This window comes from Pedobacter chinensis, assembly GCF_003339865.1.
Lineage (GTDB): Bacteria > Bacteroidota > Bacteroidia > Sphingobacteriales > Sphingobacteriaceae > Pedobacter > Pedobacter chinensis.
Genome location: NZ_QPKV01000006.1, coordinates 461,372 through 519,042, shown reverse-complemented (window position 1 = coordinate 519,042; position 57,671 = coordinate 461,372). Strand labels below are relative to the sequence as shown.

The following is a 57,671-nucleotide window of genomic DNA, read 5'->3' as shown; positions in this document are numbered from 1 at the left end:
AAAGAATTAAAAATGGGACGGCAATCTTCTGAAAAACATTATTTAGTTTAGTCTTTAAGGATAAAAGAAAATGCAATCGTGAAAATCTAAAAAAATGAATTGTATAAATATGGTTTCCAGTAAATTTATAGATCATATATACCTGAAAAACAAAAAAAGGGGGAAAGATCTTGAAAAGGCTCTTTCCCCAGTTACAGGTGTTTACGGTGCAAATTTCAACCCACTTTATTACAGATTCGAAGCGATTGACCGATTTAAAAAGAGGAATGGATGAATTTGAGGAGCCTGAGAAACAGTTAAAATCACAACTATACTAGTCTACGAAAATGATTTTGAGTTGGCTTAAATAATGTATCACTACAAAAGAAGTTCAACATCTGCAGTAGTTTATTTTTTAAAAAGTTCAAATAGTTCGATATTGACATATAAGGCTTCCTTCCAGACTTTTTTAGACTGCAATATTCCGATCTTTTCTAATCCATTGAGGTATTTGGAAGCTGTTACCCTTGAGACCTTAAGTCTATCAATAACAAATTCTATTTTACAGTATGGTTGCTCAAATAACAACTCTAATAACTCCTTATTGTATAGCTTGGGTGCCTCTTCTTTTATTTTATTCTGTAATTTCAAAAAGAGCTGATTAATTGACTTAATCTGATCAGTGGCTTGTTTGGAAGTTCCCTCTACAGCTTTTAGTATAAATAATACCCATTCCTCCCAATTGTCTTTTGTCTTAACTTCTCCAAGTAATCTATAATAATCAGGTTTATGTTTTATTATATAATCACTCAAATAAAGTACAGGACTATCCAAAAGCCCATGCAAGCACAAATAAAGGACATTAATAATTCGTCCGGTCCTGCCATTACCATCATAAAATGGATGTATGCTTTCAAACTGATAATGTTGAACTGCCAGTTTAATTAATGGAGAAAGTACATCAGTTTCGTTTATGTACTCCTCTAAGTTTTTCATTAAGGCAAGGATCGTATCATAATCATCCGGTGGCGTATAAATAACTTCACTGGTAACAGCATTTTTTAATGAAGTGCCAGGCAATCTTCTAAGTCCTGCTTTATTCTCTTCCAGAATTTCCTGTATAGCCAATACTCCGTTTGTGTTCAAAAATCCCTTCTGCATGATCATTTTAAACCCGGCAAGCATAGCTTCTCTGTAGCGTAAAACTTCCTTAGTGGCATGGTCTATTTGTGTGCCAGTTGCAGATAATGCCTGATAGAGCTTATCGTGAGTAGTGATTACATTCTCAATCTCCGAACTCATACGGGCTTCTTTAAGTATTACAGCATTCAGAAGTATGGAAGGATTAGGAAGTGTATAAGCTAATCCTTTTAATTCGGCAAGTGCAATTGAAGATTGCACAACTTGTCTTAAAACAGCTATTGTCTCCACTTTAATTAGATCAGGAGGCAGTAAAGGCAATTCATTAAATGGTATGTCACTTTTCAGTTTAGCTAGTTTTTTCATACAAAGTTTTTATCTACGAAACGCTTATCATGTAAAGATAATTCATTTTTTTATACATGACAACTTAATCAAGCAAAGATTCTATACATGATGTTTTGAAATCTATAAAAGATGGACATCGAAACGATTCTCACATTTAAGAAATTTAAATTTATGTGATTCCATCAGACTCTAAACTAAATGCTTCATCGTACAAAACATATGAAAAATGAAAATTCCGGCTAGATAATATTTCTATCTCTATAATAGCAGATTAATCGTGCCTGAGTTGAAACATTAAGTTCTATTTTTAGATGGCTAAGCGTTTTCTCAATACTGCTTAAACTTTACGGCTTGATTTGATTTGTCTTTAGATAGCTTGATATCTGCTTTTGGGATAGAATCAAAAAAACAAAAAAACCTGAAAAGAAAACCGTTTCTATTACACACTCGCCAAGGGAGATCAAAAGTTGAGACAAATGACTTTCTATATCATACAGCAGGAACATCAGGCCCGTCAGATCGAATTAGCCTGAAAAACCGCACACTTAACAAAGAGACAACAGCCAGCTAACCTTAAAGAAACATACAGTCGCTAATTTAGAAACACGTTTGTTTGCCCTGATTGAATTCCAACAGGGTAAAACAAGATTGTTTCAACAAAACAGCAGCTTATGAAACAGCAGGCCAGAACAATCCCCGGAAGACTGGTGGATTTTGATTACAGCCGTTACAGGCTACCGACATTCGTGATGCGATTCAAACCCTTGATCTATCAGGACGGTGACTGTTATTATGCTGTGCTCTCCTTTGAAGAAGAACATGATGTTTCGGGACTGGGAACTTCGCCGGAAGATGCCCTGATAGATTGGAACGACAAGGTCTGTGAAATGCTGGCACTACCTGGTCACTTGTGTGCAGCGTTAAAAACCAAAAAGAAATAAACATTATCCTAAAAAGCCTTTAAAGGCCAGGTTACACCTAAACTTTAATCCGATGAACCAACATATAGCTACCGGCCTGGTATCTTACCAGGATATTTATTATGAGTCCAATTTTCTGGACAAATGTTATTTCGTGATCAAACGGCCCTGCGACTGTTCCATTACCGAGCTTCATTACTTTTACCTGCTGCTCAGGAAAGGGAACAAGGTATCTCCTATTGATTTGCCGTTAAAAATATTAAATTCGGACTACCTGGGGTTCTGCTATCAAAATAAAAAACTGGTTGGCATTTCAGCCATCAAAAGTCCCACAAGATCGTACCTGGAAGATGTGCATTTAAAAGCTGGAATCATATATACCATTGATCGGCCCTTCCTCGAGATTGGCTATTCATTTACGCTTGCATGTTTCCGGCGAAAGGGAATTAGCGGTACATTAAAAAGGATGCTGCTTGGGAAAGTCAGACACCATCAGGGCATCCTGTTCTCCACCACTGCTATCCCCAGCAGTCAGCGGTTCCTGATGGCTAATGGATTTCATCCACAGGGGAATCCTTATCGTGGCAATTATGATAATAACATCATCTACTTTGAAAAAGAGATGCAACCAGGCTTTACCTGAATTTTCGACTCATAATATGGCAGTAAAAAGTCGATTAGGTTGGAAACAGTTAACCCTCAATGGCATAAACTGAAAGCTTTTCTTCAAGGTCCGCTGTGCTCGAACGGTTGTGTGCATATCATCACACAGGTCGAACACTTCCTTTTTGATATCTTCTTCTTGATTTATTTTATGAATATTTTGATTTTAGAATTTAAGTTTTTTTTAAATATTCTTCAAAAGGCAATTGTCAGGTTTCCATGTTTTTTGGAAAAATTGATACCCGAAGAATGTGGCGATTTACCTGATATAATTGGACAACAAAGGATGAAAATGGAATGCGTGTAGCCTGTAAGTTCTTCATATTTTTCTTGCTCAATGAGACTCCTGTATGTGTTATAATCAATGCTAATCAGTACCGAATCCTCGAGAGATTCAAGAGTGAATGTGGCAGGAGTTTTCCGTATTGCTGAAACCATGGAACTGGCAAAGTTCTTCTTCTGAAAAAGGTTTTTATTGTAACTATTGCCATCAGCGTCGTTATAGAAAGCTCTTAACGCGCCTTTGCAAATAAAAAAAATCCTGCGCGAAACCTGTGATTCCCGGAGTAATCTCTCCTTTTTTTACAGTTAAAAATTTTACGTTTTCCTTATGAGCGACCACGATTCAGCAGATATTTTAGAATAGCTCTCGGGGATCCATAATAATGTGAATGATGTTCCTACAGGAACTTTTTTATGTGTTAGGTTTGAATATATTTTCTTCCATGGGCGCTTTGATATCGTAAAAATAGGAAATTATATTGTCTACGGAAATTTAGCCATTTATCCATACAAGTCAGATTTGCAACAACAAACAACTTAAAATATCGCAGAATCAGTTTCTGGGGTTTCATAACGGGAAATAATTAATTGCGCAATCCGGTGTAGCATTTTAAGCATAAAAAACGTTATATTTTATGATATTAATACTTATCCTATGAAAAATACGATCTCGATTTCAGGCTTGAAATGGGCTTTTCTAATCATCTCTGTTTTGATGGTTATCCAATCTTGCAATAAAAAAGGTGCAGAAAATGCAAACTGTCTTCCAGCTATTATTCCTGACTCATTACGTTTTAACATTGTTGATAAAAACACAGGCGAGGATCTGTTTTTTTCAAACACACCTGTTTATACTACTAATCAAATTCATTTTCTCATTGATGATATGGCAACCAATATCAGTCCTGTTGTAAAAACGTCTGTTTCGCTGGGCAAGCATTTTTTAATAAGATTTGGTGGATACAACAAAACAGGTTCGCTAAAAACTTATATAGCAGGTAAATTGCAGTATAATATTGAATATACAATGCGAGAAGATAAAACAACTGGTTGTCTGAGAATTGTGCTTGATAAAATTAAGGTTAATGGAGGCCAGGTAGAAACCAATTTAAAAGACAGAGTGGTTTTACTAAAAATGTAATGATTCCCGTTTCGGTTTTGCAGCTTCAATATATCCGGCAGCGCAGTAATGCCCGTTAAAACCCAATAAGTAATTTTTGTAGTTTTCATTAAGATTCTTTTAATGAATGATAACATACGCTGTTCGGATCAGCGCATGCTATCATTCGTCTTTTTTTAAGATTTGCTATAAACAGTTATTAAGAAATTCATTACCGTTTCTGGCTTTCGCCCCAGTATAGATTCCAGATCATCTGTAACTTTAGTGAATTCACCGTGAGCTACCGCCTGTTGCATTTCTTTTAGTGCAGGGCCCATCCAGGCCGGTGTACCATTTGTTTTCATCGTTTCCAAAAATTCATTAACTTCAGGCGAAACGTATTTATATTTATCCCCTGTTATGGCACTGATCATGGTAGCTATTGTTGTCCAGCTGATGGCTTCCGAGCCTGTAAGTTCGATAAACTTATTATCATATTTCCCGGTTTCATCAAGAGCGATTATGGCTCCGGCTTCGCCCAATTCTGAACGGAGGGCATATGCCACTTTACCGTCTTCTGCCGGAAGGTAGATCGTTTTTGTTTGCTGGATCTGTTGCCCTGCATATTGAGGGATCATGTCTGTATACAGCGATACCTGTAAAATGACGTATATCATACCGGATGCGATAAGCGCATTTTCGGTTATATAATGTGCCACTGTTTTATTACCCAGCAAGCCACCATCAGGCTGATCATCCTTGCGTTGTAAACTATAATAAATAATTTTTTTAACGCCATTTTCTTTGGCTGCACGAATTACCCTCACATGCTGGTTAGCACGGTGTTCAAGATCGTTACCCGACACCAATATCAAGGTATCGATCCCTTTTGTAGCTTCCTGGAGAGAAGCGAGGTCATTGTAGTCACCCGATGGCAAAACTAACACCCTTTTCTTCAAATTCTTTACCTTTTTTTTCGTCCCTTACAAGAACGCGGATAGACGATGAATTTACTTTTTTTAATAAAGTGGTGAGTATTGATTTACCTAATTGTCCGGTTGCCCCGGTTACTAGTATTGTTTTCATGGTACCTTTAATTAATTTTGTATCTTTACTTACTTAAAGTAAGTCAAAGGTAAAAGGTAGGTGGATTAAAAACAAGAAGGCACCTGTAAATCAAATACTTACTTCAAAGTAACTATTATTGATAACCAGAGCGATATGAAAAAAGAAAATTTAAGAAAATGTAAAGAAGGCAGGCAAAATGCACCGATTACCGATGTATTATCGCGTCTTGGAGATAAATGGTCGATGTGTACGGTGCTGATGCTTGCAGATCATGGCACGCTGCGCTTCAACGAGCTACATCAAATGATAGAAGGGATTTCTCAAAAGATGCTTACCGTAACTTTGAAAACGCTGGAATCTGATGGCTTACTGACCAGGAAGATGTATGCACAAATCCCTCCTAAAGTGGAATATAAATTAACACCGCTTGGCGAAACCCTTGTTCCCCATCTGATGTCGTTATATGATTGGGCGAACACTAATATGCCTGATATAAAAGCCTCCAGAAACAACTTTGTAATTATCAAAAATTAAAGGTGCACCATCATCGTCTTTCGATAACTCTTCACAATTGTTGATGCAAGGAAAAGGACGTGCAGATTTATTACTTAATATTACGAGCAATTACCGCTTTTGTAGTAAGAATTGAACCGCTAATTACCTTTGCTGAACCATCCCGCACCTCAACTGCATTTGTTATTTTGAACCAGCACATACGGCTTGGCGTACTTACCCATTAAGGCAAACCATTCCCCTTTAATTTATCAGTAACTTATACCACGCGGGTTAATGGCACTTTAGCCTGGGCTAAATCCTACATTTGCACCATATTTTAGGAACTTTAGACCTTTTTCTTTGCCTCCTATATTCTGAAATTTGGATGTTGCTGTATTTGATATAGCTATTTGATAACTTAAAAATTTCTCATGTCAATTTCTCATTCCAAATCGTATTTCCAGCCCCTTAAAGTTTCTATCATAAAATTTTTAGTTTACGGGTCTATGATCTACCTTACTGCTGAGATCCTCAAATGGAGTGCTACAGAACACCCTCTAGGAAGTAAATTTAGTGAGCAATCTTTGGTAGAATATCTCCAGAGCGTTTTGTTATTATTAAGTTCTGCTATATACTTATGGATATCATTCAGGTACAAATCAGTATTTCCCCTGGCTTTTGGTCTTTTTGCCTTTCATTTTGCATCACTGATTAGAGAACAGGACGCATACTTGGATGAATATATTTACGATGGTGCATGGCAGACATTTGCTTTTGGCATTTTATTTCTAGCTATTTTTTTAATTTATTCAAAATGGCGACTGTTTCTAACCAACATAGCCGGGTTCGTACAGTCATTTTCTTTTGGAATTTTGTTGTCAGGAATAATGACGACCTATATTTTTGCCCGTTTATATGGTAGAAAAGTATTTTGGATGGCTGTAATGGAAAGTCAATACACAAGAGATGTTAAAAATGTTTCAGAGGAATCCCTTGAACTCTATGGATATGTTCTATTGGTCATCTCTGGCGTTGAATTCTTTCTTCTGGCAAAAGGTAGCGCAAAAACCCTGGCTCTTAAAACACCTTTGGACCGTCCTCATTTAAATGCATCAGCTTAAGAAAATTAAGGCTGTGCAGTTATTTTTGAAACCACCAGCTCTACATAGCGCCGAAACCAGTTTCTTTTAGCCACTGAATTAAACGTTAGAATGCCCAGAATTGCGCAACAAATTCCACCAAACACATCCAAGAGATAATGATGACCAGTATACACAGCGGCAAACCATATCCCAAGCATCACAACAACGAAGAAAATATTAATTTTTCCTAATTTATTTTTAAAACCAAAATAGGCAACAACAATCGGATATGCAGAATGTAGTGAAGGCATTGCAGCAAAAACATTTGATCCTTTACTGTAAATTCCCTTGAAAAGGGAAATATCAAAATAGGCATCAAACCTGGCCAGCCCTGCTGTATTACCATGTGTATTGGCAATAAAATCGAATCCATGTTCTTGTACATACCAGGGTGGTGCCGCCGGAAAAAGATAATAGATCACAAATCCTATTAAATTTACCCAAACAAATACCAATGAAAAAAGCACAAATTCACGTTTGTTTTTAAAAAAAAGGTATCCAGCAAAGACGAGCGGAACAGGAACCCACATTAAATAAAATATTCCGGAAAGCACATCTAAAAAAGCATGGCTATGGAGATTCGCAAATTCGTTTGGTGTGACTACTAAGCCATGTAGGTTGATTCCAAAAATACGTTTTTCTGCATTATATAAATCTTCAATATGTACCTGATGGTAGAGAAAATTTGGAAAAGCCTTCATGTAATCGAAAAGAATCCAGTACACGATAAAAATGGAAAAACCTGTAATAAATCTTCTGGTTCCATGTGAAAGGTAGAACATGGTATTGAAGATAAAAACCAGAATTAACTGATCAGTCTTAAATCCTACTAAAAAATAAGAGAGCAATAAATATGCAGCAGAGATGGATAAGTTTGCATAAATATGGTTCAAACGGTAAAGATTCTTTTCAAAAAACTGATCATCCATCTTATTTTTTCTCAAAATTTGATCTGAAAACATTATCCCAGAAAGTCCAGCTCACGCCATAACCCTTTGTGGAATCTGAATAATGGTGCAACATATGGTGTTGCTTTAATCTTTTCCAAAAGCCACTTTTAAAATTAGCATGATGAAGGGCATAATGAACCATATCATAAAATAGATATCCGATCATAAAGCCAGCAAAGAAAGGATAATGGTAATTTTCCGGAAGTAACCAGTCAAACAAAAAGTAAAAGCCCAAAGCCATGGGAATACTGGCAGAGGGTGGCATAACTAAACGCTTTGCATCATTTGGGTAATCATGATGAACACCATGGAAAATAAAATGAATTTTTTGACCCCATGCTGCTTTCGGTTCGAAATGGAAAACGTATCGGTGCAAAACATATTCTGTAATTGTCCATATCCCAAGTCCAAGTAAAAACCAACCGATAAAATTCCATACAGGCATCCGGTTTTCCCATAATGATGTGTAAAAAAGAAATGCAATAACCGGGATGTAAACGATTAAGGGAACGTAAAAACGAACTTTCGACAGGCTTTCCATGAAGTCGTTTTTAAACATCCTGACAGATTCAGTGGAATTTGAAACGAAATTCTTTTTCATACTGTTTAAATTTTAATCCTTTCTATGAGTTGCTTTGATGGAGCTGCTGCATCGTGGCCTTTGATTTCAACATATTTTACATTTGGAAACCAAAAAGAGCCTCCTTCAATTCTTAAAAATATTCGGTCAAGTTCCATTTTCTTATTATTAATGGTAGCATAGACATGGTATTTTTTATCAAAAGCAGATTTACTGAGATACATCGGCAGTTTTTTGTGAGAAGTAAACCGGAGTTCGAACTGGCCATCGCCCAAATCCTTAGTGATGATTCCGTAGGCAAATTTTCGCTGAATGTAACTGAGTTCTTTCTTTTCGCCCTGATCACCATAACGCATCCAGAAAACATTTACAGGTTGATTTTTAACCACTTCGCCATGTTTATCTACATTCAACTGGCAGATGATGGTATTTGTATTTGGATCACGCTGTAAATAAAAAAGCTGATTCGATATTCCCTGAGGTGTTGGAAAAACGATTGGCGAAGGATCTCCATCCTGAGCCATCGTTCTTAAAGGCGATACAACCCCTAATCCTAACGCGCACAACAGTCCGGCAATCAAAGCCGCTTTACCACTGCTGTTCTTTTCATTTCTTTCCTGGGCTTCTAATCCCTTTTTCGCTTCCTGCAATCTTTTAACTGCCGTAATATTAGTTAATACGGCCATCAAAGCAATGGGTAAAGTAAAAATTGACATCGTTTCAAATACATGAAAAGAAACGCCTGGCAAATAAATTTTATAATCGCCACCAATAAAGTGCCCTGTAACTCCACAAGCTACAGCAAACACGCCAATGGTTACAACCCTTTCTGGTCTTTGCATCAAACCACCTTTGCATTCCACACCCAAACCTTCTGCCCGTGCCCGGGTGTAACTCACCATCATAGAGCCAATCAACGCAATAAAGGCAAATAGTGAACTTAAGAAGTAGTGATGTGCCACCAGATAATAACAAATCCCCAGGAACATTATCATTTCGCTGTAGCGATCAAGAACAGAATCATAAAGGGCTCCGAATCTGGAACTCATATTTCCCAGGCGGGCCACCTGACCGTCAAGCATATCAAACAATCCAGCAAAAAGTACCAATGCACCTCCCCATCCGATGTATGACAGATCTCCACGATTGGATTTTTCTGCACCCAGCACAAAAATTACCGCCACGAAAATATTTAAAATCAAGCCTATGCTTGTTACTGCATTTGGTGTTAATCCTATTTTAATCAGGCCCCTGACAACAGGATTGATGACCTTATATATGGCCAACTGTAGGCGATCTCTTAATTTTAAGCTTTGCATATATTTTTTGTTTAAAAATCAAATTTAACCCGTGCCCTTATTCCCCATTTTGAAACCTCCGGATGATCCAGATAAGTAAACCGCTTCACTAAATCCACGCGTAATAATTTGAAGATATTGCCAATTCCAACGCTTCCTTCAATATAAGGATCATTAGATAACGAATAAGTTCTTTGCAAACCATTATCAAATTGCGGAAACTGGTAAATCCCACCGCCGGTTTGTGGGTTATTCTCATCTCTCAAACCACCATAAAGTGCTTTAAATGAAACCACTTCCCGTAGTTTTAACTTTTTAATTAAAGGCAGTTTATTAAAGAAGAACCCATTAAAATTATGATCGATATTAATGCTCACATAATGATCACTTACAAATTCCAGAAAATTCATCAGGTTGTATGAATTGAGCTGGTAGGCATAAGTTTGATTTGCCCGATGGATGGCCAATAGCGGAAATGGAATCCTGCCCGCAATATAACTACCCTCAAAAGTGACATCACTATATCCCAATTGCGACAGATAAAAACGCTTATCAATAGTTCCTGTTAAGTTATGATAGTTAAATTCGCCTCCCACCAATCCTTTAATACCGGCGGTGTAACGTAAGTTAAAAATGGGATAACGATCAGGAATTGGCGTTCTGTAAATTTTGCCCTGAATAAATTTTTCATTTGGCGCATATCGCAAAGCAAGAGATAGCTCACTGGTGGTCAACCGATTAATAAATCCTGCACCATTGGCCTGATAACTTAAGCCTCCCGAAGGGGTTTGACTCCATTTTTTAAATCCTAGTGCATAAGAAAAGTGATTTTCATATTCATGCACATAATCCAGCCTGTAGAAATCATTGTAAAGCAACATATCATTTACTCCTCTTTTAAATGAAAGCAGAAAATTATCTTCCTGCACAAACTGCAGTTCCTGTCCGGGAATTTTAGTATCCCGTTGAAAACTTGCCCTCACATAATTTTGTGGAAACTGGTAAATGGATTTATTGTTTAATGAATAAGTTCCTGATAGGAAGAATTTCCACTGTTCATCTTTAAAACCATAAGCGGCATAGTTTTCAAAATATAAACGCTTACTTAATTCAGGTGTTGTTCTACCTCCAAATCTCAAACGAAATCCCTCTACATTATTAAAGCTGTAAAAAGTATTGACTGGACCAATTTCATAAGGGCCAAGGTTACCGTATCCTGCAAAAAGCAACGTGGCAATCTTTATTGTTCGTTGAAAAGAAGGTATTTTTTGAAGAGTGTCAATGTTATGGTAAATTTTTTCCTGTTCTTTCGATAAGGGATCCAGGCGGTTCATTTCCCAATACCGGTCATCTCTGGTGGATGATCCTGGAACAGAAACTACGCTTTTTCCCTGAAAAATACTGTCTGCTAACTTAACATCATATTGATAGTTTTTATAGGTTGATGAACGTTCGCCCGTAAACCCCATCCCTTTGGTTTTGCCGAGACCAAAGTCTGCAATAAGCCTACTCTGACTTAAGCTATATCTACCAGAAAGAGCGGGTTTAAAATCCAGGTCAATTTTTAATGCCCGGACAAAATTAAGGTTGATGTTTTTATTTACCCCCATAGAAACACCGGTAACAGCATAATGCCCGTCGTTGCTAACAAATAATTTTCCTTCGAAAAGCATATCTGTGGTATTTCTGGGTGTAAATGAAAGTTCGATTACCTCATGATTTCCGGTTTTAATGGTATCGGTAATAAAGAATTTGTAGAAGGTTGGAGCGGCATTGGCTATTGGACTTAAAAATTCATTACTGATCACGGAGATATTGTTTTTGTATATATCGATATCCTGATACATCCGCTCAAAATAAACCTTCATTCCATTATTATCAATAAGCTGCTGATCGAAATTAACCTGTTTTTCGCCGATAATCACAGATTTGTTTCGGGTAGGATCACTGGCAAAATATTTATCCGTCAGTTTCTCCTGAATGTAAATGGGCAACAGGTTTTTACCACCGATTAACGTAGAATCCTGCTGCTGAAAAAGAAACTGATAATTTCTGAATATTCTTCTGTTCTTAAATTTTTCAGAAACATTACTCATAGAGAAAAGCATTTTATCGTACTGACGAAATGATGCGGTATTGAAAGTAGAAATCCTGTTTTCATCCCTATGGGCAATTACCTGCCTGATCAGCTCTACCGCCGGATTATCCTTATTTCTATATTTCGGTTTTTTACCTCCCAAAATAACAACCTCATCAAGTGCTCTTGAATCGGGAACCATTGCCACATCCACTTTTAGCTCGGTATTTGGAAGTATGTTTTTTGATACGGGGATGTAGCCAACATAATTAAAACTCAGTGCGGCATGTGCTTCTGTTGAGCTGAGGGTAAAATTCCCATTAAGATCAGTTTGTGTTCCAATAGTTGTGCCTTTGAAAAAAACAGAAACATAAGGAAGTGTTTCTTTAGTAACTGCATCACGAACTGTTCCGGTAACAACTGTTCGTTGCGCGTAAGCACAGAAATTTGTCGTCACTAAAACCATAGCTATAAAAAATGAATAAATAATTTTCATTTTACGGGGAAAATAAACTGCTTTTGCATGTAATAATTATAGCTCAGGCCCATTACTATGGAAACTGCTATTTTGGAGAGCAAATAATTGTAATTAAAAAAATGAGTCAGCAAGTAGACGAATATGGTTACCAGCAATAAATTACCTACCCAAACCAAAACATACCTAATCATTTGTGGATAGACTTTCTTTAAACCAGCGTTAAACACCCAATTCCGGTTGATGTAAAAATTAATTATTCCACCTGAAACTGTTCCGATTATACTTCCGGTAAGATACCACCAGCCAAAAACACTTACTGTTAAAGCGGTAATGAAAAAATCGGTAGCGGAAGCCGCAAGTGATGAGGCCTGCGCTTTAAAAAACGTAATCATATTTAAAACAGCCTGAGCAAAACGATGGCCTGTATTGAAAAATTAGCATAAATTCCAGCCAGTACATCATCTGCCATTACACCCCAGCCACCGGGCAATGCCTCAAAGCGCCGAATATATAATGGCTTAGCGATATCAAAAAACCTAAAAAGTATGAATGCGATTAAGTAAAATTCCCATTTTAATGGAACAAGCAATAACGCAATACCCATTCCAGCCACTTCATCAATAACCACCCGTTGATGATCTTTGCCCCAAACCAGTTCCACTTCGTCGCCAGAGATAACTCCTAACAGCAATATGACTATCGTGGACAAGAAAGGCCAGAGATAAGGATTGGTATATTCCGTTTGCAAAAACCACCAAATGGTGCAGGTAACTGCCGCTGCAACAGTTCCTGCACCTTTGCCAATGTAGCCAATACCAAGGCCGGTTGATATGATTTTGTGAAATAACACTATGCTGTTTCTACAAACTCTTCTTCGTAATCCTGCCCTAAATGGGTGATTAACTCTTCTCCCATAATATAACGCAAAGTATTTTGAAGCTTGATCAACTGCTTGAAAATATCATTTTCTGCTGGTACTCCAGGAATGGTTTGTGGTGATTTTAAATAGAATGAAAGCCATTCCTGAATGCCAGACATGTTGGCACGTTTCGCTAAATCCATAAACAAAGCCAAATCCAAGACAATTGGCGCAGCTAAAATAGAATCGCGGCAAAGGAAGTTGATTTTAATCTGCATTTTATAGCCCAACCATCCAAAAATGTCGATGTTATCCCAGCTCTCTTTATTATCACCATGTGGCGGATAATAATTAATTCTGATTTTATGGTACATATCGCCATACAAATCCGGGTTGATTTCGGGTTTAAAAATATCTTCCAGCACCCCTAGTTTAGAAACTTCTTTCGTTTTGAAGTTATCCGGATCATCCAGTACCAATCCATCGCGGTTACCCAAAATATTATCAGAAAACCATCCGGTTACACCAAGCGAACGGGCTGCCAACCCTGGTGCTAAAATTGTTTTCATTAAAGTTTGACCAGTTTTGAAATCTTTACCGGCAATTGGTGTATTGGTTTCTTTGGCAAGTTCAATTAATGCCGGGATATCAACTGTTAAATTTGGCGCACCATTGGCAAAAGGAATACCAAGTTTTAAAGCGGCATAAGCATAGATCATACTAGGAGCAATACGCAGATCATTGTCTTTTAAACCTTGTTCAAAAGCTGATAATGAGTTATGCACTTCCGATGGCTCGAAATAAATCTCTGTCGAACCACACCATACTAATACGATACGATCACAATGGTTATCTGATTTGAAGTTTTTAATGTCTTCCATTACAGCCAATGCCAATTCATAACGATTATCAATATCCTTTACAAATTTCCCATCAAGATTTTTAACATAATTGTGATCAAAAGCTGCACGCATGGGTTTAATCGCCTGCAGTTCTTCTTTTACATCACGCAAAAGATTGGCATCCAACACACGTGCATTCATCGCGGCTTCGTAAACGTTATCTTCATAAACATCCCAGCCACCAAAAACTAAATCTTCAAGCGCTGCTAAAGGCACAAAATCTTTAATTTTTGGCTCTTTCTTTTCAGTGCGTTTGCCTATACGGATAGTACCCATTTGAGTAAGCGAACCAATCGGTTTTGACAATCCTTTTTTTACTGCTGCTACACCCGAAATCATGGTTGTTGCTACCGCACCCAAACCTGGCATTAAAATTCCAAGTTTTCCATTAGCTGATTTTACTTGTTTTGTCATTTTTTTTTTCTAAATTCTTATAACCATTTATTTAATTGATACCATTTTATTGTTTCTTCCAAACCTTGCTGCAGCTGGTACCGCGGACTAAACCCAAGGTCGTTTTTAATATTTTTGATGTCACAGCTCCAGTTTACGCCAGTGAGTTCATTTACCTTATCTATATTTAGTGTGGGCATTTTACCAATAAGTTTATATGCTTTTTCAAGCGACCAGGCAACTCCCTTAATAAGTTGCAGGGGAACTTTTACCTTGAAAGTTTTTTTTCGCATAATGGCCCTTGCATTATCCGAAAAGGAAGACCTGCCATACACATTGCCGTCAGAGACATTGTAGGTTCTGTGGATCAGTTCTGATTTTAAAGAACTGATCATGATTTGTGCAAGATCTTTCACATAAACGAAACTGAGTTTCTGTTCTTTATCTCCCATGTACACTTCAAATCCTCTGTTAATAGCTTTGATCACCATTAAAATTTCACGTTCGCGTGGTCCGTAGATTGCTGTTGGGCGAAATACCAATAATGGTAAATTGTTAATGTTTTTTAAATAGGTTTCAGCCAAAGCTTTACTTTTACCATAATGGGTTACCGGGTTAGAAGCTCCATCATCATTCAATAACCCATCTGATTTTTTTAATGGCCCGAGCGCTGCGAGGCTGCTTACAAAAACAAACTTTTCTATTTTATGCAATGCCTGTGAAACCGCTAGCGCGAGATTTCTGGTATAGGATGCATTGTACTTATGATATTCATCAAGATTTTCTGCCTTGGTTACTGCCGCAGCATGGATAATATAATCGTATTTGTTTTCGTCAATATTTTTAATTAACGCACGAATGGATTCAAAATCAAGCTCTACAAAGTAGATATCCAATCCTTTTAAATGCTCAATTTTGCTTGACTGACGTACATTGGCAAACACAACCAGATCGTTGGCGAGTGCAGCTTCTATTAAATGAAAGCCAACAAATCCGGTAGCGCCAGTGATTAAAATTCGCTTTTTCATAGCTCCCTTTCCAGAATCCTATACTTACGGTATAGCTTTCCACCAATATCTTCAATAGGTCTGTTTACCATATCATTATGATCAAGTGTCCAGCTCGCCTCTGCATATTTCATTTTCTTCTCCTGAAAACGTTTGATAATTCCTCCATAGAGACAAGCCTCGATACCCATTTTCCGATAACCATCAACCACCCCCAACAGCATAATCCTGATGCCATCAATCTTTCCCTTACCAGTTAATAACCTGATCAAGCCAGTTGGAAATAGTCGTCCCTTTTTGATTTTAATAAGTATTTGATTGATATCAGGAATGGCCAGGGCAAAACCAACAATTTTACCATGCTGCTCAGCCATGATGCAAAACTTAGGATCGAGGATCAGCTTCAAATCATTGGCCGTGTATTCAAACTCCTCATCAGTCATAGGTACAAACCCCAGGTTTTTATCCCAGGCTTTATTATACACCAGGCGCAAGGCATCCCTTTCCTGAGCAAAATTTTTCATGTTGATGGTTCGAATGGTGATATCTTTTCTCAACAGTCTTTCTTTAATGCGATCAATAAGCAGAAGCGACCGGTCACTATAATCGCCGGCAGTATAGCGGTAAGCTCTTAAATCAACATTTTTTGTATAGCCTAATGCTTCTAGCAGTATTAAATAGTAGGGTGGATTATAAGGCATCATGGCTACCGGAGGTCCATTGAAACCTTCGATGAGTAAGCCACAAACTTCATTTGTTGAGAAATTTACCGGGCCAAGCACTTTTGTCATTTGCCGGGTTTCGAGCCATTGATGCACCGTGTTTATTAATTGCCGGGCTGCCGACACATCATTTATACATTCAAAAAAGCCAAAAAAACCATCCTTTGATTGATATACCTTATTGTGATGCATATTTTCTATAGCCGCGATACGGCCAACAACCTGATCATCATCCAACAGCAGAAAAAGTGCAATGGCAGAATGTTTAAAAAACGGATGCTTTCCTGGCGTTAATAAATCCCTTTGAGCAATAAAAAGTTCAGGAACGTAATTGGGATCTTCCGCATAAAGTGAATGGGGAAAATCGATAAACAGTTTTAGATCTTTTTTACCTGAAACGGCTTTGACTACCCTCATAATCTGATATTAAGAAGATTAGCATTAACCTCAACAAATGCAGCCTTTAGTTTTTCAACCGCACTTGCTATTTGTTCAAAACTATGTGTGGCCATAAGCGAGAAGCGAATAAGAGATGAATCTGAAGGTACCGCAGGCGATACAACAGGATTAACAAATACACCGTTTTTTTGAAGGATGTTCGTGATCATAAAAGTTGCAGTATTATCCCTGATGTACACTGGAATAATCGGGCTATTGCTGTGTCCGATATCAAATCCTGCTTCTACCAAAAGTTTTTTGGCGTAATTGGTATTGGCCCACAGCCGATCAATACGCTCCGGCTCTCTTTCAATAATATCCAGCGCAGCTATTACACTGGCCACAGCCGATGGCGGCATACTGGCACTAAACATCAGCGACCTTGCGCGGTGTTTAATGAATTCAATGGTATCGGTATTCCCCGCAATAAACCCTCCCAATGAAGCAAGCGACTTACTAAAGGTCCCCATAATCAAGTCTACATCATGATTTAAATTGAAATGTGATGCTGTGCCTGCACCGTTAAAACCGATTACACCGAGGCTGTGCGCATCATCCATCATGATGTTCGCTCCGAATTCATTGGCAATCTCCACCATTTCAGGGAGATTCACCAAATCGCCTTCCATGCTAAAGATGCCGTCAGAAACAATAAGCTTTGCGGCATCTGCGGGTAAGCGGCTAAGTTTATTTCGTAAATCGGCCATATCATTGTGAGCATACTTTATCGTTCTGGAAAAGGAAAGTCTACTCCCATCAATAATAGAAGCATGGTCATACTCATCTAAAATCAAATAGTCATTTCTATCCAGCAAGCAGGAGATTACGCCGAGGTTTACCTGGAAGCCTGTACTAAAAAGTACAGCAGCCTCTTTACCAACATATTCCGCCAGCCGTTGTTCCAGAGCCAGATGGATATCTAAAGAGCCATTTAAAAACCGCGAGCCTGCGCAACCTGTTCCATATTTATCAATTGCATTTTTTGAGGCCAGTTTTATTTCGGGATGGTTGGTAAGCCCTAAATAAGAATTTGAGCCAAACATCAGTACTTTTTTCCCATCTATAACCACCTCAGTATCCTGAGCGGATTCTATAGACCTAAAATAGGGATACAACCCTTTTTCTTTTATTTGCTTGGCATCGTTAAAGGATGCAATTCTGTCCTGTAATTTTTTACTCATATCGAATGCAATTATTCTCTCATGATCTAAAAATCATATAGCCAAAATGCTCATGCTATCCTTAATCGCAGATTAATGACACACAATTATCTGATGATTTATTAACACAATTTTAATATAGGATTGCACCGAAAAAAAGGCTTATAAGTGGGATTTATTGGTCCAAAAGGAGGATATGGTAAATATGACATTTAGATGAATTGACCATTCTACCATTTGACTTTTTAAATAAAAAGGTAGAATATTGAGTTTGACTGATTTCCACCTAAATCAAACAACAAAAATCACAACAATCTGTATAACAGTTACTTAATTACATCAAAAGGCCTTTAAAAATTAATCATATGATTGAATTTACATCAGAATTTAGTCAATTTTTAAAAACAATACAATAAAAATCAGTTTGAAACATACATTTGCTAAAGTAGAATCAACAGAAATTCCACCGTTTTTTAGTATAAAACAAATGGTAACCGACAACATGAGACTGACCAACCAACAAACAATGAAACACACGCGTTCTAATGGAAGCGCGGATAATCAGCGATATGCTGATAAGGCTGAAGAAGCTGAACTTATCGTTTCGACCTTTGATAATTCACAATCCAGCAAATGTCCTAAAGCACCTTTCAGATCATCCGGATTTGGAATTTTGCTTTTAACAAAAGGGAGTTTACAGATAAAGGTAAATTTTGTTGAACATATGCTAAAGCATCGTGACATTTTATGTATTGTTCCTGATCAGATTTACGAAATCCCTGAGGAGCCAAATGCTTCAGTTATTTACACATATTTCAGCAAGCAATACCTGTTTAGAAATGGGATTTTCTTCAACATTGCTGATAAGTATAAAATATTTGATGAGAAGGAATTCCTAAAGTTTTCGCTCACGAAAAAAGAATACGAACTTATGCATTCACATATGCTATCTCTTCAGACACGGTTATCCATTCCAAAAAACACCCGGTATTTCCAGGATATCATACACAATAGTTTCCTTTCCGTTATTTATGATATATTTCTGATCAACGAAAAGCAAAAAAAGATAAAAATTGCACCAATATCCAGTAAAACAGAACTTGCCAATAGATTCCTGTCATTAGTTTCTGAGCGTTTTAAGACAGAAAAAAGGGTGATTTACTATGCAAATTGTTTGCGTCTGACACCAAGGCATCTTTCCCAGGTGGTAAAACAGGTTACGGGGAGATCTGCTGGAAAACATATTGATGAATTTGTGATTCGGGAAGCAAAAATGTTACTCTCTGGTCATGTGAAGAATATTTCGGAAATTGCCGAAGAATTATGCTTTAGCAACCCTTCTTTTTTTGGCAAATTTTTTAAAAAACACACCGGGCTCTCTCCGTTATCATTTAAAAAAGATAATATATTAGCGATCTGAGAAGCGAGGCATTAAATTCATTCATTACCTTTGATGTGTTTGCAAAATAAGAAGTTTACACTTTGAACGCGGTATCCACAATGTCTGGTCATAACATCCCGATAACCATTGGGCAGAATAACAACATCACATAGTCCTAAAGTCAGGCATAGGCAGTATTTTGGTTCTGTAATCTTAGATTAGCAGAGCAGATTTCTTTTTCGGTTATTGTGAACAATGATCGTCAGCATTACCATTCATAGTCTATTCGGATTGGTTGCTCCATCTGCTGTTATAGGAAGGACAGGCATTGCAAGTCCGCAACAGCCATAAATAACATCGTGGTTATTAGATCTCCTCGACCTGATTCTCCGCCATCTCAGGATATAAGGCGTGCACAACGCAATCCTGTGTCAAATGTTGATTACAGAATAAATCTTCAGAATCGATTTTGAAGTTCATTTGACGCCAATTCATAGGGTTGGCTTGCTCTTGGTAAGGTAAAAAAGAATTTTGAGCCTGAACCAGGCCTGCTCTCCACCCAAATTCGGCCATGCAAATTGATGATCTCTGAACAGAAATACAGGCCTATGCCAAATCCCGAAGTTGTTGCTCAGGTCATTCTCCACCCGATAATACCGTTGAAATATTTTTTGCTGCTATCCCTCCTCTATACCATCACCATTGTGTATAACTCCTATTCGAACATCTTCTGTCGTTACATCATAAACAACTTCGATGTCAGTTCCCTTTTTAGAATATTTAACGGCATTGCTGATGAGATCATGGCCAAATCTTCGTTTAATTATATTGCTTATGCTCTGGATTTGAAAAACGCAAATGATAGCACGTGATAAATACCTGTTTAAGGTGGCTCAATACCTGATTGTTCGAAACGCTAAACAAAGCCATCTTAAAATAAGTTTCTTAATATACTCCACTAGAATGATGACCCCGTTCAAATACGTGTGCACAAACCCAATTAACACTCATACAGATATGATTGATATTTCAAAGTACCGTGCGCTCTCTGCAGATATTTGGGACGTGGAAGAAACCAAACCCCATGAGCTGACCATCGTTCTTGGAAATGATGCAAATGTGAACTCCATAATAAAAAAAGTAAATTTCATTGCCACCAGCGACTTGCAAAATAAGGAGGTCCTTTCAATCATTTTTGCTTACGATAACGGGAGAACCATTGACATTTAAAAAAACAAAACTTATAACAACAATAAATGAATCATCATGCAATCACATGGAAAAGAAAAAGAATATGGCTATTTAAATTGTTGGGAACTGTCTGATATTACAGCATACATCAAATTATCGATTCAGCCTTGAAACTGCCTCAATCCATTTCAAAACACCAAATTAATAACTCATCCAAACACATTGAACATGAACATACAAAACCCCCGTTTGCCCAAAAACCTTTTATGCTTCTCCCACCTTCGCTGGGATTTTGTTTTCCAACGTCCTCAGCATTTGATGAGCCGCTTTGCCAGGGATTTAAATGTGTACATTATGGAAGAGCCAATCTTTGTGGCAAAAACCACAGCGCATCTGGCAATTGATAAAAGAGATGAGCAGCTTACCATCCTCACTCCACATCTTTCTGCAGGTATGGATCCGGATCAGGAAAAAATAACCATGAAGAAATTGCTTAACGAATTCATGGAAGAAACAGACCTGGTAGATTGGATTTTCTGGTACTATACTCCAATGGCGCTTCAGTTTTCAGATCATTACTCAGCCGCACTCACGGTTTTTGACTGTATGGATGAGCTGTCAGCTTTCGATTTTGCACCAAAAGAACTTGTACTGATGGAAAAGACGCTATTGAAAACTGCTGATGTTGTTTTTACAGGGGGACACTCGCTTCATGAGGTAAAAAAAGAGCAGCATAATAATATCCACGTTTTTCCAAGCAGCATTGACAAAGCCCATTTCAACAAGGCCCGTAGAACAGGTCAGGAACCAGATGACCAGGCAAACATCAAAGGTATAAAACTTGGTTTCATTGGAGTGATCGATGAGCGATTTGACGTTGAGCTGATCAAAGAGATTGCATTAAAGCGCCCGGAGTGGCAGATCATATTACTTGGACCAGTGGTTAAAGTTTCGATGGACAGTTTGCCAACTGGCCCTAACCTGCATTATTTTGGGCAGAGAAATTATCAGGATCTCCCCGCCTACTTATCGGGTTGGGACATTGCCCTGATCCCCTTTGCGATCAACAACTCGACAAGATTCATCAGCCCAACAAAAACACCAGAATATCTGGCTGCAGGCTTAAGAGTGGTTTCTACCCCAATTCGTGATGTAATAAAGCCTTACGGCATCGATAAGCTGGTTGATATTGCATCAAATGCAGATGAGTTCATCGTTGCTATTGAGCGGGCCCTTTCCGTTAATGATACAACAAGCTGGCTGAACAAGGTGGATTTATTCCTGGAGGATAAATCATGGGAAAACACTTATGAGGAAATGAAGAAGAAAATGCTTTGGACTTTGTTTGAAACCGATAAACTATTGGCAAGTTAAATGAAAGAAGAATATCCCTTCCGATCATTCTGGATGGCTGGTTTTGAATGTTCAGACCAGCTCAACCATTATGGCAATCGTGTTGATCTGCTTTCTGAAACAGGACATATTACCTACATGCTGGAAGATTATAAATTGATCTCATCCATTGGAATTCGAACAGTTAGAGAGGGAATACGATGGAGTCATGTTGAACGAAGTCCCTACCAATATGACTTTTCAACTGTGGCAAAGATGATTGATGCCGCTAGAACGAGCGGAGTTCAACAGATATGGGATGTGTGTCATTTTGGCTATCCTGACGACCTCAGCCCATTACATCCACACTTTACCGATCGGTTTGTTGGTATATGTAGTGCTTTTGCAGCTTTTTATCGTAATTACTGCCCCGGCGAAGGACTCATTGTCACACCCATCAACGAGGTTGGCTTCATCTCCTGGCTAGGGGGCGACCATGCCAGTACAACGCCTTACGCCCGCGGAATGGGATGGGATGTAAAGTATGCCCTGGTTCGTGCCTATATCCAAGCCATCAGAGCGATCAAGTTAATTAATCCTGGTACAAAGATCATGAGCACTGAACCGATTGTGAATATTGTCCCATCGATGGATGCTACTGTGGAAATGGTCATAAAAGCCAAAGAAGATCACGAACTTCAGTACCAGGCTACCGACATGCTAACGGGAAAGATGTGTCCGGAACTGGGTGGAGCAAAGGATTTGATCGACTACATGGGTTTCAATTTTTACTACAATAATCAATGGGTGGCAAGTGATTTTTCAGGATTGCCCTGGGCCAATCTCGAACCCGATCCCAGATGGAGGGGGCTCTCATCGCTGTTTGTTGAAGCTTATCAACGCTATGGTTTGCCGATCGTTTTGTCAGAAACCAGCCATCCCGGCGAGCATCGGCCGAATTGGATTGAGCTCATTACCCGCGAATGTGTCAAAGCCCTTCAGCATGGTGTACCACTTAAAGGTATTTGTCTGTATCCGATTATTGACAGACCAGACTGGGATCATCTGCATCACTGGCACCATTCCGGTTTATGGGACGCAGACGCAGAGAACCCATTTTTGCGAAAGGTTTATCAACCCTACGCAGAGGCGATTGCCTGCGCCATGCAGGTATTGAACTTGAAATGATCTGATGTATTTTAGCAATAGGATGCTCAGAATTGAAATCTCACTTAAAATATTGAAGCTCAACAATTCAATCGTAGTTACGCTTACCATGAGCTGTGGAACCGGACTGCGAACAACAATTAACCTGCCCGATGTGAATTTTGTTAAAAACAGTCGTTGTTCGATTCAGATTACACCATAATACAAAGCAAGTTTAGTCAATGATTCCATTGGCATGGGCAAAGCGCATAAGTACTGCAGTGTTCCGCGCACCTGTTTTATCAATCAGGCTTTGCCGATGCCCTTCAACAGTGCGTTTACTGATAAAAAGTTTATCAGCCATTTCCACATTGGTAAGCCCTTCGCCAATAAGCTGCAAGATCTCAATCTCTCTTGAAGAAAAATCGGCACTTTGCATTTTAAAACCTGGAAATGTCTCTTTTTGAATCATCTGATCAATAATGGGAATGGCCATACTTGCACAAACGTAACGTTCTCCAATCAGTAATCTGCCCATGGCAAAGAAAAGCTCCTCAGCATCAACTGATTTGGTTAGAAAGCCATGAGCACCCGCCATGATGGTTTGATATAAATGGGCATTACTCTCCATCATCGACATGATAAGCACAGGGACTTCGGGATATGATTCCTTCAATGCCTGTAGCATTGCAATCCCATCCATTAAAGGCATCCCAATATCTGAAACAATTAAATCGGGAATCAAACCTTTTTTCAGGGCATCAATAACCTCTCTCCCATTGCCGGCTTCGTAAAGCACCTCATAACGATGCGTTGATTCCAGTAACATTTTCAGGCCATTTCTGATTACCTTATGATCTTCCGCCAATATGATTTGTTTCATTGTTTTTGAGTGTCGATCATATCGTCCAACACGAGGTCAGGATGATCGGACTCTTAATCAACATTGGTTATCGCAGATGGTTTTAAAAGTAAGTATTCATTTGAAAGTATATCTCAGCTAAAAGAAATAATCAAAAAAAGCCGGATGCAATCAAGCATCCAGCCTGTTCACAGGTGTATTTATCAATAATTATTTTGAGTATTCACTCCACCGGGCAATACCATCTGGTTCTGCAGAAGTGATCTCCGGACTTTTTCCTCACTCATCTTTAAGTTCATGAAAAGCATTCAATGGTTTGCATAATGTGAAAAACAGGTAGTAAGATTCAAGTGCGTATTCAACTACATCAAAAATGACTGTAAAGCAAGATTTACATTAAATAGAAACCCATAAATTTCCAACCCGATAACCACTGGAACTGACACCATTTACACACATTAATAAACTTTAAATACAATAATTAAATTTAAATAATATAAATTTTCTTTTATATTGAATTTTTGGTTTAATTTAGAAAACAATCATATAGCTTTAAGCTTTGCCATCTTCGCATGAAAAAATTACTTTATCTAAGTGTGTTGTTGATAATATCCATTCAACAAGCAACCGCACAAGCTACCTATTTCCCAAATAGCCACCAGGCATCTCAGAAGCTGAACACCGTTCTTTATGATACCAAAACCCGATTACATTCTGCCGTAAAACCGATGCTGATCAACGACAGCTTACTTAAGCTAAAAATTGACACACTGCTTGGACACTCAACGCCTAACGATGGTTCCCGTAGCTGGATCTACCGAAAGATTTTCACGGAACACCTCATCCAGATCGATCAACCAGCATATAGTGTTTATGCAGACTATCTTCCCGACCATGCCATTGGAAGAGATTTTTCGACCAATAAAAATGTCTGGATCAACAGCCGTGGTTTTCAGGTTGGAGTGAGCATTGGCAATACGTTCTCTTTTTATACCAGCGGATATGAAAATCAAGCAATACTCCCCTCTTACCTCGATACCTATACCAACCAGCTTGGAATCGTTTCCGGCCAGGCCTATGACCACAGCAATGGTGCAAACATCAAAGATTGGTCTTATGTTACGGCGCTGATGTCTTACACACCAAGCAAATACTTGAATATCACCTTAGGTCAGGACAAAACCTTTATAGGAGATGGTTACAGATCGATGTTCTTATCAGATTTTTCTGCACCTTTTCCGTTCATCAAGCTGAATGCTAATCTCGGCAACGTCAGTTACATGACGATGTGGTCTTACATGGATGACCCCAGTGCACCAATATTTGATGGCTATGGTAGCCAGCGCAAGAAATGGGGCGTGTTCCAATACCTGGATTGGAATGTAAACAATCGTCTCTCAGTAGGACTCTTTCAGTCGGTGATATGGGCTGATGCCGATGATCAGGGCCACAAGCGCGGTTTTGATTTAAAGTATATCAATCCTGTCATATTTCTTCGGAATGTACAGGCGGCGGGCGGATCGCCTGACAATTCCCTATTGGGATTTAACGCAAAATATGAGATTACCGATCGCCTGGCCGTTTATGGACAGCTGGCACTCGATGAATTTCAGGCCAAAGATTTTTTCTCGAGCAACGGCAGTTCCAGAAACAAATATAGTCATCAGCTCGGCATCCGGGGATCAGAACTATTTGGAATAAAAAAACTAAATTATTTGTTAGAATACAACGCTGCAAAACCATACACCTACTCCCATCTGTCCTCTATAAACAACTACGCCCAACAAAATGAACCGCTTGCCCATCCGTTCGGCGCCAATTTCAGGGAGTTGGTTGGAATGCTCAATTTCACGATCGGACGTTTTGATTTGAGCGCAGAAACAAGTTATAGCAAGTATGGGCTGGACATGGATGGAAACAATTTTGGAAAAGATCTTTTCCAGACTTACCAAACGGCCCCAAAATACTATTCACAAAATTATACCGGACAAGGGTTGGCCACCACGATGTACTTTGCGGAAACAAAGGTCGCTTATCTGCTTAATCCCTCATACAACCTCAGGTTGGAACTTGGTGGTCTCTTCAGGCATGAAACAAACAACCTTTTCACAGAAAGAAATTCCGCGATCAGCATTGGATTGAAAAGCTCTTTCAGAAACCTTTATAATGATATCTCCAGTTACCGGGCGCACTGATCTGGAAGGTTTTGCAACACAAGTTCAACATGGATGAGCTATTGTACATGAAAAGAAATCAGCATTTGCGAAGATTATAGATGCTGATAGTAGACCGTCTGCGAGTTCGGATACGATGCGAGATCGAATATGGCCAACCATCAGATGACGATACCTTTTTGTTTTTTACCCTGTTTATTTGGATTAAAGTGAAGTTTATGAGCCTGCTCAGATGTTTTGGTATACCTCTTCCAGCTTTTTGATTGCTGATGCAATATTATGATACTGCACAACATAATTGCGGCCTGCATTTCCAATCTGTCTTCTCAGCCCTTGGTTTTCGATCATGTCTTCTATTTTTTCACAAAACTCCTTGATAGAAAGGCAAGAAAATCCATTTTCATTATTTTGGATCACATCTATATTCCCATCAACTTTTGATACTATACAAGGAACCCCATGCAGCATCGCTTCCAAAAGTGAAAAGGGAAGCCCTTCAAAAACAGAAGTCGAAACATACAGGTCTGCCTGTTCTAAAAATTTGCTGCTATGCGCTGCCCAATTTTCAATCCTGACATTTTTGCCAAGTTGAAAGTGTTCGACATAGTTGTCGATTTCTGTTTTCAGATCATCGTGGATGCCCGCCCCCAGTATGGAAAACACTAAATGCGGATATTTCCCCACTAATTTTTTGGCAATCTGCAGGAATAACATCGGGTTTTTTTGGATGGTAAGCCTTCCGATCATACAGATTTGTTGGATCGGCCTGGCGTAATCATGTTCAGCCAGGTCGATGATGGAGATTGAATTTAAAATTACGCTTACGCTATCTTTTGGAAAACCCAACTGATAAATTGCACAATTTGCTTCTGTATGGGAAATGGCCAAAAGTAGCGTAGTCTGTTTTTTTACCATATACTCCATCAGGTAAAAAACCATCCTTTTTAATCCGACAAAAGACAGATAGGAAAAAGCGTGTGGCGTATATATCAGCCTTGTTTTAACAAACTTTGCCGCAAGTCTGCCGATAAACCCTCCTTTTGCACTGTGGGCATGGATGAGATCAGGTTTTTCTTTTTTGATGATTCTGATCATCCGGAACAATAATTCCAGGTTAAAAAATAAACTGTTGTTCCGATCCAGGTCTGCGATGTAGTAAGCGATGCTCCTTTCCCTGCAAAACGCTTCGAAAAGTTCATTAGCTGGAGCTACAACGACAAATTCGAATTTCCCGGCATTGGCATGTTCCAACACATGTGAGACATATGTTTTTACGCCGCCTGTTGCCAGGGTGATATGGAGTATCTTTTTCTTAGGCATTGCAGTTTTCTATTAAATCGTATAATTGCAGGGCGCTCTTTTGCCAGCTGTATTTGGCAACCTGTCCATATCCTTTTTGTTTTAAACTTTCCAATCGATGGGGATCGTTGATGAGTTCGAAAATATTTTTCCGCATTATTGCCGGATTGTAAGGATCTAAATAGGCACACGCATGGCCAAGCACCTCTGGCATTGATGATGTATTGGCGGCAATTACCGGACAGCCCAGCAACATGGCCTCTAAAGGCGGTATACCAAATCCTTCATAGAAAGATGGAAATATAAAAAGCGCTGCATTTCGATAAAGGTAAACCAGTTCTTCATCTGATACAAAGCCAAGATAGTTGGCATCTTCATTGGGCAACTCATTGTTTAATGCCGAAACTCCTCCACCTGCAATAACCAGCTGATATTTTCCCATGGCCATTCCCTTCATCGCCATTGTTAAACCTTTAAAATTCTTATTTGCGCCCAGGCTGCTCACTGCCAAACAGTAAGGTTTCAGTTTATTTATCTTATCCATAAAATGAAGATTGGGCGCTTCAAAGCGTAACATATGTTCGGCAGCATTATAAATAACCGTGATCTTCTGCGGATCGACACCAGCCAGATCAACGAGTTCCTTTTTGGAAAACATGGAAACTGTCACGATTGCTTTGGCCAATTTGCCCAACAAAGGAATTGCCATGGTATACCAGAACCGAAAACCCCTGGAAAAAAAGTCTTTGTTTACCAGGAAAGAAACATCATGGATAAAAACGATCTGCCTTCGTTTGAACAATGGCGCAATAGTGCACATGTTAACCAATAAACATCCAAAGCTATAGATCGGAAGTTCCAGTTGTTCCCATAAATTACCTTTAAGAAAACCCTTCCGTTTGAGCACAATGTGTTTCAGGGCAATCGGGTTTTTTATCGATCCATTGTACAGTAGCACAAACGAGATTTGTGTTTGCGAAATTTCATCACTTCCGATCAGTTCATCGAGCGCAACAACCATTTCGTGAGCGGTGCGCTGTACACCTGTTTGCGGACCGGTCAAAAAACGACCATTAATGACAACCTTAGCTTTTTTTTTCATAATAATTACTTGATCCGGAACCGATAGAGATAGAACAGGCAAACAAATGCAGGAGGCAGCAGGAACATATTGAGTTGCGTAAAGTTCACGATGATGGAAACCACCGAACCAAAGGCTACAATACCTATGGTTCGGATCAATATAGAGTCGAACCTTAAAAATATATTCTTTAAAATCCTTAGAAAAAAGCCGCCTAACAAGCCGGTGGTAACCGAAAATAGAATTACGCCGGGGTAGCCAAATGAAACATAGCCCCAAACAGGAAGCGGCAACCTCAATCCACCAGAGCCGATATCATTAATATCCGCTCCCGGATTTACCATGGTTAAGGTATAAACAGCCGGGTTCCATTCATAATGGCCGGGAATCAACCCTCCGTAAATGGTGCGTCCGTAAGTCCATACAGGATTCTGATCAAAGTGATTCAGGAAGTCTAAGTGATCTGCAATATCCGGAGTACCTGCAGAAATGATCTGCCATACATTCGCATCCTGGGTATAAGCATTGATTCCAATAATAAAATAGAAGAAGGCGCTAAATACAAATACGCCAATCAAAATGATCATGAGCAATACAAAGTGCAGTTGGCTTTTCAACGACATCACAATGGCAAAGGCCAACACAATTCCCATAAAAGCTCCACTACGTTGCAGTGAAACAGCCATCAAGATCAATATGGCAATGATTAAAAAAAGGAAAGACTTGTGCCTGTATTTGTACCATACCACACAGGCAATTGGCATAATGGTAGACACGATATAGAATGATGCCCTATAAAGTATGGAAACCCGGGAGTAAGGTTCTTGATAAGGACCTCTAAACAATTTTGCCGCGATTGGGTTTTCTGCAAAAATTGGCACAAAACCCATGATCATATAGCTCAGTACAAGACCAATGATCCCAATAAGCATCAATACCTTAGTGAGATGAATTACCCGTTTTTCGTAAAGCTCAGAATCGATCAGATCAAAGGTAAAAGATGTACGAACTCCCCTGCCATTCATAAACCCATAAACTGCACCAACAACATATCCAATTGCCCCAATTGAAATTATTTTGGTATAAAGTGCAACGATATCGTCTGGATAAGCATCCTGAACATTTAAAATTAACGCAGGCACAACAATAGAAACAAAACTGCCACCCACTGCCAGGTGTGGCAGTACATTATACCTGCTTGGCCATAAAATATAGCCACCCAGACCAAGTACCAGTAAAGAAATGCTGATCAGAATACTTTCCAAGGTTAGCTGTTATTAATTTGTACATTGTAATGTTGAACCATGTTCATTACGTTAAATTTATCGATCACTTTTTGTCTGGCTCTCGATCTTACTTTATCTAATACATTTAAATTGGCAAGCACAAATCTTAACTTATCCAGTAGCGCCTGTGTGTTTTCTGCCTGGAAGAGAAAGCCATCAACATTATCACTAATGATTTCTGATGAACCCCCTGTATCTGAAGCCAATACCAGTTTTTCACAGGCCATTGCTTCATATATGGTTGTTCCCAAAGGTTCGCTTCTATAATTGCTGCTATTGTTAATAATGATATCGCAACCATTATAAAAGGTTACCATATTATTCACGTACCCCAGGTGTTTGATATCAGGGTAATAAGCTAAAGCCTCCTTTACCTCATCACTGTAGTTTGGTGTATCATTGGCATACCCTCCTGCCAACACCAACAAGATGTTGGCATGCTCTTGCAATAATTGAGCAAAAACCTGAATGAGCGTAAGCTGACCTTTATCTGGCGAAATTACGGCTGCCAGTCCTATTACAATATGATTTTCTCTGATGTTGTTTTGCGCCCTGAATGATGCTCTCAACATCTTGTCAGGCAAAAAAGCATCTGCATCAAGCCCATTATACAGAACAACCGCTTTTTCTGCATTGTTGAATTTGCGCTTAACTGCTTGAGACACCACCAATGTTTTGTTATAAAACAGAAAACACACTTTGGAAATCCAGGAATCAACCTTTGAGAAATAGCGCAGATCGTGATCGCTCCAATACCATTTCACTTTTCTATTGGTCAACCTCGAGAAAAGCAAGGCTGGCAATAAATAGGAAGCCGGAACCATGGTATTGGCGTGCACTACATCAATTTGATGTTGACGAATATATTCAAGCACATGATTAGAAACCAAAATATAGTTTTTTAAGGCTTTTAAATAATATTGAACTGTGTTCGTGGTACTGCGATTCAATTTTTTCAAGCCATTGTAAACTGAAATTTTGTATGACTTTTTATCGCTTAGCAGGTTATTTGCAAATGAACCAGGGGCAATGATCAAATGATTTTCGGCACTTAAATGGTTAAATGTCATCAACCGCTCTATTACAATTTCTGCTCCCTGGGCTTTTTCACCACCAAATACGTAAAGAATATTCATTAGTTTTCTATTTTATGATTTAGTGCACCTTCCGCCGCTATGATGGCATCACTAAAAAAGCCACCTTTAATTATTTTTTCTCTTATACAGGCCACATTGCTTTGAAAGGAGGCATACAAGTCAGCAATTGGCAAAGTTTCCAGATCGTATAAACTATCTATCAGCCATCCGATTTTAAAAAGGGTAACAAATTCGCCCATGGCCGAATCTCTTGGAACAATCACTGGTAATCCGGCAGCAATGTAAAGAGACAATTTATGCGGATTATTGTATTTGAGGTAATTGCCAAGCACTTCATCACATTTTTCAATGGTTGTGCCATCCCAGATCAATCCAATTCCGCCATTAATCTTCCGGGCAATCTCATCCGGACTAAATTGTCCCTTCCAAATTAAATTGGCATTGTTTTCTGCCCGATTTTTTTTGAATCCCGGGCCGTAAACAGAGAACTTTAAATTCTTTAATAATGACAATTCATAAATGAACGTGCTTTTCGAAAGATTTCCAGCATACACAATGTCTTCTTTTTGCCTAGTTTTGATTGGAAAATCTTCCATCAAGTAATCAAATAACACCAAACTGATCATCGGTTTTTTCACGCCGGCCGAAGCCAGCCAGTTTGCCATATGTTTATTATGTACAATAAGCAGGTCGTAGCAATTAAGGTTAGCAATTTCTGTTTTAATCATTACCGGGTCTGTTCCCCCAATCCTCAATGATTCGATGTCATGCACCACGCAGTAAAACCTGACTTTTTTTAATTTGGCAATGGCAATGAAATATTTAAAAACATTATTGATACTGAGCAAGGGATATTGAATGCCAACAATTGCACCTTTTTTAACAGAAAAGAAAAATAAAAGCAACTCTTTAAAGAGTGCGATATAGTAAGTGAATTTATTAGAGTTATCTCCTACGGTAAATGTATAATCCTTGTAACCGTGCGCAGAAAATAGTTTATTGCAATCGAGTACCGCTTTTGATGCGGCAGAATTAATGTCTATTTTATTAAATCGAATGCAAAATTGATATTTCATTTAGGCGTTTCAGGTTAAAATTTTGTTTGATGGGATGACTTAATTTTTTCTGGATTTTAAAGCCTTCAATATAATAGGAGGGATAAAATCCCTGATAATCTCCCGTGTGGTTTTTGGAATCACATCTCTCCCGACATCCTTGCGTCCTTTGAACGTGGTCAGCTTATCCTCACTGATCTCATTTGCCGGGCGACCGTTACTGTAATAATACAACGCCAAAGATTTTCTGCTTCGATCTGGCGGACAGGTTAATGGATTGGGGTGCCCGTGATGTGACAAGGGAATTGTTGAAAAAATGGCGACTGTGTTAAATGTCGGGAGTATTTTTCTTTCACATTTGATCATATCCTTGCTCCAGAGTTCAAAGTGGCCACCATAACTCTCTTCCCAGTCTTTGTTCAAATAAATGAGGAGGTTTATCCTTCTATCTAATTTGGTGATGCTGTTTGTACTAAAATCGGTGTGTATTTTCAAAACCCCTCCCGGCTTTATTTCGTGGTAGCCACCGCCTTCAAAATACGGATCAGGAATAAGCGGCTCGTCAATTCCGGTTAATGTTTGCAAAAACTTGAGCATGGGTTCGGAGTTCAGAAAATGAACAAGACGCTTGGTGGTTTCTCCAAAACTGGCCTCGCCCCTGGTTGCCAGTTTAATCTGATTGTGATCATTAAATCGTTCAATGTCTTTTCTTTTAGAAAGATCAGGAAACTCTTGCAGTACCTCATCCAATATTTGCGGATTAAAAAAATCATGGAAAACTATGTTTGGAAATGGCGGGGTTTCCAGGTATTCATTACTTTTTGCCGCAAGTGTTGTTAGGTCAATATTTTGATTCAATAAATCCATAATAATAGTTTATGATTGTGATTATATCAAGTTTAAAATTTCACGATTGTATAGTAAAAAAGGAATTTCAGGAACAAAAAGTCTTTTACCAACCTCCTCCGGTTTGCAAATACGATTTTGCGATTTTTGAAAAGAAAGGAAAACAGCTTATGATCAAAAAGTTTTTTCTTTTTTCTATGTTCATCAAAAACCGTGATCAGATTTTTCAGGAACAATTTATCATCCTGCTTCATTTCTTCGATGGTCAAAAAGCATTTCCAGGCCTCAATATGATCTATATGTGCTGCTTTTACCGCTTTGGGAACATTAATGTGACTATTAGCATCATGTATACGGTATTTGACCAAAAACGACTCAGAAGAATTGATTGACCCGTTACAGGTTGCTACTACCCCAATCCACCAATCGTAAAACATATTGGGTGGAATTGGAATGATCCGGTCTACCAATTTATGTTTGAACATGATCCTATGCCCGCCAATCTGGTTATCGTAAAAAAGTTTTTTCGGATCGTTTCCATGGAACATTCTTAACAATTTTACTTTTGGATAAAGGCATTTCCCATCTACAAATTCGACAGAACGGGCATGAACCAATACGACATCCTCCTGGTCAAAAAGCGATAAAAGATGTTCAATTTTATTTTCGCACCAGATATCATCTTGATCTGACAAGCTGATATATGCTCCCTTTGCCAAGGAAATGGCCTTTTCAAAATTTCTGTTATAGCCCAGGTTTTCCTCGTTTTTATAGAGCGAAATACGGGAATCCTTTTTCATCCACTCCTCTATTTTCGCGATGGTATGGTCAGTGGATTTATCATCCACCACAATAATCTCCAGGTTTTGATAGGTTTGATTAACTAAGGAATCCATTTGTTCATCAATATATTTTGCGCCGTTATAGGAGCACATCACAATGGAGACCAGCGGGAAATCTTTCATGGTTTGCATTATATGTTCAATCTTTTTTTCAAATTGGTGAGTATGGGCTTTGTGGCCCAAAAATTGGCTGCATAAAAATCCTGTATCTTTTGTCTAACCGGTGTCCGCGTTAATTCCTTTTTTAACTTAAAATATTCAGCCACGCCCTGCAATACATAATATCCAGATAAAAGACCTTCTCTTTTAATAAATTTTAAATTGTTCATCACAATACGGAACAAAAATTTGCTTTTATCCTTATCAAAATATTTGTAGATAATGGCCAGCTCATTCCGGGTTCCAAAAATCCTCAGTCTTTTAAAAGATCTGTTCAGTTTACTCACTCTGTGAATTACATATCCTTCGGCAAAAAAACTCACTCTATACCCCGCATTCCAACATCTTATGGCGTATTCAAATTCATGAGTATATACAAAAATCCACTCTGCAAAGCCACCAATTTTATCATATAATTCCTTTCTGATGATGGCGCCACAACCAATAAACCCCGGAACATCCTGCTTATCTTTCCAGGCATCTTCCTCCGCCAGATATACATCAAGTTTCAAGTTTTCATCAGTGGTCTCGAACCCTAAAATCCCAATCGTAGGATCATCTTCCAGTCTCTTTATTGCTTTATCCAATCCACTGTGCACATGGCTATCATCATCTAACACCAAAAGGTATTCGTGCTTTGCAACCGCGAAACCATCATTCCATCCTGCTATGCCATTGTTTATGGATCTGGAAATTAACTTTAAATCCGGGTGCCTTTCTTTAATTGCGGCTGATGTTCCATCCTTTGAAGCATTGTCTACAATAATGATTTCAAGCTCAAAAGGTAACGATTGACGTAATTCTTCAAGTTTTCCTATTGTTTTTAGCGCTTCTTCTTTCCTATTAAATGCTAAAATTATCGCTGATACCATAATTTTAATTTAAAGGAGAACTGGTGGTCAAAGACAAATGTGTAACATCAAGATCGATAAAGTGGTCTGAAACCTTTTTCAGTGCCGAAGCAATCACCTGGTGCATATCGTAATACCGGTACTCGGCAAGCCTCCCACCAAAAATTACCTCTGGCTGGTTCCGGGCCAATTGTTGGTATTGCCTGAAGATTTGATCATTCTTTTCATCGTTGATGGGATAATAAGGTTCTTTTTCGGCTGACCATTCTTGTGAATATTCTTTTGTGACAACGGTTTTCTCCTGTTTACCATGTTCAAAATGCTTGTGCTCTATTACACGTGTATAGGGTACTTCCCTTTCGGTGTAGTTGATCACGGCATTGCCCTGAAAATTATCTGTATCGAGAATTTCCGTTTCAAACCTGAGGCTTCTATATTCCAACTGTCCAAACCTAAAATCATAGTACTGATCAATTTTTCCAGTGAACACGGTGTGTTCTGCAACACTGTCCCAGTGGCCCCGGTCTGCAAAGTAATCTTGTTCAAGCCTCACTTCGATCCCATTCAACAGCCCATCCATCAGTTTATTGTATCCCCCAACAGGTATTCCCTGATAACGATCGTTAAAATAATTGTTATCAAACGTAAACCTTACCGGAAGTCTTTTGATGATAAATGCAGGCAATTCTGTGGCTTTTCTTCCCCACTGTTTTTCCGTATATCCCTTTATCAATTTTTGATAAACATCTGTACCAACAAGAGAGAGTGCCTGTTCTTCCAGATTAGCTGCTTCTCCATTGATGGGATTAACCACCTGAGATTGTATTTTTTCTTTCGCCTTTGCTGGGGTTTGCACGTTCCATAACTGATAAAATGTGTTCATGTTAAAAGGAAGGTTATATAACCGATCTTGATATTTGGCAAGCGGAGTAAGCACAAAATTATTGAACTCAACAAATGAATTTACATAGTCCCAAAGCTCCTTATCATTGGTATGAAAGATATGCGGGCCATATTTGTGAACGTTGATACCCTCAATTTTTTCACAATGCACATTACCGCCCTGATGGTTTCTTTTATCTATTACCAGGCACTTTTTGCCTCTTTTATGTGCCTCATGTGCAAAAACGGCTCCAAATAGTCCACTTCCAACGATGAGATAATCATATTTATTCATATCGATTTCAAATTTTGTTCACTAATTATTTCCCTTTACCCTGGATCATTACCCTTACTGTATTCAGAATAAGACCAACATCTGACCTGAAACTGATATCCTGCAGATACATAAGATCATATTCCAACCTCTCGCACATTTGTTCCACATTCTCGGCATAACCATATCTGATCTGTCCAATAGAAGTAATTCCCGGTTTTAGACATTGGAGCAATTTATAGTGGGGTGCGATTTGAGCGATTTTTTCAATAAAATGAATGCGCTCGGGCCTTGGCCCTACAACAGACATTTCACCTTTGAGCACGTTAAAAAACTGTGGAAGTTCATCTAAACGTGTCTTTCTGATCAATAGTCCCCATTTGGTAATTCTTGGATCTCCGTGTTTTGAAAGCTGTGGTCCCATCTCTTCGGCATTGATATACATGCTTCTGAACTTGATGATCCGGAACGGTCTTCCATTTAGGCCGATACGCTCTTGAGTGTAATAAGCAGGACCTTTAGAGGTAAGCTTGGTAATCAAGTAAAGCATGGCGAATAAAGGCGAGGCGATGATAATCAGAGACGAGGAAAATAAAATATCGAAACCTCTTTTAGCCAGGATTTCGGTTTTTCCCAATCCTGAGCAATTGCGCAGATGCAACAAAGGCAGTGTATCGTAATTGATGATCTTTGCGCTCCGATCAGTCAAAACAACATCAGACATCAGCTTTATATTAATCTTATGCTGTGCGCCAAACGAAATCAAGAAGCTAACAAGCGTTGCATCAATCTTTTTGTAACAGAAAAATATTTCATGGGCGTTTTGGTCCAACAGTTTTTTGGCCAGTACCTCATGAGAACCATAAGCCATATTTTGTTCGAATATGGTTGGAAGGATATCATATCCATAGGCAGGGCGATCATCAAAATGCATCTTTAATCTTTTAGCCACCTCTTCATCTCCGATAATCAGAATCCTACGGCCATTAAAGCCTTTCTTTCTTATATAATCCAGAAAAATAGATAGGTAATGGCGCTGCAAACTTACCAGTACTATAAATACCAGGTATGTTGCAAATAATCTGTAAGAAAGTACATCAAAATATTTGGTGACATAGATAAGTGAAAATATAATGATCAAATGGCAACACAAGACCTCTGAAAACCTGAACATGTTTTCTTTGAGCAATAAAGGCCTCGGCGTTGTATAAATCTTAAAGAGCGGCGAAAGTAACACCCAACACAATGTCTTGATCAACATCATCCGGGGATGTTCTCCAGACAAAGTTCCGTGAGCCAAACAGTATGCGACATTAAGTAGAATAATATCACTTATAAGAGTGAGTCCTGGTAACAAATGTGAATAACGGTGTTTCATAAGCGTGTAATTTATCTTTCGAATAAGTAATTTTATCAATTTAAATTGAATAATTTAACTTAAACAATAATCATGTAAACATTAATTAAATAACATTGTTTTATTAAAATAATAAATATTCTTATTTATACTAAAGTTTAATATTTTAACTATTTTAAAAACTATTATCATTTAAATACGTTATATTCTATTCAAAGTATAAAAACACACCTAATAATTAATCTTTTCATCATAAATATGAAGCTATGTTTACGCAGCGTTATAATTGCGCTGCTCACTTTTATTATCTTTTCCCCCGCCGGCTATACACAAGAAAAAAAGCAAATTCAAACTGTAAACGTTGATGCCTTAGCTGACAGCCAAATTTTAGAATTACTTGCCCAGGCGAGAGCCGCAGGGCTAACCGATGAACAGGTTTTAGCAAACGCAAAAACCAATGGAATGACCGCGGTAGAAACCGAAAAACTGCGAATAAGGATCAGCCGCATACGCATGAATGCCATGGACACCGTGGATACAAGCGGCAAACGAAAGCTAAATTATCAGACAGACAGCCTGATCAATCCATCTGCTACTGCAATAGGTATGCAAAATCAGCGGCTGCCAATTTTTGGAGCAGACCTCTTCGCCAGTAACAACATTCGTTTCGAACCCAATATGACGCTGGCTACGCCCACAAACTACATATTGGGTCCTAGCGATCAATTGAACATTACAGTATACGGCCAATCTCAGGCTAACTGGAAGCTGGACGTGTCTCCTGAGGGGAATATTAACATTCCCGGTACAGGCATCATCAACGTTGCCGGCAAATCAATCCAACAGGCCACTACATTGATCAGAAATAAATTGGTCGCCAGTAAATACTCCATTGGTAACGGAACCAGTTTGCAGGTAAACCTCGGCAATATCAGAAGCATAAAGGTCATCATGGTTGGTCAGTTAAAAAAACCCGGCACTTATACACTCCCATCATTGGCCACTGTATTTAATGCACTCTATTCTGCCGGTGGACCCAGTGCAAATGGGAGTTTCAGAAAAATCGAAATCATCAGAAACAACAAGATCATCAGACAATTGGATGTTTACGATTTTCTGGTGAGCGGCAACCAAAAAGACAATATTAACCTGCAAGACCAGGACATTATCAGGGTTCCCACCTACAGCGCCAGGGTAGAATTTTCCGGAGAGGTAAAAATACCGGCCCTTTTCGAGGTACTACCAGGAGAAACACTTGAAAAACTGATCAGTTTTGCTGGCGGATTTACTGACAGCGCTTATACGGCCAGGATCAAGGTTTCTCAAATCGCCAACCAGCAACGCCGGATCACTGACGTTCTGGAAGAAAATTTTGCATCCTATAAAATTCTAAGGGGCGACAAATTTGTTGCCGAAGGCATTATTGACCGGTTTGATAACAGAGTAACCATACTTGGTGCAGTTTTCAGACCTGGGAGCTACGAACTGGAAGAAGGATTATCACTGGCAATGCTCATTACAAAGGCGCAAGGCCTTAAGGAAGACGCTTTTATGGAGCGGGGCACAATTACCAGGCTTCGACCCGATAACACTACCGAACTCATTTCTTTCGATGTAAAGAACGTGATCAACAAGCAGGAACTTATTCCCTTACTGCGGGAGGATGTCATAACCATAGCCTCCATATTCGATCTAAGGGATAAATATCAGGTAAGCATTAACGGAGAGGTCCGAAATCCCGGAACCTATGCGTTTGCAGAGCGGATGAAACTGGAAGACCTGATTTTCGTTGCCGGTGGATTTGCCACGGGCGCAAGCACGGTAAGGATTGAAGTGGCACGCAGGGTACAAAATGCGGATCCACTCTCTACATCCACCGCCATCGCGACTGTTTTTACCGTAAATTCTTCCAGTAGACTAACCGCCGATCAGAGCAATTTTACCCTGGAGCCGTTTGATATCATTTCGGTGTTCAGCCTTCCGGGTTATGAAGAACAGCGGTTGGTAAAAGTGATTGGCGAAGTGGCCTACCCAGGCACCTACGCCATTAAAAACAGGGATGAAAAAATATCAGACCTGATTAAAAGGGCAGGCGGCCTCACTGTACTTGCCAACATAGAGGGAGCTACCCTAAAACGTGAAAATATTTTGGGCGTAGACAGGCAAAAGATGGATGTAAATGAAATTTTGAAGAATAGACAAGAACAAATCAATAGGTTAAACGTGGCACAAACCATAAATGTTGAGCAAAGCCTTCGAAATAACTTTGTAGGCATAGACCTTAAAAAAATACTGGAACGGCCGGGATCATCAATAGACCTGCTCGTGCAGGGCGAGGATGTGATCAGCGTTCCAAAATCTGAACAGGTTGTGAAGGTAAATGGAGAAGTGCTTTTTCCCAGCACCATCGTTTATGTAAAAAGAAAATCCCTACGAGACTATATTGACAATGCAGGTAGTTTTTCTCAAAATGCATGGACAAAGAAACCCTATATTATTTATCCGAACGGTACAGTAAGATCCACACAAAAGTTTCTGTTTTTTAAAATCTATCCTTCGGTGCGACCTGGGAGTGAAATTTTTGTACCTCAAAAACCTGTGCGCACGCACAACACGCTTCAGGATATTTTCGGCGTAGCCGGTGGTTTGGCTTCACTGGCCGCAATTGTTCTTGGCATTGTTACCATTAGCAAATAATTGGGATGATGAATTCACCACAACAACCACTTGCAGCCGACGAAATATCGTTAAAAAACTGGATCAACAGCTTTGGCAACATGCGCAGACATCTTTTTGCGAGATGGAAAATAATAGGATTTGCAATGCTGACAGGCGGGATAATTGGGCTTGCCTACACAAGCTTTCGCAAGCCAACTTACAAGGCAGTCTGTACGTTCGTTCTTGAGGACAATGGAAAAAGTGGAAATAGCGGATTGGGGCAATATTCTGCTTTAGCTTCTATAGTAGGAATAGATGTCAATGGAGGTAGTGGCCTTTTCCAGGGCGACAATATCATTGAACTTTATAAATCCCGTTCCATGATCGAAAGGACATTATTATCTCCTGCAATTTTTAAAGGCAGGCAGCAGCTGTTGATTGACCGGTATATTCAGATGAACAAACTGGATCTGGCCTGGGCAGACAGTCCTAAGATGAAGGGCATCAGCTTTGCAATTCCGAAAAAGGATTTCAAGGTAGAGCAAGACAGTATCATCAGTGCGATTGTAGAAAACCTCAATAAAAATTACCTCACGGTAAGCAAGCCAGATAAAAAATTAACCATCGTTAGTGTGCAAGTGAAAGCCCCAGACCCTCTTTTTGCGAAGGCATTTACAGAAACCATTGTAAATAATGTTAACACCTTTTATATCCAGACCAAGACCAAGGGCATGGTGCAAAATCTTGTACTGTTACAAAAACAGGCAGACAGCGTTCGCAGGGCACTCAATGCTTCGATCAGTGGTACCGCAGCGGCACTAGACATCTATCCGAATGCAAACCCGATCATGCAGAGCTTGAGGGTTCCATCACAAAAGAGACAGGTTGATGTACAGGCAGCTAGTGCAATTTACTCAGAGGTAGTTAAAAATCTAGAAATAGCAAAAGGCTCGCTAATGAGGGAAACACCATTGATACAGGTTATCGACGAACCGGTTTTACCCCTGCCAAACGACCGGATAGGAAGATTAAAAGGAATATTAACAGGAATGGGAATCGCCCTGCTGGTTGCAACAATCAGCATCTTAATCATGCGGAGCTATCACAAAATAATGGAATAAACTAGTAAAGGCGTCATGTTCAAAAACATCATTTGGGATTTTATGGGTAAATTTTCGGTGCAGCTGATGGGCTTTGGCATTACAGTGATGCTGACCAGAATGATCTCTCCTTCGGAATTTGGGGTAATGGGAATGGCGATGGCAATCATTATGATCGCACATTTGTTTTTAGACCTGGGATTTAACAGGGCAATCATTCAAACCAAAGAGATCTCCGATGTTCAGTATTCGACCGTGTTCTACCTTAATGTGGGCATTGCAGTTTTATTAACAGCCGTATGCTATGCACTTTCATATCCCCTATCTTATTTTTACAGAGAATCCTTGATTCGTCCGGTATTCCAGGTGCTCTCCATCGTTTTTTTAATCAACGGATTGAATCTTGTGCCATCGGCAATCCTTTATAAACGGTTAAAATTCAAGCTTAACAGCATATTGAACATTGTCTCTTCGGTTGTTGGGGGCACCATAGGTATTGTAATGGCCTATAGTGGTTACGGAATCTGGAGTTTGGTGGCTCAATCGATCATTACTTCAATTGTGATGTTGGTTACCAATTTCATTTATGCCAAATGGTTCCCAATAAGGATGTTTAGCTTAAGATCGATCAAACCATTGTGGGCTTACGGAAGCAGGATGTTCACATCAGGCCTGCTTGATAATATTTATGCCCGACTTGACATCTTTATTATCGGCAAAATATTCTCTACCAGCACCCTAGGTTTTTATACACGTGCCCAGAGTATGGATAATTTCGTGAGACAGCTCTCCGTGAACAGTATCATGGGCGCTATATTTCCTTATATCGCCAAAAATCAAGACAATAGACCATTTCTGAATGACCTGTATCTACGTTATTTACATATCATTTGCTTTGTATCAATTGGTTTGAGCGGGACGCTGTTTTTGATAGCCAAATATTTTTTCCTGGTGCTTTTTACTACCAGATGGCAATATGCTGCAGAACTTTTCCAGTTAATGTCAATCGTGGGTTTTGTATGGCCTGTAAGCAGTTTAATGTGCAATGTGATTTCGGGAGTAGGTAATTCCAAAGCCTTTTTACGATTGGAAGTATATAAGAAACTGCTTTTCCTGCCAGTTTATATGCTCGGATTTATTTTCGGACTGAAAGGCTTTCTGTATTTTTTTATTGTTGCTAATGTGATATGTCTCATTATAAATGCTGCTTTTGTGAGCAAGGAGATAGCGGTAAAATTGCTGCCACAGCTTAAAATTATTTCAAATTATTTTTTTACCGCAGTCTTTGCAATTGCGATCAGCTATTTACCGCTCAGATTGCTTGCCGATCAGAGCAACTGGCTCAACATCATCCTTCTTGCAGGTTGTTTTAACCTGTGCTATCTGTTCATCTCCTATATCCTCAAACTTGAAGCTCTCGGGAATCTGCCCATTCTTTTCAGTAAAATCAAAACCTACCGCTATGATCAACGTAACAAAAACATTCCTTCCTCCATTTGAGGAGTATACAACTCAGCTTAAACGAGCCTGGGATAAGGCCTGGATTACCAATAACGGAGAATTGGCGCATGAACTGGAAGAACTGCTCAAGAAATATCTCAATTTGGACCATCTGCTTTATGCCGCGAATGGCACAATTGTACTGCAGCTTGCTCTTAAGGCTCTGGAGATTACAGGAGAGGTCATCACTACCCCTTTTTCTTATGTGGCCACTACAACTGCGCTGCTATGGGAAAACTGCACACCTGTTTTTGTGGACATTAATGACCGGAATTTCTGCATTGACGAAAATAAAATCGAAGCAGCAATTACACCTAAAACCCAGGCCATTCTTGCTACACACGTATATGGACACCCCTGCAATATTGCTGCAATAGAAAAAATTGCCAGCAAGCATCGTTTAAAAGTGATTTACGATGCGGCCCATGCCTTTGGCACCCAATACAACGGTAATTCGGTTTTTAATTATGGCGATGTGAGCACCTGTAGTTTTCACGCCACTAAGGTGTTTCATACAGGAGAAGGAGGATGCATGGTGGCTAAAGATCCGGTTATTGCTGAAAAATTAATGCTTTACAGGCAATTCGGACACATTGGAGAAGATTATTATACCATGGGCATCAACGCAAAAAACTCTGAAATGCATGCTGCAATGGGTCTGTGCAACCTGAAATATATTGATGACATCCTCCTAAAACGGAAGCAGGTATGGGAGCATTACGCAGAAAGCCTGAAAAACCACGATTTACAAATATTGGAAATAGATGGCAACGTTAGCTACAACTACGCTTATTTTCCTGTGGTTTTCACTTGTGAAGAACAGCTTTTGGAGGCGGTCACTGATCTGAATGCGAAAGGCATTATACCAAGAAGATACTTTAACCCATCGCTCAACAAATTGCCCTATGTGGATTATGCCCCGTGCCCGGTTGCTGAATCCATTGCATCAAGGGTACTTTGCCTGCCGCTATTTTATGAACTGGCAACTGAAGATCAGGACAAGATCATTAACAGTATCGTTAACACCAAATCAATTGCAAAAAAATGCGCTTAGGAATCATGCAACCTTATGTATTTCCATATATCGGCTACTATCAGCTGATCTCATCAGTAGATAAATTCATTATATATGATGATGTGAATTACATCAAGCAAGGCTGGATCAACAGAAACCAATTCCTACTCAACCATAGTGCATTTAAATATGTTATTCCGTTAAAAGAAGCAAGTTCTTTCAAGCATATTGCCGATACTTTCATAGACCCGCGCAGCTATCCACATTGGTGCGTAAAATTTTTTAAAACGCTTGAACAGGCTTACCGAAGAGCTCCATTTTATGATCAGGTTTTACCGCTGATTAAAAACTGCTTTCTTGAATTGGAAAATTTTACCATTAACGAACTTGCTTCGAACAGTTTAAAAAAAACCAGCGCTTATTTAAACATTGATACAACATTTGCGCATTCTAATAATTGCTATGCAAATGAACAACTTTCGGGTCAGGAAAGGATAATAGACATCTGTTTAAAGGAAAATGCGGAAACTTACATGAATGCAGTGGGCGGTCAGCAATTATACTCATTTAACGACTTTAGCACCCATAAAATCGACCTTGTTTTCTTAAAAACCGGAGAAATTACCTATACGCAATTTAACGGGACCTTCATTGCCGGACTTTCCATGATAGATGTGCTGATGTTCAATAGCGCTGAACAAATTTCAAAAATGCTGAAGACTTATAACCTGATCACGGCATGAAAGAAATAGGCGGATATTTTGAACTGGAACTTCATCAGGGAAATGCAAATTTTCATGATACTCCATACCGTTTCAACAGCGGGCGGGCTGCATTGGGATTTATTTTGGACAACCTGAAACCTGTTAATGTATATGTTCCTTTTTATACCTGCGATGCACTTCTGGAGCCTTTAAAAAAACTAGGGATCAACTACACATTTTATGAAATTGATCAATCCCTGGAAATAAAATCACTACCAAAACTGCTTGCTAATGAAATGTTGCTGTATATCAATTATTTTGACATCAAGGTAAAATACACGGAATATCTGTCACAGCGTTATAAAGACAAGTTGATTTGCGATTGTACCCAATCTTACTTTTTAAAAGGCAACGGTGTTTCCTGGTACTTTAACTCCTGCCGAAAATTTTTCGGTGTGCCAGATGGTTCTTTCCTATATACTCCAAAAGAAACAGATTGGTTATCTATATATGAGCAATTAGAACCAAATGAAAATTTTTTGACCGCACACCTTTTTGCTCGTTTCAATGGCGAAACGCAAAAAGGATATCCGTTTTTTCAGGATAATGAAGCACTTAATGGGCAACAAATCAGCCAGATCTCCAAACTCAGCAGCTATCTTTTATCAAATATAGATGAACAACATGCTATAAATTCGAGAAAGGCCAACTTCGGTTTTTTGCATCAAGCGCTAAAGGATAGCAATCACTTGCCCATTTTACCAAGTGTCGATTCCTCTTCATCATTTTATCCTTATTTACCAGGCAAATTGATGGATAAGCGCCAATTTTGGAAACTGCTGGTTTTTATACCCAATTTCTGGAATGAATGTGTACAGCGACAGGGAAATGAACAATTTCCTACCGAAGTATATTTAAGCGAACATCTCATTCCAATACCAATAGACCATCGATATCAATCGGAAGATCTTGTCCGGATTTTAGACATCATTAAAAATTTAAGCTAATGCAGTTCAATATTAAATTCAGGCCATTGCAACTGGCCGACGCCCATTTCATCAATAATTTAAGGCGCTTGGAAAATATGGAAAAATTAATTGGCGGGTCGATTCGTCCCGTTTCATTGGAACGCGACCAGAAATGGGTAGAAGACCTGATCATGAAAGACGATCAATCTACTGTTTATTATGCCATTACCGAACTGGAGAATGAGGAAATCATCGGCTATACCTCAGTTTCAAATATCGATTATCGCAACGGAACCTGTTTTTGGAGCGGCATTAAACTCGATCAAACAAAAGCAGGCAAAGGGTATGGCAAGCAAACTGCGCTGAAGTTGATGCAGTTTGTTTTTGATGAAATGAGAATGGTTCGCCTGGCTGCCGAATGTCAGGAAAATCACTCCATCGCCTTGAACATGATGTTAAATGTTGGTTATCAAAAAGAAGGGCTGATGAGAAAGAGACTCTTCAAAAACGGAAAGTCGAACAACCAATGGCTTTTGAGCGTGACAGATGAAGATTATGTGGAGATTAAAAAAAGGAACGGGTTATGACCAGACATAATTGAAATAAATGCTAACATACAAGGGAATGTTTATTTCAATGATCAATGACTCCATCTGACCAATAAAAACATGAAAATAAACAGATGAAACAGCAGATAAATAATGTGAAGATAGCTGGCACCGGCTCCTATCTCCCTGCAACAATCGTGACCAATGCCGATATCGAGAAAACAGTCGACACTACTGATCAATGGATCCGAAATCATATTGGCGTAACAGAGCGGAGGATTGTGACCACTGAGACAACAAGTGATCTCGCTGCAAAGGCCGCAATAAATGCATTGGAATCTGCCGGCCTGTTTCCTGCAGATATCGATCTGATCATCGTAGCCACTTCTACTCCTGACCGATTGGCGCCTTCAACGGCCTGTATTGTACAAGACAAAATTAAGGCATACAATGCTGTTGCCTTCGATCTGGCGGCGGTATGCTCTGGATTTCTTTTTGCCTATAGTACCGCAGCACAGTTCATTGCAGCCGGAACCTATGAGCACGTACTAGTGATTGGGGCAGACACTTTTTCAAAGATTACCGATTGGAGTCGTCGTGACTGCGTTTTCTTCGGCGATGGCGCCGGAGCCGTGGTGTTGTCTGAAAACAAGAACAATGATGGAATGATGAATTTCAGATTGTTTTCTGATGGTCGCGGAAAATTTAATTTTACCATTCCCGGCGGTGGATCGGAATTTCCTGTAAGCCAGCATACAGTGGACGAGGGTTTGCGCTATTTCCAAATGAATGGCAAAGCTGTTTTCGAAACCGCCATTAGCAAGCTTCCCGAAGCAATCAATCAGGTACTGGAAGATTCATGTCTAACCATCTCGAACATCAAAATGCTGGTACCTCATCAGCCAAACATCAATATTTTAAAAGAAACGGCTTTAAGAATTAACCTCCCATTTGAAAAAGTAATGGTAAACCTGGACAAATACGCGAATACGTCTGGTGCCACCATTCCCATTATTCTTGACGAGACTTATAAGACGAATAAGATAGCCGCTGGCGATTATATACTTTTTGCCGCAGTAGGATCTGGCTGGACCTGGGGTGCAGGCATTATGAAATGGACTATTTAAAAAAATTAATCATGATAATTATTACCGGAGCATCAAGGGGAATCGGAAAATACCTTTTGCACTATTTTGTAAATAGAGGCGAGGAAAATGTAATTGGAATTTGCAACAATACCATCCCTGATTCAAACCTTGCACATTACTACAAGCTAAACCTCAAAAACGATACTGAGATCAAAAATTTCATTGCGCAGAATGATGGCATTAATCAACTTACCCTGATCAACGCGGCAGGCATATCCTATAACGCATTTGCCCACAAGGCAGACCTGGAAAGCTGGATAGAAGTGATTGAAACAAACCTGATAGGATTGTTCAATCTGACCAGACACTTATTGCCCATCATGAGATCTAACAACTATGGGCGTATCATTAATTTTTCATCGGTGGTAGCGCAACAAGGTGTGGCTGGAACAAGTGCCTATGCTGCATCAAAAGCAGCATTATGGGGCCTTACCAAAACCCTCGCAGCAGAAAATGCATCTAAGAACATTACTGTGAACAACATCAATCTTGGCTATTTCAATATTGGAATGATTGATCAGGTTCCGGAATCCATTCTAACCCAAATCATAGCTCAGGTGCCCGCCAAGCGGTTGGGCGACCCGACAGAAATATTATCGACCATTAAATACATGATCGAAACTCCTTATTTAAACGGCGCCTCAATTGACTTAAACGGCGGCTTATTTTAAACGCATGATTATAGAAGAGCACAGCCAGCCAATGGTTTCGATATGGATGATCACCTACAACCACGAAAAATTCATCCGCCAGTGCCTGGAAAGCGTACTTGCACAGGAAACCAATTTTAGCTACGAGATCATTATTGGCGAAGATTGTTCAACCGATCGTACCAGGGCCATTGTACAGGAATTTGAAGCCCTATATCCGCAAATCGTCAAACCAATCTACCAAGAATCCAATGTTGGTGCTTATAAAAATGCTTATCATTATTGCTATCCTGCATTAAAGGGAAAATATATTGCCTGTTTGGAAGCCGATGATTATTGGATCGACAGACAAAAACTCCAAAAGCAGGTTGATGCATTACAGCATGACCCAACGGCAGTTGCCTGTTTTACACAGGTAAAAGTTTTGATTGACAATGAAGATCATTTTGAAGAACATTGGTCGTCCCGTCTGCCCTTGAAAAACAGATATGATGTGGAGGATATCCTGAAAACCTTTAATATCACAACCTGTACGCTTTTATTTCGGAACATCTACCCTCAGCTTCCCTACGATCCATTGGCCTTCCCTACCGGCGATGTATCGCTTTCGGCCTTTTTATTGCTCAAGGGCGATGCCATTTTTATCAATGAGCCAACTGCGGTATATCGCGTACATCATGGAGGCATTTATTCCCCACATAACCTGGAGAACAAAAATCTGGTCTTTGTGAAAATATTTACCCAGCTATTAAAAGAACCATTGTTTGCAGCCCATCGTCAATTGATAAAGCGGTTGTTGGCCGACCGCGCCTATCAGGCACTATGTTTCGAAATCAAAAAAGCTAATCCAGAAAACAAAAAAATAGACACTTACCATCATTTGGCATTAAGCCAGATGCATTTTGGTAATCTGTATTACCCATTGAAAACCATGCTCCGCAAATACCTTTATCTGCTTACAGGAAAAAGTTTCGGCAGATCTATGGATTGAACCGTTAAAAGTGCAATTGGGTGTACTCAATCCACAAAACAATCGGTACGGTAGTAACGCTGATCAAAGATAAAGGTAACAAGTTTTAGACGCGGTCAATGTAATAAGATTATCTGCATCATTCTTACCCTATTAATAGGTTATAAAAGAAATTAATTAAAACAAAAATTATTAAACTTAAAAGATAATTTAAACTGAATTCATAATTGATAACTTAAATCAATATTATTATGAATTAATTTTATTCTATTTTAAACATTTTTTTATCCATGCTGTTGTGAATAAACAGTGTAAGTTCGTTTATGCCATTGCAGAATAATATTTTAAAATCAAATAATTTAACTTTAATTCAATGAATTTGATAAATTCAGATTTCTTCTTATTTTGCGGGGTAACAAAAAAGAATGACCCTATGTTAGGAATAGAAAAAAAAATCAGAACCCTGCGACAAGCCAAAGGATGGTCGCAAGGTGAGGTTTCAGAAAAAATAGGACTGTCTACAGCAGCCTTCTCTAAGATTGAAAAAGGCGTGACTGATGTCAGTATCTCACGATTACAACAATTGGCCGAGTTATTTGATGTTCAGCTTTCAGAGCTTATACTACCGGTTGAGCAACTATCCAAAGACCACCAGGAATCATTGAAAGAAGCAAATGATACTATTAACGCTCAGCTCAATAAAATTGTTGAATTACAGGAGTACATTATTTCGCTATATGAGCAACTCCACAAGGTTAAAGCAGAGGTGGCATCGCAATAGTAAGAAAAGTAAAATGATCAAAAAGGAAGAAGGCCAAGAATGAAAAAAGATTATCAGATCAATTGCTACTGTTTTAGTCCCAGCTGCAAAAATTCTATATTTAATGCGCATACATGTGTCATAACCAAACGTTCTTTTGCGGAGGCGGCGGCGGTAGAGGCAAAATGTGAATGTTGTGGACAGGAATTGGTATCTGCCCCAATCCTGCGCATGACCCGGATATTGAACGGAGCACTTCATTCAGAAAAAACATTGACTTCCTTTGTCATCGATGATGATCTTTTCTTCCATACCACTGCGAAGGATCTTTTCAATCATTCTGAACGTTTTAAAAAATCAAGACACCTTACCTGCGCTCAGGAAGCCTTGGATTATCTCTCCCGCCATATTGACAATCCTGAACTCATACCAGATTACATCTTTTTAGATGTGAACATGCCATTGATGAACGCTTGGGATTTTTTGGAGGAGTTCGACGGGATCTTCCCCAGGCTTAGCAAAAAAATTTCAATTTACATTATCACCAATAGCATCTTGCCAGCTTATCAAGCGCGCATCAAACATTTTGCAAACGTCAAGGCCATTATTGAAAAGAATTTCGATCTTGATTTCCTCAATACCATCCATTAGGTTACCAGTTGTTAGAATTTACATGGACCTATGTTAAAAAAACCTCATCATATTGTAGCTGTCGGCGCCTATGCAAGCAGAATAGAAGAACTAAAACGGTTTTTCGAACATACGCCACTTGATGGAATATGCTATATCATTATTCAGCACCTTTCCAAGGATTTTAAAAGCAGAATGGCTGAACTGCTTTCCAAGCACGAAGAGTTATTTTCGACAAGTGAGGAGATGGAATCGGCAAATGAAAAGCTACACGCCATTAACATCGATTATGAGGCTAAAAACAGGGAATTATTGGAACTTACCGATGACCTGAACAACTATTTTAGGAGCAACATTAACGGGCAGCTCTTAGTAAACAATGAACTTCAGCTGGTAAAGTTCTCTCCCAGCGCAGTCAAACTGATTAATCTTCGGGAAAGTGACATTGGGCTCCCACTGAATACCATCTCAACAAATATAAAACTCCATACCATCATCGATGACATTAGGGAAGTACTAAAAAAAGGAAATGTTATCCATCGTGAAATTCAAACTTATGAAAACCAATGGTACCAATTGGTAACTATGCCCTATCTTAGGGATTCAGATCAGGTACAGACTGGTGCGATCTTAAGCTTCAACGATATCTCCGAACTCAAACATGCCCAGCTAAAACTCGATGACCGCAATAAAGCATTGAGCAGAATCAATGAAGATTTGGACCATTTTATACATGCTGCTTCCCATGATCTTTTGGCGCCTTTGGGCAATATAGAAACCAGCATTGCGGTAATGAACAAAATGGCCTTGAGCGATGTAAGACTACTTGACTACCTTAACATCATCAATAGCTCCATCAAAAAGTTTAGTTCCCTGGTTAAGGATATTGCTGTAATTGCCCGGATAGAGAACGATGCTTCGATTGAACAGATTGATCTAGCGGAATTAATTGAAAATATCATTTGGAGCCTTGAAGGCAAGATTAGTTCTTCGGGCGCCATCATAATAAAAGATCTGGAAGTCCCTACGATAGGGTTTTCAAGAAAAAATCTGAGGAGCATCCTCTTCAATCTGGTGTCTAACGGAATAAAATTCCATCGAGAAGAGGCTCCAATTGTAAGGATTCAGGTAAAAAGAGAAGATAGTTACACTGTTTTATCTGTTCAAGATAATGGAAAGGGCGTTAGAAAAAGAGATTTCGATAAGATATTTGAACTTTATGGGAGAATCAGCCAAAGCGTAGAGGGAGATGGCGTAGGTCTTTATCTCACTAAAAAAATCATTAATGCGGCAGGTGGAAATATGCTGGTAGAAAGTGAATTTGGAAAGGGTACCAAGTTTACCATCTACTTTAAAGATATTGGTTAACAGCTACCGATTATGTTATAATGCACTCCCAGTCGTTTTGTTGAGGAATTGTTGCATCAGTCTATGAATCATCTCGTTCTCACAGAAACTCCACCTCACTGAACGTAATAAGGCACAGATTACCGCTTCTTATCAGTAATAGATAATATACACATCAGCATGCAGCATTTGTTACCGCTCTGAAAAGGTAAATAAAAGCCTTTGCTATGGAGTTATGAGTTTTCTACCGAGAAAAGGATATGAGGAAATATTTGTTGAAACCATTACAGATGCCTACAAAAAATCAAGTTGGGTCCATTCTGGATGAACGAGAATCCTACTTAAAACAAATACAAGACTTAAATAAAAAATTGAAAAGACCAGGAATTTATTGTTGGGACAACGATATTGATACCGTTGATTTTCGAGCGATCAAAAACGAATGCGGTGGGAAAATATCAATATTGGAATCCAGACTAACAGAACTAACACAAGAATAAAGCTGTGTTGAACGTTAACCAATTGCAGAGCGTGCTATCGATAATTTAATGAATCTTGATTTATTTTATGAAAATTCCAATGTGGAGGGGCAAAGATACCTTCATAAGCTATCTATTTCCTCAAAAATAGGTATGCGATGGAGACCGATATCGAACACCTGATCAACGGCCGAAACGGCCAATAAGTTTCCTGAACTGTATCTTGGTGTCGATCTGCAGCACATCCAACTGTAGGGCGAGTTGGCACTCTATTGAAAACAAGACAGTCATAAAAAAAGAGGAAGTGGGTGCCTTTTTGGATTGCCCTCTTCCTCTTTTGCATCGAACTTTTATTTTTCAGATTAATGAAGAATGGCCATTTGTCATTCTAAGTGCTAATATTTTCTGTCCTGTAGGGATTTTCACACATGGTAGCCCCTGATTTTTAAAGCGTGCACCCAGCTTTAGTTCCAGGATGCTGAGAATCTTTAATGACAAAGGCCTGCATTTCAAAATATAAGTTCATCACTACCTTGGCCTACTCAGTAATGATGTTGAATCCATTCAATCTGCCGCTCTCTTTCAAGTGAAATGTTTCTTTGATATTGCCCGTTGCAGGGTTATATTGATTTACACCCGAGTAACCTTCTGTCGTGTTGTTAGAAAGAAAATAGATTTCACCATTATGCAGGAAAGGGTTCTGTGTACCGTAAAAGCTATCGGCAGGGATATTCAGTCGTGTAGCCTTTTTAGTTGTCGCATCAATTTGAGTCCAATACCAAACATCACTTCGGTAAGTCACACCATGCTGTGCGCCGCCATAGTAAGATACACCGCGAGAGGGAACTGTGGTGTAGATCTTGCTATCATATACAAACAACCTGTTAAATTCTGCAGGGAACTGGTAGTTCTTGATGTCGATGGAGAAGGTTGGATCGAATTGTGTTTCTCCGCTTTTGATACGGAGTATTTTAGAAGAATATTCGATTGGTTGTCTTTTCATATCGCCAACTGCAACAAAGTAAAGGTCTTTTGTTTTCTCATCCAGACTCCAAAGCACGTGATCAATAAATACACCCAAGTTGGTAGTACCGCCGAATTTGGTAACATTGAGAATTTTATTATTGGTCAGGTCATAAACCGCAATAGCCACTTCTTTATTTTTCGGTGATACCTGCCAATCGCCAGCTAATTTGGTACCGAGCAGCAAATCTACGTAGAGCTTATCGTCACGCTTGGCGAGGATCAATTGTCCTGCAGATTCGTCTGGCAGACCTTCAGAAAGTGAGCTAAAGTCAATTTCGCCGGTGCGTTCCATTGTAGTAGGGTTAAATTTCTGCACTTTTAGTCCACCTCTTACATCGTCCCAGTAATAACCTTCCGTTGGACTTGCCACAAGATAATTAGTGATATATGCTGTAGAAAGTGAAGGCAGGAACTTATCTTCTACAACTTTTGATTCAGAATTGATGCTAAGTTTCAGAATTCCTTGTGCATTAGAGGCACTATTTACCTTGTAAAGCGTTTTTCCTAACGTTCTGCCCCCCAGGGAGCTGCTTACCTGGAAAAACGGAATACCAGAAAGATTGATTTCCCTTGCTTTATTGTTTTTCAAAGCATAAATACCACCGCTCCAGTTTGCAGCGGCATTATAGATCACCCAGGTTTCATTTGCTGGCAGATCGCCGCTGGGTGTTGGTGTTGGATCAGCGCCTTTTTCCTTGCTGCAGGAGCCAAAAAATAAAAGAGCGGAAAGACCGATCATCATTACTGTGAATTTGTTACGTTTCATATTTGTATTAATTTATTGGTGTGATTAAAAAAACTGATATAATACTTTGAGATAGAATGCCCTTCCTGGCTTCTGCACATTGAAATTGTCATATAGCCTGACGTCGCCAATATTTCTGCACTCTCCAGATAAGGTTAGTTTAGGTTTTGCGAAATGATAATATATGCCGACATTGTTTGCCAACTGTCCCAATCTGTCATCACGCGGTATGATCAGGGATGTCTGAATATTTTTTACTTTCTCGAAAAGCCCCGGTTCCTGGTTCTTTGGAATGGCCTGCAAAAAGAACCGATGGGTGTAATTGCCGTTCCAACTCAATTCCAGGCGGTCTCCTTTATGCAGTACATTCCAAAAGTAAGCATTTAACCAAAAGTTGCCGAAGAAGTAAGGGACATTGGGTACCCTCGAATTTTCCAGATTTCTGAACATCGCCTCTTTAATGCCAATCCGGCGAATGTCCTGATAAGTAACGTTCATACCTATGTTAAAGCGCCGGACGGGAACGTAATTTGCCTCCAACTCAAAGCCTTTTACTTGCGCCCGTTCATAATTAATGTAACGGCTGAACGGAATATCCAGTTGCAAAAAGATGATGTCCTGTACCTTACGGTAAAAAAGTCCGGCCGACAAAGTCAAGCTTTGCTCACCATTTTCCACTGTATACTGACCGTTCAGGTTAACGTTATGGCTTTTCTCGGGCTTAAGGTTCATGTTTTCTTTAATCAACCGGGCATCACCGAAAATCTCATATTCGTCTGGCAATCGTGTTGCATATTCATAAGAAGCCTTGAAAAGGTATTTTCCGTGATTCCACCTTAAACCGCCCAGATATCCCAACTGTTGCCCTGTGCCTGAAGACCGATATCCCATGCCGAAATTATCCGTTGTATAGCCTTCTGTTTGGAAATGATAGTACTTCAGGGCAATAATACTCTCCATCTCCTTTCCGAGCCAGTTGGATCGCAGTCCAAGGGCGGTATTGTCCTTACGATACAAAGCGGGCACACTAAGTACGTCTATTGCCTCAATGGCCGAAATTGCGCCCAGGGGGTCACTGCCAATACGACGCTGTTGATAATATAATTCGCTGAAATCCAGGACGTGGCGATCGGATAGCTCATAAGTCAAATTCAGGCGCGAAGAAAAGAATTTGTAGTTGATTAATTGGTTATTGCCCATGTTGATCTCGCCTGGCTTTAAATTACTTCCAATGATCTGACCATCCCAGCCATATCTAACGGTTGCCGTGTCAATAAATCTGGTTTTGAAATAGCTGTACGTACCAACCGCATTCACTTTCATCCGGTTATTTAAGAGAAATTTTTTATAAGTGAGCAAACTGGTATAGTTTCTCTCCTTCGAATAAGGTTCACCATACGCCTTATCCATTTGCGCATCATGCTGTATTTCCTTGTAAAAGCTGGAAGCTATCAGAGTAAGCCGTAGGTCATCTGTCCAGGTTCTGTTTTGAATGCCTGTGTAAATTTCGGCATAATAGCTCCGCGTCGCGTCATGAAAGCGTTTGGTATCCTGGTAAGTGGTGGGGTTTGTTGAGATAGGAACATTTACTTTATAGTCATTGTCTGAATAATTTAGAGAGCTACTGGTTCCAAGGTACCATGTTTTGATTCCGTTTCTCCACAAGCCATTCGCTGTAACGCGATGGGTGTTAAACGAACCTGCTTCATATGATAGTTCCGCTAGATTTTTGTAATCATGCCTGGACACGAGGTTGACCCCGCCACCCAAAGCATCAGAAGCGAGGTATAAAGGCATTGCACCTTTGTAGATTTCCACCCGTTCCAGCATATTTACCGGAATGGTCCCCAGGCTAAAGCCGTGTCCGAATAACTCGATAGGAATTCCGTCTTTAAATAACCTGACGGCCTTTCCCTGTAAACCTCCTAAATTGATCTGTACCGGTGCCCCAACCCCGCCGTCGCTGCGCAATCTGACACCGGATGCCCTGTTCAATATCTCGCCGATATCACCGCCCTTATCATAAGATTTTTTCAGATCTATAGCCTGAACCGAAAATGGCGACTGGCCGAGCTGTTCTTTTGCAGTCAACGCCTTCACTGTTACCTGCTGAAGTGTAATTGAATTATCTCCCTGTTCTTTCAACTCAAAATCAAAGCGGTTTTCTTTTATGCAGTCAATATTTATGTTTACTTGTTTTAAAAGAATGGCTCCTTTTCGAAAATGCAGAATGTGTTCGCCACTGTCAAGTTCGATCATGAGGATTCCGGAAGCATCAGTGTTTCCCTTTACAATGTGATCAATAGTGACAACAACATTACTAGCCGCTTTGCCGTTAATATCGGTAACATGTATATACACCGGGCAGGCTGTTGCTACCATGCAGGATACCGACAGCAGAATGGTAAAAAATATTTTAACCAATGATTACTTTTATTTAAACTAATTATAAATTAAATTTGCAGCGCAAAGATATTCCTTTTTGATGAGGGAAAATTTATGAATTAAGAAGTTTTTGTTTTGAAAATGGAAGTTTTATAATGGGTTTTACGTTTCAGGGAAGTGATTTTATTGAATTTCTTGCTTCGGCAAGCCTGTCTGAGGCCGAGGTTTCTCAGCAAGGCATTGATGATTCCGGGATAATGAAATTTAGAACCCCAAAAGGTCAAATTTCATATGAGGAATATCCAGTAAACGACAGTTTAAGCATACTTCAGGGCAGCTACCAACTTAATGATGATGTCACTATATATGGCAGAGGTGAATCCCATCTGCTGGAAATGCACTTCAATCTGTCAGCACGTGACATATACTATCACAATAAAGTTATAAAAAGAGAATGGGCACCTGCTATGTCAGGTAATATCACGTTTCTTTCTCAAGAGGAAAACCAGGCTAAAATATCATTTAATAAAAATATAAGCTATCAAACTTTTGACGTTCACCTTCCACTCCCCATGTTAACAAATTATTCTGGAGAAAGCCTTGCGATGGACGATTTTTTAAATAGCATCAGTAGGAATCAATGCGGCACGCTTTCGGCCAGAGAAGTTGTGATAAGCCCTAAAATATACAGCGCCATCCATGCCATCAAGAACTGTATATATGAAGGTCTGACCAAAAAAATCTATCTGGAGTCAAAAATTTACGAGCTGATCGCTTTCCTGCACGAAGGTTCCGAAGTTGATGATAAAGTATATCCGTTAAGCAATGCCGACATAGAATGTATAAAACATGCCGCTGTCTTAATTCGGGAAAACCTAAGCCATCCTCTTACTATTATCGAGCTTGCCCGAAAGCTCGGTATAAATCAAACAAAACTTAAAAGCGGCTTTAAGGCTATTTTTGGCAATACTATCTTTGGTTACTTGCAGGAAACCAGAATGTACAGGGCACGTAAATTTATACTGGACACAAATCTGTCCATTCATCAAATAAGCAGCTTGTCAGGCTACAACAGCATTTCAAACTTTAGCACCGCATTTAAGCAAACCTACGGGTACTCTCCAAATAAATTGCGCAGCAGATTATAGACGTGATATACTGCTGCCATCTAAACCCTTATTTATTAAAATCGCCTATTTAACACTGACAGATAAAGTATTACCGAAAAATCCGGCATTTGTGCATATTCCAAAATATTATATCTATACCGGTCAGGATCATGCGATCACAATCGATCTAAAAAGAAAATGGTGGCGGCTGCAGGAATTAAACACATACACTGTTGATTTTCAGTCATTGCTGATGCTTACAAAACCAGATGAAGCGACCTCATACTTTCACAAATCATTAAATAGCAGTCCAAATCCGGTCACAATTTTTTGGCGCATAAAATTTAATTTTATAATTACCCATATAGCGCAAAAGTGCTGATAAGAAATTTATCAGCACTTTTGCTTGTACACATTTTGTGTTCCAACTATATTAATCTGCCAATTCGTCAACCCGGCTTCAATCTCTATCTACATTATGTGTCATCGATAATATGATTTCTTTCTCATCTTGTTTATATGGTGTTCCATCTTTCCGCAAGATTTCGTGAAACCAGACAGGCGGAGGTGAACTGTAATTTTTCGTCCACGAATCCCAAGGATATTTAGTCTGCGTTTTGCCATCAACAAAGCCCCAATTAATCATTCCTACATTATATTTTTTCGCAACAGGAAGGAAACCGGCAAAAGTACTACCATTTGGCCTGGCCATATATTCTGTGCAAATAAGAGGTTTTCCATATCTTGATAGCCATTTTATCCGCTTTTCAAATTCAGCAGGACTGTCGTAATTATGGAAAGTGATAATATCGCT

At 39.3% G+C, this 57,671-nt stretch carries 53 protein-coding genes and 1 pseudogene (1 of these 54 cut by a window edge); 25 read left to right on the top strand and 29 right to left on the bottom strand.

Annotation, left to right across the window (positions count from 1 at the left end; translation table 11 throughout):
- Positions 1-387 precede the first annotated feature (387 nt).
- Positions 388-1,485 carry a Fic family protein gene (locus tag DU508_RS16500; RefSeq protein ID WP_115403895.1) on the bottom strand — a complete coding sequence of 366 codons (1,098 nt, stop codon included), beginning with the start codon at positions 1,483-1,485 and terminating at the stop codon, positions 388-390.
- Between the two features lie 653 nt (positions 1,486-2,138).
- Here DU508_RS16500 and DU508_RS16495 point away from each other — a divergent pair.
- Complete coding sequence (locus tag DU508_RS16495) at positions 2,139-2,408, top strand: hypothetical protein (RefSeq protein WP_115403894.1); 270 nt, start codon at positions 2,139-2,141, stop codon at positions 2,406-2,408.
- Positions 2,409-2,460: 52 nt separating this feature from the next.
- Positions 2,461-3,030 (top strand): hypothetical protein, encoded by a 570-nt coding sequence (locus DU508_RS16490; RefSeq protein ID WP_115403893.1) that lies wholly within the window; start codon positions 2,461-2,463, stop codon positions 3,028-3,030.
- A gap of 215 nt (positions 3,031-3,245) precedes the next feature.
- Here the strand turns inward: DU508_RS16490 and DU508_RS24345 are convergent.
- Positions 3,246-3,617: pseudogene (locus DU508_RS24345) on the bottom strand (Crp/Fnr family transcriptional regulator); the annotation flags it as partial.
- A gap of 370 nt (positions 3,618-3,987) precedes the next feature.
- Between DU508_RS24345 and DU508_RS16480 the strand changes: the two are divergent.
- Positions 3,988-4,473 (top strand): hypothetical protein, encoded by a 486-nt coding sequence (locus DU508_RS16480; protein WP_115403891.1) that lies wholly within the window; start codon positions 3,988-3,990, stop codon positions 4,471-4,473.
- A gap of 155 nt (positions 4,474-4,628) precedes the next feature.
- Here DU508_RS16480 and DU508_RS16475 read toward each other — a convergent pair whose 3' ends face one another.
- Complete coding sequence (locus DU508_RS16475) at positions 4,629-5,390, bottom strand: NmrA family NAD(P)-binding protein (protein ID WP_115403890.1); 762 nt, start codon at positions 5,388-5,390, stop codon at positions 4,629-4,631.
- Positions 5,356-5,517: an NmrA family NAD(P)-binding protein gene (locus tag DU508_RS24205; protein ID WP_115403889.1), complete on the bottom strand. Its 162-nt coding sequence runs from the start codon at positions 5,515-5,517 to the stop codon at positions 5,356-5,358. Before DU508_RS24205 ends, DU508_RS16475 begins: the two co-directional genes overlap by 35 nt.
- Before the next feature lie 135 nt (positions 5,518-5,652).
- On the opposite strand from DU508_RS24205, the gene DU508_RS16465 reads away from it, so the two are divergent.
- A complete protein-coding gene (locus DU508_RS16465; RefSeq protein ID WP_115403888.1) occupies positions 5,653-6,033 on the top strand; it encodes a winged helix-turn-helix transcriptional regulator in 381 nt (126 codons plus the stop codon).
- A gap of 392 nt (positions 6,034-6,425) precedes the next feature.
- Positions 6,426-7,115 (top strand): hypothetical protein, encoded by a 690-nt coding sequence (locus DU508_RS16460; protein ID WP_158542193.1) that lies wholly within the window; start codon positions 6,426-6,428, stop codon positions 7,113-7,115.
- Positions 7,116-7,120: 5 nt separating this feature from the next.
- On the opposite strand, the gene DU508_RS16455 is transcribed toward DU508_RS16460, so the two are convergent.
- Genes DU508_RS16455 through spt form a run of 10 tightly spaced genes read right to left on the bottom strand, consistent with a single transcriptional unit; the run spans position 7,121 to position 18,021 of the window.
- Complete coding sequence (locus DU508_RS16455) at positions 7,121-8,080, bottom strand: phosphatase PAP2 family protein (protein ID WP_233509657.1); 960 nt, start codon at positions 8,078-8,080, stop codon at positions 7,121-7,123.
- Entirely contained in the window at positions 8,067-8,687 is a 621-nt protein-coding gene (locus DU508_RS16450) for a sterol desaturase family protein (protein ID WP_115403886.1), read from the bottom strand. The genes DU508_RS16455 and DU508_RS16450 overlap by 14 nt, the downstream gene beginning before the upstream one ends.
- A gap of 5 nt (positions 8,688-8,692) precedes the next feature.
- Complete coding sequence (locus DU508_RS16445) at positions 8,693-9,985, bottom strand: DUF4833 domain-containing protein (RefSeq protein WP_115403885.1); 1,293 nt, start codon at positions 9,983-9,985, stop codon at positions 8,693-8,695.
- Between the two features lie 11 nt (positions 9,986-9,996).
- A complete protein-coding gene (locus tag DU508_RS16440) occupies positions 9,997-12,537 on the bottom strand; it encodes a DUF5686 and carboxypeptidase-like regulatory domain-containing protein (RefSeq protein ID WP_115403884.1) in 2,541 nt (846 codons plus the stop codon).
- Positions 12,534-12,911, bottom strand: coding sequence for a GtrA family protein (locus DU508_RS16435; protein WP_115403883.1), 378 nt, complete (start codon positions 12,909-12,911; stop codon positions 12,534-12,536). Before DU508_RS16435 ends, DU508_RS16440 begins: the two co-directional genes overlap by 4 nt.
- Before the next feature lie 2 nt (positions 12,912-12,913).
- Positions 12,914-13,369, bottom strand: a complete 456-nt coding sequence (locus tag DU508_RS16430; protein ID WP_233509656.1) for a phosphatidylglycerophosphatase A family protein — start codon at positions 13,367-13,369, stop codon at positions 12,914-12,916.
- Positions 13,369-14,694 carry an inositol-3-phosphate synthase gene (locus DU508_RS16425; protein WP_115403881.1) on the bottom strand — a complete coding sequence of 442 codons (1,326 nt, stop codon included), beginning with the start codon at positions 14,692-14,694 and terminating at the stop codon, positions 13,369-13,371. The genes DU508_RS16430 and DU508_RS16425 overlap by 1 nt, the downstream gene beginning before the upstream one ends.
- A gap of 17 nt (positions 14,695-14,711) precedes the next feature.
- Entirely contained in the window at positions 14,712-15,701 is a 990-nt protein-coding gene (locus DU508_RS16420) for an NAD-dependent epimerase/dehydratase family protein (RefSeq protein WP_115403880.1), read from the bottom strand.
- Positions 15,698-16,819, bottom strand: coding sequence for a hypothetical protein (locus tag DU508_RS16415; RefSeq protein WP_115403879.1), 1,122 nt, complete (start codon positions 16,817-16,819; stop codon positions 15,698-15,700). Before DU508_RS16415 ends, DU508_RS16420 begins: the two co-directional genes overlap by 4 nt.
- Positions 16,816-18,021 (bottom strand): serine palmitoyltransferase, encoded by a 1,206-nt coding sequence (gene spt, locus DU508_RS16410; protein ID WP_115403878.1) that lies wholly within the window; start codon positions 18,019-18,021, stop codon positions 16,816-16,818. Before spt ends, DU508_RS16415 begins: the two co-directional genes overlap by 4 nt.
- A 403-nt stretch (positions 18,022-18,424) precedes the next feature.
- Between spt and DU508_RS16405 the strand changes: the two genes are divergently transcribed.
- On the top strand, positions 18,425-19,420 hold the full coding sequence (locus tag DU508_RS16405) for a helix-turn-helix domain-containing protein (RefSeq protein ID WP_115403877.1): 996 nt from the start codon (positions 18,425-18,427) through the stop codon (positions 19,418-19,420).
- Between the two features lie 418 nt (positions 19,421-19,838).
- Here the strand turns inward: DU508_RS16405 and DU508_RS24340 are convergent, their stop codons facing one another.
- Positions 19,839-19,958 carry a hypothetical protein gene (locus DU508_RS24340; RefSeq protein ID WP_394341377.1) on the bottom strand — a complete coding sequence of 40 codons (120 nt, stop codon included), beginning with the start codon at positions 19,956-19,958 and terminating at the stop codon, positions 19,839-19,841.
- A gap of 31 nt (positions 19,959-19,989) precedes the next feature.
- Here DU508_RS24340 and DU508_RS23740 point away from each other — a divergent pair, with 31 nt between their 5' ends.
- From DU508_RS23740 to DU508_RS16385, 4 genes are all read left to right on the top strand, one after another.
- The gene (locus DU508_RS23740; RefSeq protein WP_147273646.1) at positions 19,990-20,253 is read left to right on the top strand and encodes a hypothetical protein; all 264 of its coding nucleotides are present in this window, start codon (positions 19,990-19,992) and stop codon (positions 20,251-20,253) included.
- A gap of 145 nt (positions 20,254-20,398) precedes the next feature.
- On the top strand, positions 20,399-20,611 hold the full coding sequence (locus DU508_RS16395) for a hypothetical protein (protein WP_115403875.1): 213 nt from the start codon (positions 20,399-20,401) through the stop codon (positions 20,609-20,611).
- Between the two features lie 189 nt (positions 20,612-20,800).
- Positions 20,801-21,946 carry a glycosyltransferase family 1 protein gene (locus DU508_RS16390; protein ID WP_115403874.1) on the top strand — a complete coding sequence of 382 codons (1,146 nt, stop codon included), beginning with the start codon at positions 20,801-20,803 and terminating at the stop codon, positions 21,944-21,946.
- Positions 21,947-23,092 (top strand): amine oxidase, encoded by a 1,146-nt coding sequence (locus tag DU508_RS16385; RefSeq protein ID WP_115403873.1) that lies wholly within the window; start codon positions 21,947-21,949, stop codon positions 23,090-23,092. It begins immediately after the preceding gene.
- Positions 23,093-23,285: 193 nt separating this feature from the next.
- Here the strand turns inward: DU508_RS16385 and DU508_RS16380 are convergent, their stop codons facing one another.
- Positions 23,286-23,933, bottom strand: a complete 648-nt coding sequence (locus DU508_RS16380) for a response regulator transcription factor (protein WP_115403872.1) — start codon at positions 23,931-23,933, stop codon at positions 23,286-23,288.
- Positions 23,934-24,484: 551 nt separating this feature from the next.
- On the opposite strand from DU508_RS16380, the gene DU508_RS16375 reads away from it, so the two are divergent.
- On the top strand, positions 24,485-26,107 hold the full coding sequence (locus DU508_RS16375; RefSeq protein WP_115403871.1) for a gliding motility protein RemB: 1,623 nt from the start codon (positions 24,485-24,487) through the stop codon (positions 26,105-26,107).
- A 207-nt stretch (positions 26,108-26,314) separates the two neighbouring features.
- Here DU508_RS16375 and DU508_RS16370 read toward each other — a convergent pair whose 3' ends face one another.
- Genes DU508_RS16370 through DU508_RS16325 form a run of 10 tightly spaced genes read right to left on the bottom strand, consistent with a single transcriptional unit; the run spans position 26,315 to position 37,136 of the window.
- A complete protein-coding gene (locus DU508_RS16370; RefSeq protein ID WP_115403870.1) occupies positions 26,315-27,406 on the bottom strand; it encodes a glycosyltransferase in 1,092 nt (363 codons plus the stop codon).
- Positions 27,399-28,487, bottom strand: a complete 1,089-nt coding sequence (locus DU508_RS16365; protein WP_115403869.1) for a glycosyltransferase family 4 protein — start codon at positions 28,485-28,487, stop codon at positions 27,399-27,401. The genes DU508_RS16370 and DU508_RS16365 overlap by 8 nt, the downstream gene beginning before the upstream one ends.
- Positions 28,488-28,492: 5 nt before the next feature.
- The gene (locus DU508_RS16360) at positions 28,493-29,731 is read right to left on the bottom strand and encodes a hypothetical protein (protein WP_115403868.1); all 1,239 of its coding nucleotides are present in this window, start codon (positions 29,729-29,731) and stop codon (positions 28,493-28,495) included.
- 2 nt (positions 29,732-29,733) lie between these two features.
- Positions 29,734-30,888: a glycosyltransferase family 4 protein gene (locus DU508_RS16355; RefSeq protein ID WP_115403867.1), complete on the bottom strand. Its 1,155-nt coding sequence runs from the start codon at positions 30,886-30,888 to the stop codon at positions 29,734-29,736.
- A complete protein-coding gene (locus DU508_RS16350) occupies positions 30,888-31,925 on the bottom strand; it encodes a hypothetical protein (protein ID WP_115403866.1) in 1,038 nt (345 codons plus the stop codon). Before DU508_RS16350 ends, DU508_RS16355 begins: the two co-directional genes overlap by 1 nt.
- A gap of 39 nt (positions 31,926-31,964) precedes the next feature.
- A complete protein-coding gene (locus DU508_RS16345) occupies positions 31,965-32,771 on the bottom strand; it encodes a 2OG-Fe(II) oxygenase (RefSeq protein ID WP_199562730.1) in 807 nt (268 codons plus the stop codon).
- Between the two features lie 32 nt (positions 32,772-32,803).
- Entirely contained in the window at positions 32,804-33,715 is a 912-nt protein-coding gene (locus DU508_RS16340; protein WP_158542192.1) for a glycosyltransferase, read from the bottom strand.
- A gap of 8 nt (positions 33,716-33,723) precedes the next feature.
- Positions 33,724-34,623, bottom strand: coding sequence for a glycosyltransferase family 2 protein (locus tag DU508_RS16335; protein ID WP_115403864.1), 900 nt, complete (start codon positions 34,621-34,623; stop codon positions 33,724-33,726).
- A gap of 4 nt (positions 34,624-34,627) precedes the next feature.
- A complete protein-coding gene (glf, locus tag DU508_RS16330) occupies positions 34,628-35,779 on the bottom strand; it encodes a UDP-galactopyranose mutase (RefSeq protein WP_115403863.1) in 1,152 nt (383 codons plus the stop codon).
- Positions 35,780-35,804: 25 nt separating this feature from the next.
- Positions 35,805-37,136 carry a sugar transferase gene (locus DU508_RS16325; RefSeq protein ID WP_115403862.1) on the bottom strand — a complete coding sequence of 444 codons (1,332 nt, stop codon included), beginning with the start codon at positions 37,134-37,136 and terminating at the stop codon, positions 35,805-35,807.
- Positions 37,137-37,373: 237 nt separating this feature from the next.
- Between DU508_RS16325 and DU508_RS16320 the strand changes: the two genes are divergently transcribed.
- The 13 genes from DU508_RS16320 (at position 37,374) to DU508_RS16260 (ending at position 51,134) form a co-directional block, all read left to right on the top strand.
- A complete protein-coding gene (locus tag DU508_RS16320; protein ID WP_115403861.1) occupies positions 37,374-39,812 on the top strand; it encodes an SLBB domain-containing protein in 2,439 nt (812 codons plus the stop codon).
- 5 nt (positions 39,813-39,817) lie between these two features.
- A complete protein-coding gene (locus tag DU508_RS16315) occupies positions 39,818-40,894 on the top strand; it encodes a Wzz/FepE/Etk N-terminal domain-containing protein (protein WP_115403860.1) in 1,077 nt (358 codons plus the stop codon).
- A gap of 15 nt (positions 40,895-40,909) precedes the next feature.
- Positions 40,910-42,373 carry a lipopolysaccharide biosynthesis protein gene (locus tag DU508_RS16310; protein WP_115403859.1) on the top strand — a complete coding sequence of 488 codons (1,464 nt, stop codon included), beginning with the start codon at positions 40,910-40,912 and terminating at the stop codon, positions 42,371-42,373.
- Positions 42,336-43,427: a DegT/DnrJ/EryC1/StrS family aminotransferase gene (locus DU508_RS16305; protein WP_115403858.1), complete on the top strand. Its 1,092-nt coding sequence runs from the start codon at positions 42,336-42,338 to the stop codon at positions 43,425-43,427. The genes DU508_RS16310 and DU508_RS16305 overlap by 38 nt, the downstream gene beginning before the upstream one ends.
- Positions 43,418-44,131 carry a WbqC family protein gene (locus DU508_RS16300; protein ID WP_115403857.1) on the top strand — a complete coding sequence of 238 codons (714 nt, stop codon included), beginning with the start codon at positions 43,418-43,420 and terminating at the stop codon, positions 44,129-44,131. Before DU508_RS16305 ends, DU508_RS16300 begins: the two co-directional genes overlap by 10 nt.
- Complete coding sequence (locus DU508_RS16295) at positions 44,128-45,099, top strand: hypothetical protein (RefSeq protein WP_115403856.1); 972 nt, start codon at positions 44,128-44,130, stop codon at positions 45,097-45,099. Before DU508_RS16300 ends, DU508_RS16295 begins: the two co-directional genes overlap by 4 nt.
- Positions 45,099-45,647, top strand: a complete 549-nt coding sequence (locus tag DU508_RS16290; protein WP_115403855.1) for a GNAT family N-acetyltransferase — start codon at positions 45,099-45,101, stop codon at positions 45,645-45,647. Before DU508_RS16295 ends, DU508_RS16290 begins: the two co-directional genes overlap by 1 nt.
- Positions 45,648-45,742: 95 nt before the next feature.
- Positions 45,743-46,735, top strand: a complete 993-nt coding sequence (locus tag DU508_RS16285; RefSeq protein WP_199562729.1) for a beta-ketoacyl-ACP synthase III — start codon at positions 45,743-45,745, stop codon at positions 46,733-46,735.
- A gap of 11 nt (positions 46,736-46,746) precedes the next feature.
- Positions 46,747-47,427, top strand: a complete 681-nt coding sequence (locus tag DU508_RS16280) for an SDR family NAD(P)-dependent oxidoreductase (RefSeq protein WP_158542191.1) — start codon at positions 46,747-46,749, stop codon at positions 47,425-47,427.
- A 4-nt stretch (positions 47,428-47,431) separates the two neighbouring features.
- Positions 47,432-48,397, top strand: a complete 966-nt coding sequence (locus DU508_RS16275; protein ID WP_115403853.1) for a glycosyltransferase family 2 protein — start codon at positions 47,432-47,434, stop codon at positions 48,395-48,397.
- Positions 48,398-48,749: 352 nt separating this feature from the next.
- Entirely contained in the window at positions 48,750-49,157 is a 408-nt protein-coding gene (locus DU508_RS16270; protein ID WP_115403852.1) for a helix-turn-helix domain-containing protein, read from the top strand.
- Positions 49,158-49,196: 39 nt separating this feature from the next.
- On the top strand, positions 49,197-49,787 hold the full coding sequence (locus DU508_RS16265; protein ID WP_115403851.1) for a response regulator: 591 nt from the start codon (positions 49,197-49,199) through the stop codon (positions 49,785-49,787).
- A 30-nt stretch (positions 49,788-49,817) separates the two neighbouring features.
- Positions 49,818-51,134: a sensor histidine kinase gene (locus DU508_RS16260; protein ID WP_115403850.1), complete on the top strand. Its 1,317-nt coding sequence runs from the start codon at positions 49,818-49,820 to the stop codon at positions 51,132-51,134.
- Positions 51,135-52,130: 996 nt separating this feature from the next.
- On the opposite strand, the gene DU508_RS16250 is transcribed toward DU508_RS16260, so the two are convergent.
- Together DU508_RS16250 and DU508_RS16245 are read right to left on the bottom strand one after the other, a co-directional pair.
- Entirely contained in the window at positions 52,131-53,384 is a 1,254-nt protein-coding gene (locus DU508_RS16250; RefSeq protein WP_233509655.1) for a hypothetical protein, read from the bottom strand.
- 24 nt (positions 53,385-53,408) lie between these two features.
- Positions 53,409-55,787, bottom strand: coding sequence for a TonB-dependent receptor plug domain-containing protein (locus DU508_RS16245; protein ID WP_199562728.1), 2,379 nt, complete (start codon positions 55,785-55,787; stop codon positions 53,409-53,411).
- A 116-nt stretch (positions 55,788-55,903) separates the two neighbouring features.
- Between DU508_RS16245 and DU508_RS16240 the strand changes: the two genes are divergently transcribed.
- A complete protein-coding gene (locus tag DU508_RS16240; RefSeq protein WP_115403847.1) occupies positions 55,904-56,896 on the top strand; it encodes a helix-turn-helix transcriptional regulator in 993 nt (330 codons plus the stop codon).
- 421 nt (positions 56,897-57,317) lie between these two features.
- Here DU508_RS16240 and DU508_RS16235 read toward each other — a convergent pair whose 3' ends face one another.
- Positions 57,318-57,671 carry the 3' portion of a cellulase family glycosylhydrolase gene (locus DU508_RS16235; protein ID WP_115403929.1) on the bottom strand. The gene runs 792 nt beyond the window's last position, so the window shows 354 of its 1,146 coding nt (coding positions 793-1,146); its start codon lies beyond the right edge, outside the window; the stop codon is at positions 57,318-57,320.

Excerpts from the sequence above, each read along its gene's own strand:
- DU508_RS16385 (WP_115403873.1), top strand. The coding sequence starts at position 21,947 with ATGAAAGAAGAATATCCCTTCCGATCATTCTGGATGGCTGGTTTTGAA.
- DU508_RS16435 (WP_115403883.1), bottom strand. The coding sequence starts at position 12,911 with ATGATTACGTTTTTTAAAGCGCAGGCCTCATCACTTGCGGCTTCCGCT.
- DU508_RS16240 (WP_115403847.1), top strand. The coding sequence starts at position 55,904 with ATGGGTTTTACGTTTCAGGGAAGTGATTTTATTGAATTTCTTGCTTCG.
- DU508_RS16320 (WP_115403861.1), top strand. The coding sequence starts at position 37,374 with ATGAAGCTATGTTTACGCAGCGTTATAATTGCGCTGCTCACTTTTATT.
- DU508_RS16415 (WP_115403879.1), bottom strand. The coding sequence starts at position 16,819 with ATGAGGGTAGTCAAAGCCGTTTCAGGTAAAAAAGATCTAAAACTGTTT.
- DU508_RS16325 (WP_115403862.1), bottom strand. The coding sequence starts at position 37,136 with ATGAAACACCGTTATTCACATTTGTTACCAGGACTCACTCTTATAAGT.
- DU508_RS16500 (WP_115403895.1), bottom strand. The coding sequence starts at position 1,485 with ATGAAAAAACTAGCTAAACTGAAAAGTGACATACCATTTAATGAATTG.
- DU508_RS16355 (WP_115403867.1), bottom strand. The coding sequence starts at position 30,888 with ATGAATATTCTTTACGTATTTGGTGGTGAAAAAGCCCAGGGAGCAGAA.
- DU508_RS16275 (WP_115403853.1), top strand. The coding sequence starts at position 47,432 with ATGATTATAGAAGAGCACAGCCAGCCAATGGTTTCGATATGGATGATC.
- DU508_RS16490 (WP_115403893.1), top strand. The coding sequence starts at position 2,461 with ATGAACCAACATATAGCTACCGGCCTGGTATCTTACCAGGATATTTAT.
- DU508_RS24205 (WP_115403889.1), bottom strand. The coding sequence starts at position 5,517 with ATGAAAACAATACTAGTAACCGGGGCAACCGGACAATTAGGTAAATCA.
- DU508_RS16440 (WP_115403884.1), bottom strand. The coding sequence starts at position 12,537 with ATGAAAATTATTTATTCATTTTTTATAGCTATGGTTTTAGTGACGACA.
- DU508_RS16270 (WP_115403852.1), top strand. The coding sequence starts at position 48,750 with ATGAATTTGATAAATTCAGATTTCTTCTTATTTTGCGGGGTAACAAAA.
- glf (WP_115403863.1), bottom strand. The coding sequence starts at position 35,779 with ATGAATAAATATGATTATCTCATCGTTGGAAGTGGACTATTTGGAGCC.
- DU508_RS16480 (WP_115403891.1), top strand. The coding sequence starts at position 3,988 with ATGAAAAATACGATCTCGATTTCAGGCTTGAAATGGGCTTTTCTAATC.
- DU508_RS16285 (WP_199562729.1), top strand. The coding sequence starts at position 45,743 with ATGAAACAGCAGATAAATAATGTGAAGATAGCTGGCACCGGCTCCTAT.
- DU508_RS16365 (WP_115403869.1), bottom strand. The coding sequence starts at position 28,487 with ATGAAAAAAAAAGCTAAGGTTGTCATTAATGGTCGTTTTTTGACCGGT.
- DU508_RS16295 (WP_115403856.1), top strand. The coding sequence starts at position 44,128 with ATGAAAGAAATAGGCGGATATTTTGAACTGGAACTTCATCAGGGAAAT.
- DU508_RS16350 (WP_115403866.1), bottom strand. The coding sequence starts at position 31,925 with ATGAAATATCAATTTTGCATTCGATTTAATAAAATAGACATTAATTCT.
- DU508_RS16310 (WP_115403859.1), top strand. The coding sequence starts at position 40,910 with ATGTTCAAAAACATCATTTGGGATTTTATGGGTAAATTTTCGGTGCAG.
- DU508_RS16345 (WP_199562730.1), bottom strand. The coding sequence starts at position 32,771 with ATGGATTTATTGAATCAAAATATTGACCTAACAACACTTGCGGCAAAA.
- DU508_RS16425 (WP_115403881.1), bottom strand. The coding sequence starts at position 14,694 with ATGACAAAACAAGTAAAATCAGCTAATGGAAAACTTGGAATTTTAATG.
- DU508_RS16260 (WP_115403850.1), top strand. The coding sequence starts at position 49,818 with ATGTTAAAAAAACCTCATCATATTGTAGCTGTCGGCGCCTATGCAAGC.
- DU508_RS16250 (WP_233509655.1), bottom strand. The coding sequence starts at position 53,384 with ATGAAACGTAACAAATTCACAGTAATGATGATCGGTCTTTCCGCTCTT.
- DU508_RS16340 (WP_158542192.1), bottom strand. The coding sequence starts at position 33,715 with ATGAAAGATTTCCCGCTGGTCTCCATTGTGATGTGCTCCTATAACGGC.
- DU508_RS16300 (WP_115403857.1), top strand. The coding sequence starts at position 43,418 with ATGCGCTTAGGAATCATGCAACCTTATGTATTTCCATATATCGGCTAC.
- spt (WP_115403878.1), bottom strand. The coding sequence starts at position 18,021 with ATGAGTAAAAAATTACAGGACAGAATTGCATCCTTTAACGATGCCAAG.
- DU508_RS16495 (WP_115403894.1), top strand. The coding sequence starts at position 2,139 with ATGAAACAGCAGGCCAGAACAATCCCCGGAAGACTGGTGGATTTTGAT.
- DU508_RS16375 (WP_115403871.1), top strand. The coding sequence starts at position 24,485 with ATGAAAAAATTACTTTATCTAAGTGTGTTGTTGATAATATCCATTCAA.
- DU508_RS16290 (WP_115403855.1), top strand. The coding sequence starts at position 45,099 with ATGCAGTTCAATATTAAATTCAGGCCATTGCAACTGGCCGACGCCCAT.
- DU508_RS16465 (WP_115403888.1), top strand. The coding sequence starts at position 5,653 with ATGAAAAAAGAAAATTTAAGAAAATGTAAAGAAGGCAGGCAAAATGCA.
- DU508_RS16445 (WP_115403885.1), bottom strand. The coding sequence starts at position 9,985 with ATGCAAAGCTTAAAATTAAGAGATCGCCTACAGTTGGCCATATATAAG.
- DU508_RS16380 (WP_115403872.1), bottom strand. The coding sequence starts at position 23,933 with ATGAAACAAATCATATTGGCGGAAGATCATAAGGTAATCAGAAATGGC.
- DU508_RS23740 (WP_147273646.1), top strand. The coding sequence starts at position 19,990 with ATGCCAAATCCCGAAGTTGTTGCTCAGGTCATTCTCCACCCGATAATA.
- DU508_RS16265 (WP_115403851.1), top strand. The coding sequence starts at position 49,197 with ATGAAAAAAGATTATCAGATCAATTGCTACTGTTTTAGTCCCAGCTGC.
- DU508_RS16370 (WP_115403870.1), bottom strand. The coding sequence starts at position 27,406 with ATGCCTAAGAAAAAGATACTCCATATCACCCTGGCAACAGGCGGCGTA.
- DU508_RS16390 (WP_115403874.1), top strand. The coding sequence starts at position 20,801 with ATGAACATACAAAACCCCCGTTTGCCCAAAAACCTTTTATGCTTCTCC.
- DU508_RS16315 (WP_115403860.1), top strand. The coding sequence starts at position 39,818 with ATGATGAATTCACCACAACAACCACTTGCAGCCGACGAAATATCGTTA.
- DU508_RS16450 (WP_115403886.1), bottom strand. The coding sequence starts at position 8,687 with ATGAAAAAGAATTTCGTTTCAAATTCCACTGAATCTGTCAGGATGTTT.
- DU508_RS16460 (WP_158542193.1), top strand. The coding sequence starts at position 6,426 with ATGTCAATTTCTCATTCCAAATCGTATTTCCAGCCCCTTAAAGTTTCT.
- DU508_RS16280 (WP_158542191.1), top strand. The coding sequence starts at position 46,747 with ATGATAATTATTACCGGAGCATCAAGGGGAATCGGAAAATACCTTTTG.
- DU508_RS16420 (WP_115403880.1), bottom strand. The coding sequence starts at position 15,701 with ATGAAAAAGCGAATTTTAATCACTGGCGCTACCGGATTTGTTGGCTTT.
- DU508_RS16305 (WP_115403858.1), top strand. The coding sequence starts at position 42,336 with ATGATCAACGTAACAAAAACATTCCTTCCTCCATTTGAGGAGTATACA.
- DU508_RS16395 (WP_115403875.1), top strand. The coding sequence starts at position 20,399 with ATGATTGATATTTCAAAGTACCGTGCGCTCTCTGCAGATATTTGGGAC.
- DU508_RS16335 (WP_115403864.1), bottom strand. The coding sequence starts at position 34,623 with ATGGTATCAGCGATAATTTTAGCATTTAATAGGAAAGAAGAAGCGCTA.